Raw genomic sequence first — 57,671 nt, 5'->3', positions numbered from 1 at the left:
GCCAAAAAAGCCCTGATCGGGTAAATGCGTGTGGTGTGCAAAGTAGCTATCGTTATTAAACATGGCTTTTAGTAAGCGGGTAGTTGTAGCAGGCTCTAGGGAGCGATGAAACTTATTGTTTAAATTAGCTGACGTAAAATGCACTTTGCCATCGAGGGTGTCTGGCGATGGAGAAACAGTAGCGGCATTGGCGGTCCACATTGCAGAGGCCGAATAACACGCGCGCAATAAAATAGGGTCGGCTTTAAATGCTTTATGAATAACTTGCGAGTCGTTGCCGGTAAAACCTAGGCGACGTAGTACGTTTAAATCGGGGCGTGCATGGGGCGCAAACACACCTTGTGTTAGGCCTTTGTCGTGCATGGCTTTCATTTTTTCAAGGCCCTGTAACACAGCTTCTTGAGGGTTTGAAAAACTTGCCGCATTATTTAACGAGGCAACGTTACCATACGATAAACCCGCATAGTTGTGAGTAGGGCCAACTAAGCCATCAAAATTTACTTCTAAGGCGTGCATACACGTTCCAATCATATTGTTTTTAGTAACTTAACAATACAACGCAATGGCCGCGCTTGCAAAGCCTATAAATACGAAATTTATCGGCTGTAAACTCGCTCTTTGTCGCACGTAGTATGGGTATTGCTCGGATCGTTTACCTGCCATACGCTAATGTCTAAACGCCATAGTAGGTAAAGGGTGTGGTATAGGTTAGCCATGGTATTTTCCTTGAAAGTTTCACTGAACACATCTGTACTTTGAAAGAATTATGCCAACTGTTAATTGAATATTTTATGAATACAAATCAGATATTTATTAAAACACTAAAAATAACTTTTGAGCGCTTAGCACCACTTTGGGGCTAAAAGGGTTAAAAGTTGCACCAAAAAGCCACGCAACAGGTGCGTGGCGTATGGTTTATACGCTGTATTTAGCGCCCTACTTTACCCTTTACTAGTGGGTCGAACGACAGCACACTAAATTTTCCTTGGCTGGCATTTCTACCGTTATTTAATACTGGCGAGCGATGTAGCTCATCTACGGTAAAATATATTTTATGATCGGCGCCATAACTAAAGCCATCAGGCCAGCTTAATCGCTCGTCTTTAAATAATACGTGGTATTTACCGCTTGGTTTTACTACGCCAATCGCGCCGTTAGTTATGTCGGCGACATACACATTGCCGCCGCCATCAACAATAATGCCATCTGAAATGGGTTTAGTGCCGTAACGCGTTACTTTACTTTCAAGGGCGCTTGCGCTCAGGCTTTTATTGTTAATATCGCTTGTGGCAATACGATAAACCGATGTGCCAGACATAGAGCCAAAGTAAAGCCACTGTTCGCTTGGGTCGAGTGTGATTGGGTTTACCCCTAAACGTGCTGGTTGGCCGCCTAGTTTCATGGTGCGCCCTTCAATGACCATATCGATGTTTTCGGCTGTGGTGTATGGGCTATTTTGTAAGACTCTGCGCGCCTCACCTGTTTTTAAATTTACGGTAATAATAGCGGCTTGGTTGCCTTGTGCGGTGTCGGCAATGTATACAACGCCGTGTTTATTATCGATAACTAAATCGTTTAAAAACGAGGTGTCGGTAATGGTGGGTTTAGCTAAATAAATTATTTTATGCAGCTGCTCTTTGTTGGTATCCCAGCCGACTAAACGCCCAGCATGATCAGGGCCTGATGTATCAAGCATCCATAATACGCCATCGGCTGATACATTTATGCCAAGTACATCGTAAAAGCCTTTGCCGTTTTTATACGCGTATGCCCATTCTTCATTAGGGTAGGGTTTGGTGGTGCCATCGCTTAATAGCTCCATAATTTTTTGTTTTTGGCCGTAAAAACCATGTACCGATAAAAACTTACGGCCCGAGGGCGTAATAGCAATATTACCCGGTGGGTGCTGCGCGTCGAATGTGGCTACTGTTTTTAAATCAGCATTTTGATTAGCGGTATTAGCAAACACACTGCTGGTTAAAAACGCGGTGCTGCAGGCTGCAACTAAAAGTATTTTTTTAATCTCGATCATGTTTAAAAGCCTTCTAAAACAAGTTTACCGCGTGAGGTGTGCGACTCTAAAATTTGATGTGCTTTATATAAATTAGCGGCGTTTATTAATCCTAAATTTTGCCCAAGCGTGGTTTTAAGTGTACCTGCGTCTATCAGCTCACTAATTTCATTAAGTAAGGTGTGCTGCGCCGTTATATCGGCGGTAGTAAATAGCGAGCGGGTAAACATAAACTCCCAGTGCACTGAAATACATTTACGCTTAAACTTTAAAATATCGAACGATGTAGGGTCATCTATTAGCGCAAATTTACCTTGGGGTTTAATACACTCCACTATTTGGTCTTGGTATTGGTCGGTATGGGTTAAGCCAATAACGTAATCAAACTCAGCTAAACCTAGCTCTTTGCGCTGCTCGTTTAAGTTTTTAGAATGATCGAGCACGTGATCGGCTCCTAACTCTTTAAGCCAAGTTACGCTTTGCTCGCGCGATGCAGTACCTACCACGTTTAGCCCAGTAAGTTGCTTGGCAAGCTGTACTAAAATAGAGCCAACGCCACCTGCGGCGCCAATAACTAAAATAGATTGCTGAGTATTTTGCTTATTTTTTGGTCACTTGCAGGCGATCAAATAGCATTTCGTAGGCGGTAATGCTGGTTAGCGGCAGCGCTGCGGCTTGTGCGTCGGTTAATGTTTTAGGCGCACGCCCTACAATACGCTCGTCAACTAATTGAAATTGCGCATTACTGCCTTGGCGCGATAAATCGCCGGCGTAAAATACACGATCCCCCACATTAAATAACGAAACCGACTCGCCAACGGCTTTTACAACGCCTACGCCGTCCCAACCTAATACTTTGTAGCCTTGCTCTGGCGCTACATTTGCACGTATTTTTGTATCAACAGGGTTTACCGAAATAGCATTTACTTCAATAAGTAGGTCGTGCCCGGTGGCGGTTGGGGTATCAAGTTCAATTGCTTGTATAGAGTTGGGTGTAAGCGTTTTAGTGTTTTTGGTGTAGCCAAATGCTTTCATGTGCGTTCCTGATGATTTTAACCAAGTGTTTTTAACGTGTAAGCACTATAGCTCAGTTGAAAAATAGAAAAAGACATGAAAAACTAAAGCACTTTCAAATTTTAATTGAAAATATGCGATCATTTAACGATATTCAAACTTTTATAGATGTAGCCAGTTGCGCCAGTATTTCTGAAGCCGCACGGCAAAACGCGCAAACCCCAGCGGCGGTAAGTGCAGCTATTAAGCGCCTAGAAAAAGATTTAGGAAACGTATTGTTTATTCGCTCTACCCGCAGCTTACGATTAAGTGTGGCAGGGGAGCAGTTTTTAAGTTACGCCAAAGATTCACTTTCGCTTATTCAACAAGGGGTAGCTGCAGTACAAACCGCTGTGGGCGAAGTAACAGGGACACTACAGGTATCGGCCCCGTGCGATTTAGGGCGTAATAAACTAAGTGAATGGCTTAATGAGTTTTTAGCGCAATACCCGCATGTAAAACTTAAACTGCACTTAAGTGACGAAGTAAGCGACATTTACAGCCAATCAATTGATATTGCACTGCGCTTTGGTGTACCAAAAGATTCGCAGTTAATTGCAGCGCCACTTTTTTTAAATAATGCGCGTATTTTAGTGGCCTCTGCTGAGTATATTGCTAAAAATGGATTGCTTACACATCCACTTAATTTAACGCAGCACACCATCATTACCTTTATGCGCTTTGGCGAGGTGTTTAAAGAGTGGCGATTTTATAAAAATGGCGCAGTGCAAAAAGTGCAGCTAAATTGCCAACACATAGTTAACGATGGAGAAATGGTTAGGCGCTGGGCGTTAGAGGGCAAAGGCATTGCGTATAAGTCGTACTTAGATGTAATTGATGATTTAGCAAGCGGGCAACTCGTTCATTTATGCCCCGAGTGGCAAAGCGATCCGCTACCGCTTTATATGATGTACGCCGACCGACGCCAAATGACCCCGGTGATCAGCGCATTTAGGGCGTTTATTCAACAAAAAATAACCGCGTTAGTTGGCTAACTCATCGTCACTTTTAGTATTTAAATCGTTTACCACTAAATCAAGCAGCTGCATTAGCTGTTTGGCTTGTGTGGGGTCTACACTTTCAAACTTACATAATATATTTTTTGGAATATCAGCGGCTTCGTTTTTAAGGGCTTGCCCACTTTGGGTAAGCTGAATTAGGCGCTTACGCTTATCGTGCTCATCTTTAATAACAGCCAGCAGAGACTTTTCGGTCATTTTTTTGAGTATTTGGGTCATAGCGCCGCCATCAATAGCGGTTTTATCTATTAGCTGCGCTATGGTTACTTCATCTTGCTCCCACAGCGCCATCATTACTACATACTGCGGATACGTTAAATTAAGTGCAGCTAAAGGCTCACGGTAAGCACGTGCAATGCTATTTGATGCCATATATAACCTATGACAAAGCTGATTTTTTAATTTTAGTTGCTCAAATGACATACCCAACTCCTAGTGCGTTAATACCTTCAACTCAAAAAACATTTTAATTTGCATGCAAAGTATTTGCAATCTCTAATTACTTGGCCTATTATTTTGTATGCAAACTAAATTAATTGATAAACTTTGGAGTTCACTATGAATGTATTACAAAACGTTGCCTACACAGCAAAAGCAACTGCAACCGGTGGCCGTGAAGGTGTAGCTAAATCAGACGATGGCCGTTTAAATGTAAACTTATCAACCCCAAAAGGGCTAGGTGGCGACGATGGACAAGGCACAAACCCAGAGCAATTATTTGCAGCTGGTTATGCAGCGTGCTTTATTGGTGCACTAAAATTTGTAGCAGGTAGCGAAAAAATTGCTCTACCAAGTGATACACATATTAATTCTGAAGTCTCTATTGGCGCGATTGAAGGCGGGTTTGGCATTGCAGTTAAATTAGCTGTATCACTAGGTGATATGGATAAAACAGCAGCGCAAGAGCTGGTAAATAAAGCACACCAAGTATGCCCATACTCAAACGCTACACGCGGTAATATTGAAGTAGAGCTTTCGGTTATTTAATTAACCAATTACCTAACATTGTAATAGCCCAGTGGTTTGCCACTGGGCTTTTTTGTAAGCAAAGTTTATTAAATAGCTTTATAAATACATGAAAACAGCATGATTAAATTAACCCATGTACCATCAATTGACACAGCTGTATTTGTCTTGCAGTGATTAAGTAAGCAGCTCTTTAATGCTGAAAAATGTTGGGAGGATGAAAAGAGTTAAGGCGTTCTGCATGAACGCCGATAGAGGGCTGGCTTTATCGTCTGTATCGCCTGTATTGGGTGTGCTTACAGCCCTAACTCCGATAACCCTGGGTGATCGTCGGGGCGGCGTCCTTGGGGCCAATGAAATTTGCGCTCTGATTCTTTGATGGGTAAGTCGTTGATGCAAGCGAAGCGGTTTTGCATTAAACCATTTTCATCGAATTCCCAGTTTTCGTTGCCGTAGGAGCGAAACCAGTTGCCGCTGTCGTCGTGCCACTCATACGCGTAACGCACGGCAATACGATTTTCAGTGAAAGCCCATAACTCTTTTATCAGCCTATATTCCAATTCTTTTTCCCATTTTCCCGTTAAAAATGCAGCGGCTTCCTCACGGCTGTTCACGAAAGAGCTGCGATTACGCCATTTGGTATCCACTGTATAAGCAAGTGATACCTTTTCAGCGTTACGGCTGTTCCAACCATCTTCTGCTAGACGCACTTTTTCGATGGCGCTTTCGCGGGTAAAAGGGGGCAGTGGTGGGCGTGTACTCATGTTTAAATCCTCTTTGGGTAAAGTAACGTTGAATAACTTGTATAGGTTTCATCAATAAGTGACTTTGAATATTAACCTGATTAATTGAGCTACAAATCTAATATAACAGTGTCGCAATCTTTCGCTGGCACAGCGCAGCATAACAATACGTCTGATGGGTCAATATGCGCACTTGGCTTGGTGCGATACGTTACAGCACCACTTTTTAGTTTAACCGCACATGAGCCACATTGGCCGCTGCGGCAACTGTATGGTGGCGTAAGCCCTTTGCTTTCGGCTACGTCGAGCAGGGGCTTGTCACCCTTGTACCAGCTTTGTTCAATACCTGAGTGGGCAAACTTTATCACAGCAGATTCAGCCTCTAGCTCAGCGTGGTTGCTGGTATCTGTTGATTGGCGTGCTAAAGACGACGGCCCAAACGCTTCGGCGTGAATATCTTGATCTTTTACCCCAATGCCAATCAGTAAATCATACATACTTTGCATAAAACCTTGGGGGCCACACAGATAAAAGTCTTTGTCGAACAGCGACGGGAAATCGACGCTATGCTCTGTGGCCATTGCATTGAGTACGTCCATTAACAAGCTTTGGCTAATTCGCCCTTGGGATGTGTAATCGTTTGACGCAATAGCGTTATCTGTTTGATTGTTGTGCGCCTGACTTAAGACAGAATAATACTGAATACGCCTAGCGCTACGCTTTGCAATGTTGCTCAGCTCTGCATAAAAAGCGCGTTGCTCACTGTTTTTGGCCGCTTGAATAACTGCCATCGGGCGGATATAGCGAGTGCGAATACCTTCATTAAGGGCATCATTTGCCATAGCCACCATTGGTGTAATGCCCACACCCGCCCCTATTAAAATGGCTGGGCGCTGTTGTGTGTTATCGATAAAAAAATGGCCGCTTGGTGCTTTAATCTGTATTTCACTGCCAATCGATATTCGAGAATGCAAGGTACTTGATACCAGACCATACTCTTCACGTTTTACTGAAATACGGTAACCACTTTGCGATGGGGCACTGGATACAGTGTAATTGCGCACAAGCCAGTTTTCAGTATTTTGCTGCTTAATACGCAGGGTTAAGTGTTGCCCTGGGCAAAATGGCAGTACGGGAGAATCATCTTTTGGCTGTAAATAAAATGACCGGATTGTACTGCTCTCGTCTTCGATTTTACTGACGGTAAATGCGCGCCACTGGTTGCGCTGTGCTTGTGCTTTAACGATTGCTTCTGCCTGTGACCAGGTGCCCGTTGCTTGAGAATTGGGGGAGTAGCTATCGAACTGAGCGCGAAATGGCAGTGCCGCTTTTAATGTCACCCCTTGGGTTAGGGTAAATTGCCAGCCGCGCTGCGCTCCTTGAAACCCTTTAATTATCGGTGAGTCACTCTCCAGCAAGGTAACCGTGCCGGTTAACATAAAAACATCGCCGCTGGTAAAATCAACAAACAGTAAACCCGCTTTGGGGTTTAACACGAAATTACCCAGCGTATTGAAGAAGTTATTCCCTGCATAATCAGGAATGGTGAGGGTGTTTTCGTCAACCTTTATAAAACCTGGCATGCCACCACGGTGTGACACATCAACCCCCATAGCATTATGGGCAGATACTTGGCGGTTGACTTCGTTTGCAGGTTCGTGACCCGCAGAACTGGCAACAAAAAACGTATCCGCTTGGCCGATGAAGGCCTTTAGGCTATCACTTAGTTTAAAAAACGTTTCAGCGCGCGGGGCTTTGTATGGCGCATCTGGCGAACGGATAAAGTGAAGGTCCCGAGTTTGAATATACTGCGGACAATTGCCAAAAGATTGCTCAACCTCTAAAGCAAATTGGTGACTCGCAGCGCTAGTAACACAAGCGTTGACGCGGTTTCTACGCCGGGTCGACATTTCTAACCCCAATAAACCCAATCGAGCACCTTGTGTGATTGCTGCGGCTAATGGATCACCTGATAAAATTGGGGTGTTTACTGTGAGCTGAGTCGGGGAAGGGGACTGCACGAAGCCCGGCTTTCCAGGCAAAATTGACGCCCAAAGTTGCCCCTTATCTGATGTACTACCCAGCACCATAAACGGCAGTTGTTGGAAAAACAGCCTATGTTGATCTGGCATAAATTCGCGGATCGCGCGGCGGCCAATAGTACGCATTTTTTCGTAACTTCCGGCACGTCTTTGCATTTGCTGTTCACCTTCGTGAAAAGCACTTGAAGTAATGTGTGTGTTCATAATGACTCCATTAGCGCAGTGCGCCGGAAAAGCATTTGCCAAAAATATTAAACTGGTGATGCAAAAGAATGTCGGGCTCAAACCTATTCATTGAAAGGCAGAGCCGCTACAACAAACACTTACTTTACCAGCCCCGCTTTTGTAGCCTGCATAGGAGCGAAACCGCTTAATCCTTCTACGTTAGATAACCAGCGACGTATATTTGGATATGGGTCAAGAGATACATCCCCCTCGGGAGCGTGGGCGACATAGCTGTATATCGCAAAATCAGCCAAGCTCACTTTATTAGCCACCAAGAAGTCATTGCCATTGAGTTGCTGTTCCAGTTTTGTTAGGGCTTTTGCTGCTGTTTCTTTAGCGAAAACAGGGTCAACCGGCGAGTTGAAAACATTAATTAACCTCGCTGCACCAGGGCCGTAGGATATCTCTCCTGCAGACATGGCAAGGAAACGATGCATCTCAGCTTCGTTGGCAAGATCTTGCGGAATATATGAAGGGGCGTATTTGCGTGCCAAGTAAATCAAGATTGATATTGAATCGTGGATTACCACGTCAGAATCCTCAATTACTGGTACTACGCCCAATGGATTGAGAGCCAAAAAGGGGGCTTGTTTATGCTCCCCCGCGGGTAAGTCTACATAAATAACTTCATGGGCTATGCCTGCAACACTTGCAAATAACTCTACTCGGTGGGCATGGCCGGGTAATGGAAAACCGTGAATTTTAATGGCGTTTGACATGATATTTACCTTATTTAATCGTTAACTGATGACTTTTACTGTTAGCCACTGACCTGTTGTGGCATGGGTAAATATTAGGCGTTGCGTTTCTTATGAACAATATGTTGATTTATAGAATCACTATGTACAGAATGTTCATGAATAGGGCGAAGCATTACACGGAGCAATATAGGGAGTTCTTATGGATACACTTGACGGCATGCGCACGTTTATTGCGGTGGCTAAGCAAAAATCTTTCACTGGTGGTGCCAAGCAACTAGGCATAAGCACTAAACTGGCGAGTAAATACATTGCTCAGCTGGAGCAAAAACACGGTGCTTTATTATTTCACCGTACTACGCGCAGTGTTACGTTGACCGAAACTGGGCAGGCGTATTTTGTGCGATGCGTTCCTTTGCTCGAACAATTTGAAGAGCTAGAAGATGTCATTCAGCATCGGCAGTCTGATCTGTCTGGCACGGTTCGCTTAACCGCACCTACCGCATTTGGCAGTACTAAATTAGTTGATGCACTGGCCCCATTTTTAGCCAAGCATCCGAAAATTAATGTTGAGTTGAACCTGTCTGATCAGTATGTGGCTATTATCGATGAAGGTGTGGATGTTGCTGTGAGGTTCGGACCGTTGAAAGATTCAACGCTGATCGCAAAAAAATTGATGGATATGCGTATTGTTTTTTTTGCCTCTCCTGAGTATTTAAAGCGCAATGGCAAACCAAGGCATCCCCGTGCGCTGGCGACACACAATTGTTTATTGCAAACTTCTCAAAACGACCCTGAAAACTGGAAGTTCAAGGAAGATGGCAATACGTTCACCGTTAATGTTAGCGGCGATTTTGCTTCTAACTCCCCCAGAGCAGTAACCCAGATGGCTTCCCAAGGGCTAGGAATAGGCATGGGCCCACAATACGTGACAGAGCCTTACGTAAAAGACGGCTCATTGCAGTTACTGTTCGAACCTTACGAAGCAAGCATATTGGAGCTAAATGCAGTGTATGCTTCAAACCGCCACTTACCGGCAAGAATACGAGCATTACTTGATCATCTTGCGCTTTCTTTTGCAACTTAGTGGTAATTACCTCAATAGCTACTGTGCAGGCACAATGTATAACGTATCTGCTTATTGATTTAGACTTTGCTTGTGAAGTAGAGCAAAGCGTAGGGCATCTTTTTATTGCACAGACCTGCGTAAATACTTTGTTAGCATAAGGCTTTAAATGGCAGCAGCGAGAAAGCACACCAAGTATGCCCATACTAAAACGCTACAAAAGCCCAGTGGTTTGCCACGGGGCTTTTTTGTGCGCTGCAATTTACTAGAAATCACATTAATTGAAGTGGGCTTTTAAATAAACATACGAAAAATAGTATATTCACTATTTCATATATTCTCATTTTGTTTTATTGTATGCACACTAACTAAACGAGGATGCTATGGAACAACTCAACCCACTACAATTTTACAAATGCTTAGCCGACGATACACGCTTAAAAGCCATGTTATTAATTAGCCATGAGCAAGAGCTGTGTGTGTGTGAGCTTGTTGCTGCGCTGGAACTTAGCCAACCTAAAGTGTCGCGCCATTTAGCGCAGCTTAGGCAATGTGGCTTATTGAGCGACCGTAAGCAAAATCAATGGGTGTATTACAGCATTAATAAAGCCTTGCCGGAGTGGGCTCTTAGCGTAATAGCACAAACCAAAAACGAAAATTCTGCGTTTTATAACGACGATTTAAATCGACTCAATGCAATGGGTAATCGCCCTGAGCGTGCAGCAAGCTGCTGTTAATTAAGCAAATTGATATAACTTTACTAAAGGTATTTATTATGACAATTAAAGTAGGTATTAACGGCTTTGGCCGTATGGGACGTTTAACACTGCGCGCAGCACTAGAGTGGCCAGAAGTAGAATTTATTAAAGTAAACGATGTAGCGGGCGATGCTAAAACACATGCCCATTTATTAGAGTTTGACTCAGTGCACGGGCGTTTAGCGCACAGCGTTACAGCAAACGAGAATAGCTTTAGTGTGGGTAAACACACTATTGCAGTTACCAATAACAAAACCATTAGCGATACCGATTGGTCTGATTGCGATGTAGTGATAGAAGCCAGCGGTAAAATGAAAACCACTGAGCTGTTAAATCAATATTTAGCACAAGGTGTTAAGCGCGTTGTGGTAACCGCTCCGGTAAAAGAAGACGGCATTTTAAATGTGGTTATGGGTGTTAACGATGATTTATATAACCCAAATGAGCATAAAATTGTGACTGCGGCTTCGTGTACGACTAACTGTTTAGCGCCTATTGTAAAAGTACTACAAGAAAAAGTAGGCATTAAGCACGGCTCAATGACCACTATTCACGATATTACCAATACTCAAACTATTATTGATGCGCCACATAAAGACTTACGCCGAGCTCGTTCGTGCGGGTCAAGTTTAATACCCACCACAACCGGTAGTGCAACAGCCATTACGCATATATTCCCTGAGCTAAAAGGTAAGTTAAATGGCCATGCCGTGCGCGTACCTTTAACTAACGCATCTATTACCGACTGTGTATTTGAGCTTGAGCGTGGAGTTACTGCAACAGAGGTGAATGAATGGTTTGCTCAGGCGTCTAAAAACGAGCTTGCAGGTGTATTAGGTTACGAAGAAAAACCGCTGGTATCGATTGATTACAAAACCGATCCACGCAGTAGCATTATTGATGCGCTTTCTACCATGGTTATTAATAACACCCAGCTTAAATTATACGCTTGGTACGATAACGAATGGGGCTACGCTAATCGTACCGCCGAGCTTATGCTTAAAGTTGCTAAAAGTGACGTGGTTTAACCATTTATAAGGTTTAAAGGGCTTTAACCATGTTTGAGCAACTTGCTAATTTACCTACAGCAATAAAACAGTATTTAATAATTACCGGTAATTACTGGGCATTTACCTTAACCGATGGCGCACTACGCATGCTGGTGGTGCTGCATTTTCATCAGTTAGGGTATGGTGCACTGGCCATTGCCATGCTGTTTTTGTTTTACGAAATTTTTGGTGTGATCACCAATTTAGTGGGCGGTTGGCTAGGGGCTCATTTAGGCCTTAATAAAACCATGAACTTTGGCTTGGCGCTGCAAATAATGGCGCTTGCCATGTTATGCGCGCCAAGTGAATGGCTTACAGTGGCTTATGTTATGACGGCGCAAGCGCTTAGCGGCATAGCAAAAGATTTAAATAAAATGAGCGCCAAAAGCGCCATTAAACACTTAGTGCCCGAGGGAGAAAGCGGCCAAGGGCAGCTTTACAAGTGGGTGGCTATTTTAACGGGCTCTAAAAATGCGTTAAAAGGGGTGGGCTTCTTTTTAGGTGGTTTACTCCTTACGGTACTGGGTTTTGTAGGTGCTTTAAAAGCCCTAATTTTATTACTCACTATTGCGTGGATTATTAGCGTTGTATTTTTAAAAGGCGACATGGGTAAAGCTAAAAATAAGCCCAAGTTTAAAGAGCTTTTTTCTAAATCCCGTGCAATAAATTTATTAAGTGCAGCACGACTATGCTTGTTTGCCGCGCGTGATGTATGGTTTGTAGTGGCTTTACCTATTTATTTAGCCCAGCAATTTAACTGGAACTTTTGGTGGGTAAGTGGCTTTATGGCACTTTGGGTAATTGGCTACGGTGGTGTGCAATCGCAAGCGCCGCGTATTACAGGCACCAGCAATTCAAACGTTGATACTGTTAAACATGCGTATTTATGGGTATTGCTGCTAAGTGGTGTAACAGCACTATTAGCACTACTTATGCAATTTGATGTGGCTGTGCACGCCACCTTGATTATAGGTTTACTTATATTTGGCGGTGTATTTGCCGTTAACTCATCTGTGCATAGTTACTTAATTGTCAGCTTTGCTAAAAGCGATGGTGTATCGCTTGATGTTGGCTTTTATTATATGGCCAATGCAATGGGGCGTTTACTGGGTACGGTGCTTTCGGGGTGGGTGTTTCAGGTTTATGGTTTTGTAGCATGTTTATGGGTGAGCGTTGCTTTACTCATAGGTGCCTCAATAATCACAGCTATTTTGGCTAAGCGTTAAAACTCAACGTATTGTATTAAATTAAATTTTGTTCGCGGTTATCGATAGCTTGATTAGTAAAATCGTCTAAACTGTACTTGTAGTTTAAACAAAGGGCAGGTCAATGCGAGAAATATCGTTAGCAAAAAAACTATTATGGCTTACAGTAGGTAGCATATTTATAACCGTGTTACTGCTATCGAGCATTCTGTGGTGGGAGCTGTCGTCGAGTAACGATGAGCTATCAAGCCAGTCAGAAAAATATATAGTGGCAGAAGTTGAAGAAAAACTAAGTGCAAACGCGGCTGTATACGGTGAAAGAATTGCAGGGTTTATTAACGAAGCATACCGTGTCCCTTTTTCACTAGCTGCCATATTAAGTGGCACGGCGGGTAATGACGCACTTAGCCGCGAATCCGTTGTTAATCTTAATAAATCCATATTAAATAATAATGAGTCGCTTTCTTCTATCTATTCCCAGTTTGAAGTAAATGGGTATGATTCAAAAGATACTCAATTTACAAACGGTTACAGTCACTCTGTTGACGGTGCTGGTACACTCGAAATTTATTTTACTCGCAGTAAAGAAGGCGTGGTCGAGCAGCAAGTTGTAGACGACCCTGCCGAAAAATATTTCACTAAGCTTAATGAATTTGGCCTGCGAGAGTCTGAATGGTATTTGTGTGCTAAAGACAACGTAAAGCCGTGTATTATGGAACCTTACTTATACGAAATTACGCCAGGCAACTCAGAAATGATGACGTCTCTTACGGTTCCTATTGTCAGAGACGGCCGGTTTGTTGGTATATCTGGCGTTGATTTAACGTTGCCGGTTTTTCAGGAGTTAACAGAGCAGCTTTCAAAAGAGCTGTATAACGGTCAAGCTAAGGTTACCTTATTAAGTGATTTTGGTTTAATCGTAGGCAGTAGCCACTACAAAACCAAGCTTGGCCGGCCTTACAAAGAAGCAATGTCATCTACTATTACCAGTAAAGTTGAAAAGGTACGAGGTGAAAATAATCTTTTAAAAGCGGATGACACTTACCTGGTTAATTACCCCATAAATATAAAGCTTGCAGACACTCAGTGGTCGCTCATTATTGAAGTACCTGCAAATTTAGCTCTGGCTGGCCCACAGGCTTTGAGTGAAAATATGCAAAGTACCGCAGCAGCATTGGGCACTATTATTTTAGTAACCGGCTTAATTATTGCGGGTGTTGCTTTTGTAGTTATGAAATTTGTTGTAGCAGGTGTTATAGCCCCACTTGAACAAATACAAGAACGCGTTGATAACCTAGCCAGTTCAGAAGGCGACTTAACACACACCTTACATGTAGACAGCCATGCCGAACTAATTGCACTGGCTGGTGGCTTTAACCGCTTTTTAACTAAATTACGCGTCCTAATTGCTGAGCTTAAAGCCGTATCAGATCAGACTAAGCAACAAGGCGAAATTGCTCAGCATATAGCCATCGACACAAAACATAATGTGCAGGCGCAGTTTAAAGAAATAGAAAGCGTTGTTACCGCTATGAACGAAATGAGCGCAACAGCGCTTGAGGTAGCAAGAGCTTCAGAACAGTCAGCGCAGCAAGCTGACGAAATAAACGGCTTAGTGGTAAGCAGTGAGTCGAGCTTGTCGTCGGCTATGACGCAAGTAAAAACCATGTCTGAAGAAATAAAAGAGGCAAACCAAGCCGTTGAAAAAGTAGCGACGCGTAGTAAAGACATAACGCAAATTTTAGATGTGATCAGAACCATCTCAGAGCAAACTAATTTACTGGCACTCAATGCAGCCATTGAGGCAGCAAGGGCTGGCGAACACGGCCGAGGTTTTGCAGTTGTTGCTGATGAAGTACGAGCACTTGCCTCTAAAACCCGTTCATCTACTGATGACATTAGCAACCTAATAGACAGCCTACTGCATGAAGTTGGTAATGCTTCCACCGTAATAGAAAAAGGCGTTGTAAGAGCACAAAATGCGGTTGACGAAACCTCTGTCGCCTTTGACGCGTTGCACAGTGTGGTTGTAAAAGTGGATGAAATAACCAATCAAATAACGCATATTGCAACAGCGGCTGAAGAGCAAAGCTTAGTAACAGAAGAAATAAATCGTAATTTAACGCTTATTTCTGATGCGGCATCTCAGTTGTCTGGTTTATCTTCGCAGGCAGGCGATAGTAGCGAAGTCCTTAATAAGCTAGTTGCTCAACAAGATAGCGAACTCAATAAGTTAAAAACTTAACGGGTACATCATTCCTAAAAATAAAAAACGGCGGTAATTGTATTACCGCCGTTTTTTGTCATTCATTGAGTTGTTTAGCTTAGAGCGCTCTCATAATTTTAAACATTTGATCGATCATAGGTTGTGCAAGCTCTTCAACACCCGGGCGGTTAAAGTAGCCGCGTAGCCCTGTAAATTGCACTTTAAAAAAGCGAGCATATTCTTTTGGGCTAACCTCGCCTTTTAGCTCTTCACGCGCAATGGCTTGTGCAAATAAATCGCTTAAATAATCTTCAAATTTGTCTGATAAATCAAGGCTTAATGAATACAAACAGCTGTCTTCATCGGCAAACTCACAATTTGCTTTTACTAGCATACAAATAGCGCTCGGGGCATTTTTTTTATCTTTTAATGATGACGTTTTCAACAAACGTTTGTAAACCACCAATAATAGTAGGCGAAGCCAATAAACACGTTTTTATTTGATCTTCTATTTGCATGGTGTAATTTTTTAAAGACTCAATATACAACCCTTCCTTTGAGCCAAACGCAGAATAGATACTACCTGGGCGCATATTAATTGCGTCCTGTAGATCGCGGGTCGAAGTGGCATTAAATCCCTTTTCCCAAAATAGCTGACTGGCAAGGCGGACAACAGTCTCGCGCTCAAATTTAACTTTGTTGACCATGCTGTTTCTCAATTAATTTGAACATTTGCTCAATTTTAACTTGAGCAGTCGCTCAAAATCAAATAGTATGTGCTTCGACGTTACTTAAACAACTTATTTTTGGAGCTAACAATGGCAGAATTTACTTTATATACAGCAGAAAATGCACCTGAAGAGTCAAAACCTTTATTAGCCGATTCAGTTGCTGCATTTGGCATGTTACCTAATTTACACGCAGTAATGGCTGAAGCACCAACGCTATTAAAAGGTTACCAAGTACTTCACGAATTATTTCAAAACACTTCATTTAACGCAGAAGAGTTAACAGTGGTATGGCAATCAATTAACGTTGAACATGACTGTCATTACTGTGTACCAGCACACAGTGCCATTGCAGCGTCAATGAAAGTTGACCAAGGTATTGTTGATGCTTTAGTGAATAAAACACCGCTTGCAGATGCAAAACTCGAAACATTACGTGAAACAACATTGGCTATGACGCGTGAACGTGGCGTAATTAGTGACGAGCAAATAGAAAAGTTTTTTGCAGTGGGTTACGGTCAACAGCAACTACTAGAGATTATTGTAGGTATATCGCAAAAGGTAATGAGCAACTACACTAACCACCTAGCAAATACGCCAGTGGACGAACCATTTAAAAAATTCGCAAAATAATCGCGTTATAATTAACAAAAAAGGACAGCGAAAGACTGCCTTTTTTTGTCCGTAAGCACCGGGAGCTATTTGAATTTTACGGCTTGATTGCTACGCGTATAAATGCGTGACTCTGGTTTGGTCCATTCACCTTTTTTTAAATAGGAGGTAGACACAACCAATTTCCCATCTTTTAAATCGCTGGTCGACTTCACTTTAGTAATGCCTTCTTTACTACCTGTAACCTCTTCGTAAGCAACAAACTGCGTAGGGCTGAGTACTTTTATAGTGCCTTTTGTATAAAAACCGGCTGTTGTAAAATAATAAAAAACCAATGAGTCTTTTTTGCTATCGTAAAAAATCATCGACTCGCCACCATATTCACCCTCATTAATAGAGTGCTTTGTTCTTATTGCCTTACCATTAAGCGCACGCTCCCATAAGCCTACGTCTTGAACTGGTTTAGTGCCTGGTGCAACATCAAAATCAGCTTGCCACGAGCCTAAATAAGGCTGAAATACACTAAGGTGTTTATCAAGTTTAAGTGGTTGTTCTTTTGCGTGAGTTGTAAAAGCTAAAAAGCACAAAGTAAAAAATAGCACTTTAAAATATGTCATAATTATTCTCTTATTATTTGAATTGATACAGACCAGTATAGGCGATAATTACTTGATAAAGAAAACCTTAATAATTCTATCCTTATTTTTTATATCTGTAGTATGGTTTGTACATTTTCAGTGGGGCGTAACTATTTTCGCGCCTACTTATATAACTGCTATTAGTGCCATAACATTTATTATGTATGCGTGGGATAAACACAAAGCTAAGCAGTCGGTAAATAAAAAAGTAACCCGTACGAGCGAGCGAACTCTTCATTTATTAGCACTATGTGGAGGCTGGCCAGGGGCGTTAATTGCTCAGCAATTATTGCGTCATAAATCACAAAAAAAGCGTTTTATAACGGTACTTTGGGTGTGCATTTTATTAAATGTAGTTTTACTGGTAGGTGGGTTTATATTTTTATGCGCTCAATGCCTTTTATCTTTATAGTTAAAGGCATTAAGCGTAAATCGATAATAACTGGTATTAATTGGCGCTTTGGTCCGCGGCTATTTCATCTAACTCTACAGTTAAAATTGTTTTTTTATCAACAACAACCCACTTTCTGTAGGTAAGGTAACCTGCTTTGGTAACTTCTATATCGTACTTACCTTCTTTTAATTCCATGGCGTCTTGGTAAACAGGGGCAATATTCATAATGCGCACGCGTGCATCAGCAGGGTTGGTAATAACGGTTAACGAAATTGGTGCGTTTTCCTCAACTACCTCATTAACAGGCTTTACTGACACTTGCTCAGTTTCTTGAACAGGAGAGGTGGTTGAACAACCAGTTAAAATTAACAATAGTGCCAGTGCGCTTAACTTTTTCATAGGTACTCCATAAAATCATTTAGTAGTGTTCAATTTCACGAAATATCATGGAGGACTATCAACAAAAGGGGGGTACTCGCTCGTCTTCCTTGACTTTCGTTTGTTTAAATAACAAATCGGCCTACAGTTTAATATGTATCCAGCCTAGGTTCAATTATTGTTGTTAATTAATCAAAATTAAACATAAAAAATATACAAACGATCCGCAATTAAATTATTAGTAGAGACTCATCATTATTATCGCGCTCAAAGTTTAAGTTAAACTGACCTTGACGAGTGATAGTAAAAATAGCGCGTTGCCAATTTTCAGTCTCATTTTTAATGGCGTGGTCAAATAATGTTTTAAATAACTTAGTTATATTTTCAGATATTGTAATTGAATGCTGTGTATCGTCATCTGCTTTTATAAAGTGGGCTTTACACTCAAGTATATTATTGTTTTCGCAATCTAAAATAAGGTGTGCTTTAAGCCATGGCTCTTTTATTTGTTGATAAAGGTACTGACCGAGGTGTTGCGGGATGTTTTTAATATCTGGTTGCATGTGCTTTCCTTAGCGTTTAGTTATTGAGCAACGACTCGCTCAGCGACACTTTCGAAATAACGAGAAGAAAAAGACGGTGTGGCTTTTCTTTCTTTTAGGTATTCCTCAGAAAAGAGGGTGACGCCTAAGCTGAGCACTTTTATTTCATTTTTATTTTGTGGGTTTACATCTACCCTAATGCCAATTTCACCCTCGTTAAAATAGGGTGGGGCCTCTTTATCGCACGCAAAACGTGAACCAAAAATAGTGGGCATATACGCCTCACCAAAATAATGGGGATTTTTTGGATTAAATGCATACAATTGATTATTTACTTTACTCATATCCCAGTTGCCTTTAATTGCAGCCCCATTAACCCAAAGCGTTTGAGTAAATGGCGTTTTAGAGCGAGATTCATTCGCTTCTCTTTTTGTTTTGCGTAGGCGTTCACCATGTGTGGCTCTAATATTATCTTCACTAAAAGCAATGGTTTCATTAAACTCAAAGGTCAATGTTTGAGCTGTGTGCTTATTGGTTTTAGAATAGAGACCAATACCAATTTCATCCCAATAATACACATCGTTTGCTAAGTGAGTGACTCTGTCGTATGGGCCAAGTATTTTAACCCATTCATCAATGCTGGCATCAAAAATAAGTGATTGTCCTTTATAGGTTAAATTACAGCCATTAACTTGAAAATCACTTCCTTCAGGAGAGGCCACTTGTATTTTTTCTGCGGGCGCTAATAATGAAGTTACGGTGCTCACAGTCACTTTGTCGCACCCCGCTAGCGTTAAGGCAAGCGCTATAAATATAAGTTGCTTAGTTAAAGTAGTCATAAATATCTCTAAAAAGGGTGGTGAAGTTTGATTGTGATTTGTCTTATTTATTGATGTATTTCAACAGCAGCGATTACTTCTTCATCATTATTATCGCGCTCAAAGTTTAAGTTAAACTGACCTTGACGAGTGATAGTAAAAATAGCGCGTTGCCAATTTTCAGCCTCATTTTTAATGGCGTGGTCAAATAATGTTTTAAATAACTTAGTTATATTTTCAGATACTGTAATTGAATGCTGTGTATCGTCACCTGCTTTTATAAAGTGGGCTTTGCACTCAAGTATATTATTGTTTTCGCAATCTAAAATAAGGTGTGCTTTAAGCCATGGCTCTTTTATTAGTTGATAAAGGTATTGACCTAGGTGTTGCGGGATGTTTTTAATATTTGGTTGCATGTGCTTTCCTTAGCGGTAAAGTTTATAAAGTGCCGTTTTCGTATTTTTTGGCAATTGCCTTTAATTCAGCAAGTAAACCATCTTTTAACATATATAAGGGTATATCCCACTCCTGTGGTGTTATACTTGCTATATAGTCCTTGCGGTTACTATTCCAAATATTTAATCCAGGTACGTTTTCAGCGCAGCAATGCATCATGGCATTAACTCCAATAGTTTCTCCCTCAAACTCTGCAGTTGTACTGCGTTTAAAGTTTGAAAAACCACCTTCGTCCTTTCTTTTGAAAAATCCATTCTCTATTTGGTCTACTATCCAAGGTAATGATCTAAGTGGAAGTTCAGATTGTGTGAATCGTCTTACTTTTTTTATTTTTGAATAATAATCAGTAGACACGATTAAATACGCTTCTTTTTTAAAGAGCATCGTGTTTTCATCTGGGAACATTTCATAGTTAATAGTTAAAAGCTTTCCTTCGTTATCCTTCAAGTTATTGTGATCAATAAGCCCTAAAGGAGGAGCTATATATTTATTCATTTAATTAACCTTTAATTGGTGGTAATAGGATGCTCAGAACATTCTCCATCTCGGAAATTGTTGGAGGATCATTTTCAAGCGTTAATGTTTCGACTACCCCATGATCATTTACCTCATGGCGAATTTTAGTCATTCCATCGTCTGTAAATTCACTATTAGCGCCAAATGGACTTTCCATAGTTTGCTAGACACCTAATTATACCTTTACTCTTAAAGCGCAGCGCCTCTTAACCTCTTTGTGAATCATTCACTTAAAATATTTTTTTGCACAAAGAGAAAAAATGAGAAGTAAATGAGGGTGTTAACCATAAAAAGTAGTCATTACTTGAAAGGCTAGGCGCTTATTTTTAGCGCCTAGCCTCACAACATCCATGTTGTTAAAGAGCGGGTAATTATTAATACGTTCGTTTATTCTGGTTTTGGTGGGTTAACATTGATTAACCAATCAGGAATGTACTCATTTTTAATAGTAAGTTGATAACCTTTGACTTCTTTAGCGATAACGGCCATTGCGATAAGGGGGATTGCTAAACCTCCACTTCGGCTGCCTGAACGCTCTTCATCACTGTAATATTCTTTGTGCAGTAATAAAGCCTTTTCCATGGCGCTATTGTAGGCTTGCTCACCGTCTTCGGTGAAGATGGCTTCGATAATAGATACTAACGGCCACTTTAGGCGGCTGGCATATAAATACGCTTCATCAATTGGGTAATCACCAGGATTTGAGGTGACATACGCTTGCTCAAGGAGGTGTGCTAAGTCGGCGTCTGGGTTGAATAACCCTTTGAGTAAATCAGCTAAGGCGTAATCAAACGGTTTGAGTTGATTGCCGTAATTAGAGTTTACAAACACCTCATTGTCGATGGTGGTTAAAAAATCAATGGCCTCTTGATTGCGTACGATAATCGCGGCATATAAAGCAAGTAGCCAAACAGGATGCTCTGCATTTTCAGGGTTTTTCTTGCCAACCACCTCTAGGTACTCATCATCATAAAAAAATGGAAAGGCTTGACCATCATTAGCGTTACTCTGGAAAATACCGTGGCCTAATTGTGATGCGCGTAGTAGGTATAACCAAGCATGATACCCATTGGGGTTTTCAATGGCTTCCATCGGGAATGATTCAATTAAATTTCGTTTAAATTGAGTTTGCAACCCTAAGCTTGGATTCTTTTGGATACGGGGGACGTTTTTTTCTTCGTGTTTTTTGTATCGCTCACACATGTGTTCATAACTTACTTTTGCAAAGCTGTAATGGCTTTTAATCATCTAAAAAATCTCCTTAAAATCCAATATCAAAAATAGACACATCAATAACGTCAATTAGCCCAGCGTCGTTGGCTTTTTGCTGTATGCCAATATATTCTAGTGTTCCATCTAGTTTAGCGTCTTCTAGTGAATCTAACATGTCTTGGATGCCCTCAACCTGCTTAGTAAAGGCTTCTTCGCCGACTTTACCATAGCGAGGGTCTTTTGTGAGTGTATCTAGTTTAGTTGTGTAATTATCAATCACTGAATTCATGTACTTGGCGGAACCTTGCTGGGCACGCTCCTCTCCAGCCATTCTGCTACCCCATGTTGCATTACCGCCTTTACCTTCCATGATAAGGATTTTACCATCTTCGGTAATATACACTTGGTCAAACTCACCTTGTTTGCCGTTACCGGGTAATTTTGTGTTTAACGGTTTGGCGTTAGGGTAGTTTTGTTGTACATAAATGCGGGCGGCTTCTTCACCTAAGTCTTCACTGGCCAGTCGCATGGCTTTTTGTGCATCTTTTAATGCTTTAGCGTTTCCAGCTAATAGGGCAGCATCACGTTGTGCAACCGCGTTGTTTCGCGCTGTTTCAAGTGTTTTTAAACGTTTTCTTGCGGCTGAGTCTAGGTTGCTGTGTTTAATTTTTAGTTTTTGTGACAAGGTATTAAACACATCGATTTGGTCAGATACAGTAACTAACGCGCCATTTTCATAACGCAGTTTCGGTGGTTTAGTACCATCTAAGCGCTGTATGATAACTTTGCCGTCTGCGTTGGTGTATGCGCGGTAGTTGCCACGGATATCATCAGGCAGATTTTGTAATAAGTAGTCAGCATGTGCTCTTGCTGACACCTGTGTTGTTACGCCTCGATTGATACCCGGCTGTAATGTCACATCGGGCTTGTCAATGCGCTCAATTAACTTAGGTTGCTGAGGCGATACGGTATGCGAGATAGTTTTGTTAAGTTGCTCTCGTTTGAGTATGTCTGCCGTTTTAACTAGTGAGCGGTGCGCATTGGCAAGGTGTTTTGATTTACTTGCTACAGATGCGGCAACACCAACCCCACCTGTTAATATTGCTAGTAAAACTTCAAAGGCCATAATGCCGGTTATGCGCTGTTTTTCAACATAGGAATGGGCTTCAATATAATCATAGGGGAAGCGCGCGAGTGTATTGCGGATATCCTCATCGTCCATTAATACAATTAATAGCTCAAAGGCTTGTGACAATGCACTGGTTGTTTTTTGGCTAAAGACTAAGATGGTTTCGAGTTCTTGTTTTACAGCCTGTTTATCACCACTTGCAACGGCATCAATCATTCTAAAGCAAGCAGAATACACACTGATATTAACATCAATTCCAAGTACTATTAAATCAGCAATACCCGTTACAAGGGATTTAGCGCCTTGATATAAGCCCGTTGCGCGTGCCCCGGTTTCAATCATCCATTGGGTAAAAAAGTCCTCTTGCTCAAAAATAGCATCGCCAATCGCGGCTTGTTTGCGAATTTCATCAAGCATGAAAGTAAGGTGTTGATTGAATTCTTTGCGCAATTGAATGAGTTTTTGCTCATCAGCTTGTGTGGTTGCACGTAACAAAACATCACTTTTACCTTGCGGTAAATTAGCTAAGGAGGCTGCACCGTTTGCCAGTGAGCCGGTGTGTTCAACACCCTCATTATCGATAACGATATAGTCAACACCCTCGACGGGTGAGCCATCATTATAAAAATATTCAAGATCAAGCTGAGCGAGTGAGCCTGCAGATAGCGTATTGTCACTTAAATCAAACGCAGTGATTTGGCTAATACTGGCAGGGTTTGAAACACTTGGGCTGCTGGCGGTTTGTGGGCTTTCTATGTCGTAATCAACCGGGCCATCAAAGGTTATAAATGTGCCATCGAGTGTGAGTACATTTGTTGCAGTAATATCAACATTACCTTGGCTGTCGAGTTTTATCTCGCCGCCTGCGTTGTGAATAATTAAATCGCCTTGGCCGGAGCCGGTAATATCAATACTGTTATTGGTTTGTAAAAATGTAGAGCCATTAGGCACATTAAGCTTTAAATCGCTATTATCAGTTTTAAGAAGTATGTCGCTTTGGATATTTACTTTTATAGCGCGACCAGCAAGTAAAGACAGCTCTTGATCGCTTTCAACACGTGTGTTTTTACTACTAAAAGATTGATTACCTGCGCTTTGATAATTTATGTGGCTGTTATTGGTAGTTTGCTCAATGTTATTTTTTACATCAATAAATTGATTGTTTTTAATAACAAATTGCACATTACTTTGTTCGGTTTCAAGGCATAGGTCGCGTCCAGCGTGTAAATTAATAGTACCGAGTTGGCTTATCCATTCAATAAACTGTCGGCCAGATTGTTTAGCGTTGAGCTCTATGTAATGTTCACTGGCGAGCGTTTGTAAAATGACTTTAGGCTCGTTTTGCTCGTCGTCAAATAAAAGTTCGTTTTGGGCTGCGCTTAAAAGGCGGTTATGTGTTGGGTTGGCTGCTGTTACTACACTTGGCTGATCAGCGTTAAGTGCAAAACCCATTATAAATGCGTTGTTGGGGTCGTTATTAATACACCCAATAAGTACCTCTGAGCCACCGACCAGTGGGAAGTGCCAGCCAGTGGCTTGAGGTTGGTTTTGACATGCATATAGCGCCAATTTTTTTAATGCAGGGCTTGACTGAGTTAATGGCCGTGCTGTTTTATCAAAGTCGGTGCGTGTTCTATATTCGCCATGTTCATCTACAAATGCGTTACCCGTTAATGATTCAACTTTTGCTGCAAAAACCATTGGTTTAGCTGTGTGATCCACAGGCATTGGTTTAAAGGGCGTACCGCGCTCAATAAATTGTGCAACACAATGATAATGCGTTTCGCCGTTATGGCTGCTTTCGTCATTTGCTTGATTTAGCGTGTGTTCTACTTTTATACACAGCAAATCGCCGCTGGCAAACCCCATTTGATCGTCAAGTGATATTGAGCATCCTGCAAATACATCTGATACGTTACCTGTTAAGGTAATTACCTTGTTATGTGTACCTAATGCGTTACTAAAATTTTGTGCTTGTAATGCAGCTTGGCTAGGTGTTTCTGCTACGGGCTCAAAAAACGATTGGCTATTGCTGGCTACTTTTTGAAATTGCCCATGTGCATTACTTATTGCTGCATTATTAGATATGCTTTGTTTTACTTCACTGTGCATAAATCCAAAAAAACTATTGTTGTAAAGTGCGTTCATGCCAGCCGTTGCTTTGACCTCGAGTACACCTGTATTTAAGTAGGGACTATTTAAATTACTGTCACTTATTATTAATGTTTCGGTGTTTGTATCGCTTTCAATCCAATAAAAAAGGCCATGTTGAGATGTGAGCCTATTAAAAAATGACCAGTCACTTTCCATTGCTTGAACACATTGCGCTACCTGAGGTAAAGCTGAACTTGTTCTAAATACAATTTGCCCTGCTGAATAGCCTGCCTTGTACGCTAAGTGTGTTAGTACGTCTTGTATGTTAACTGATATAAACACTTTGCTATTGGCCGTGTTTTTTAATGTTGAGAGCCTGTCTTGCACGGTAATAGCAAAACGATAAACCTTATTAAATGCACCTAAGTTGGTAACAGATGTAATTAGTCCTGCTTGTTGTCGGTATTGATTTTTTTTATTTACAAAGATGACATTGGCGTTAGCTAATAAATTATCAGATTGGAGATTTTCTGAGGACTCTACGGTTATTGAGTAATAAAAACCTTGATTAAGTGTTTCGTGGCCTTGTAGGTGTGTAACGTTAAGGTTTTTATCGTTAACCTTTAAAAAAAAACTAGCCTTACTCACAACGTTGCAATCCTTGCTCAGTAAAAATATCCGCTAAACATACCTGTTTGAAAACTTTTGATCAATAAAATAATAATATATATGTGTATTTTATTATCCCTATTTTCTGGATTGTTTCAAAAATAGGGATTGTTGTTTATTGTTGCAAAATGTTGATTAGTTTTTGTTTTTAGAGTTTTTATTCTATTTATTTTAAGTTTTTATTAATGTTATTTATTAGGGTTTATATAGGTTGACAATGCCTGTTTGGAGTTTGTATTATTGCGTTTATTAAATGGACAGAATGCTAACCTTGTACTACGAGGTTAAATAAAATTGATGACAAGGAGCTTGTTATGAATAGAAAAGAGTTTATAAATCAAATAAATAGCTTGTACTCTTTGGCTTGGTCAATGACTACAAGTGTATCCTCCTTACTTGATCAAGTGGGTATTCCTGCCCATCGTGTTTTTTCAGAAAAGTCCATAGAGCATTTTTTCTTTTTTTTAAATAATCCCCCAATTGATAATGAAAAAGTTACTTTAATTAATGGTGATGTATCTATTTATATTAAAGAGCTTTCTTTAATAAATACTAAATTAATTACATCTATAGATGATGTGGTTACTCAGTCTTTATTAGTTGAATCGCAAGAGAAAAGTAAATCAAAACGTTTTTTAGGGTTGTTTAAAAGTGACAAGTGGTCTGATTGTGCGAACGATAGATTTAATAAAGTAATTTGCCCAGTTTACGAAGCTAATCTGTGCAGAAACTAATTTTAATTTAAATAAAAATAATTATGAGGTAAATATGCGCTTTATTACAAAGGTTATAACGAGCTTTTCATTGTGTTTTATTTTAGCCGGCTGTATGAGTACTAACGTAAGTTTAGATGTTAAGGCAACAGATAATTTAAACTTAAACCAGTTTGATGAGGCTTTACCTGTTGTATTAAAAGTTTATCAATTGTCTGATATACAAACATTTAAAACAGCCACGTTTGAAGAGTTGTGGAAGTCTGATAAATCAGTATTAGCAAATAGTTTAATTACACTAGAAGAGCGCACTATTCACCCTTCAGAAAAGTCTGAAATTAAGTTTGAACAGGCCGAAAATGCCAAGTTTGTAGCGATTGTTGCATTATTTAGAGACCGCAACGGGGATAATTGGAAAGCATATTATCCGCTAGCTGATGGGCCGGTTAAGTTATCTACCTCATTAGATGTGTTAGTAACTAACAATGAAGTGCAACTACCTGGTGTGGATAAGGCCGAGTAATGAACTTAAAAGCTCCCGCTAAGCCTGTATGGGCTGAAGGTGTATTGCTGGCTCAGCAACATTTTCAGTTATTTGATGATTACCACGATCAGAGTCAAATAGTACGCCATGCACTTACATCACCTTTAGCTTTTGGCTTAGAGCATTTTTCTATTGACGAGTCGTCTCTTGCCAGAGGTATTTTAAAAGTAATTAGCTTTAAACTCCTGCTTGAAAATGGCCGTTTATTAGATTTTGATCGCCAACAGCACGAAGAGCTAAAACTGGAGCTTGATAATACACATGAAGAGAGTGTTATTTATATTGCTATTGCTGCAAATAAAACAGTAAGCAATATAGAGGGCTATGCAGCGAGTGGCCAATTAAGCGCCTACGAAGCAGATTATATTGATTTAGAAGATAACCACGATGCGTCACGTAGTCGCGAAGTATTAATTGCGAAACCTAAATTTATACTGCTGTCTGATTCTGACGTTAAAACCTATTTTGATACGGTTGCCTGTTTAAAAATAGCGCGCGCAGATGATGGATCATTTATTTTAAATAAGCAGTTTGTGCCGCCTTTATTAAATATAACAGCTTCGTCTTATTTAACTGAATTATTAAATAGAACGGCAAATTTGGTTAATGCAAAAGTAAACGTGCTTTTAAGCAGACGAAAAAATTATGGCTCGGTGACCGACTTTGGCCCAAATGAAATGAACACATTTTTATTGCTTAATGCCATGGCGCCGTCGGCTAAGCGGTTAGATCATCTTAAAAACCTTTCTTTAGTTCATCCTGAACGCTTGTATTGCGAATTGGTTGATTTAATTAGTTCAGTTTCAATGTTTGAGCACAGTGATTTAGTTAATCAGGTTCCTCCTTACCAGCATAAGCATTTAAGTAATGTATTTGGCCAATTAGATGAGTTGTTAACGCGTTTACTTGAGGGTGTAGTACCTAAGAAAATGGTGGGGCTTAAACTCGAAAAAACATCAAATGCAATTTACCAAGTGGCAACCATTGATTCTGCAACCTTTACAAATAACGACTTTTATCTCGCGGTGTATTTTGAATCAGAAGACACAAAATGGATTGAAACCTTTAGTGAACAGGTGAAAGTAGGCGCAAGCGAAAAACTCGATATTATGATTTCGTCGGCATTGGCTGGTGTTCAGCTAACACATTGCCAGCGCCCTCCTAATAAGCTGGCTATAAAAAGTGGTTATGAATACTTTAGGCTTGAATCACATGGGTTTATTTGGCAACAAATTATTGAAGAACAGTCATTAAGTTTATTTGTGCCATTTGGATTACAAAGTGCACAAATAGAAATTGTGACCGTTGCACGCAGTTAACGTTGAGTTGAAATTATGCAAGAAAAACAACAAGAACAAGATTTAGTCGCGTGCATCTCTCCGGTGATCAATGCGCTCACTCCTTTAAAACTTAAGCAGTCTACTACTGTTGAGCTAGAAGAATTTAGAGAAAGCTTATTAGCTAGCTTTGACGAATACGAACGTAATTGCTATTCGCAGCAAGTGACAACCAGTTTAATGCAAGAAGTTAAATTTGCATTAACAGCAATGTGCGATGAGTTTGTAATGAGCTCGGGTGCACATTTTAGAATGGATTGGATGTCGCGACCTCTGCAGCTTGAATTTTTTGGTAATAACCGGGCAGGCGAAGAGTTTTTTGAGCGCTTAAGTAAGTTAAGAACAGGGGGAGAGCAAAAACTCGCTGCATTAGAAGTTTACTATATTTGCTTGCAACTTGGTTTTGAAGGTATTTACAAAGTTAAGGGTATCGAGCAATTAAAAGCGTTAATTGTTGATGTTAGAGCACAAATTGAAGACATAAAAGGCACTCCCAGCGCTCAGCTTTCTGAAAACGGTGTACCTGCAGAAGGGTTTGCAATGAAGGTGGGCCGCAATATTCCTTATTGGGTTATTTTATCAATTTGTCTGGGATCGATTGCCTCTTTATTTGCTGGGTTTCATTACGTTATCAGTAAGCAAGCGACCCAAAGTACACAAACAATAAATAACCAAATTGAAGTGCTGACTCAGCTCAACAAAACCAACGAAACACGATAGGTAATACAATGCAGGGAAGAGTTAATAAAAGCGGTTTAGTCCATTTTTTACTGGGCTTAGTATCATCGCGTGCAACGGGTCAGTTAATTGGGTTAATTGCCGTTTTAAGTATTGTGTGGTTTGCCGGTCGTATGGTGGGTTTAGACACCACTGACAAAAAGCTTATTGCTATGGGTGCCGTTACCGCTGTTTTTATACTATTTATTTTTATTCGTTGGTTATGGACTAAACGTTCTGGTGATAAATTAGCGTCTGAGCTTGCTAGTCATAATGCGGGTTCTAGCGCTGAACTTGATGAAATAAAAGATAAAATGCAAGAAGCATTGGGATCTTTAAAAGCGTCTCATTTAGGAGCTGGTTACAGAGGTAACACAGCATTATATGCATTACCTTGGTATATGATCATTGGCCCTTCTGCGGCGGGTAAAAGTACTTTATTTGCAAACTCAGGGTTGCATTTTCCATATTCTAACTCAAGCGAACTGCATATTCAGGGCTTTGGTGGTACTCGTAATTGTGATTGGTGGTTTTCAGATCAGGCCATTTTAATTGACACCGCAGGTCGTTACACCACAGAGCAATCTGAAAACAAAGAGTGGTTGTCTTTTTTATCTTTACTTAAAAAATACCGTCCTAAATTACCTATTAATGGTGTGATGGTCGCCATTAGTGTGGCAGATGTTTTAACGTCAGATAGCGAAGAAATTCGTCAACATGTGAAGCTTGTACGCGAGCGTATTGAAGAGTTAATTACACAGCTAGGTGTTATTTTTCCTGTGTATATTACCTTCACAAAAACCGATTTAATTAGTGGTTTTGAACCCTTCTTTAGTGACCTGTCTGAACAAGAACGCGAACAAGTGTTTGGTGCCTATTTACTTGATATTAGTGAAGATCAAAAAAATGATCCGGCTGAAATGTTTGAAGTTCGCATGCAAGACCTGTACGAACGCCTATGTGAACAACGTTTAAGTAAGGTTGCACGCGAAAGAAATGAACATCGTAAGCAACTTATTTTAGACTTTCCTAATCAATTTAAATCAGCGTCCACCAAGCTTACAGAATTTGTAAACTTGTTATTTAAATCTAACCCGTATCAAGAGGTTCCTTGGTTTGCAGGTGTTTACTTTACATCAGGCACACAAGAGGGAACGCCAATAGAGCGTATAACCAACGGAGTCAGAGACCAATTTGGCGCTGTAATTGTTGAGCAAAAACAAGAAAGCATTACGCAAAGTTACTTTATTAACCGTGTTTTTAACGATGTTATTTTTAAACTGCAAGATTTAACTCGTGGAAATAGAAAAAAACGTCTTGTTGGGCGTTGGTTAAAAGGGTTAACCGTTACATCAGGGTTAGCGTCTATTGCAGCAATTACGGCTTTATTAATTACGTCTTACACAAGTAATCAGTTGCTACTAAATCAAGGTGAAGCGCGTGTTAAAGCCGTTGTTGAAGCCAGTGTAAATAAAGCAAAAGATGAGCAAAAGTTAGCAGCTACGCTCGCATTGTTCGATCATTATGGTCAATTGCGCAGTTACGAAGATTCTCTACCTTGGTATTTTATTTTTGGCATTTATGAAGGCGACGAAACACTTGGTAGTGTAGCTAATGTTTTATTTAACCAAATGAATCAGCTTATTACTTACCCGGGTGAAGAGCGTTTACTTACTCAAATAAAGCAATACGAAACTCAGTGGTTAGAAGATGAAAATGAGGCAAAAGCGACCATACGCCAAGCCTACTATGATGCGTTAAAAATGCATTTAATGATGAGTACTAACCCTGAAAATATGTCACCTGAATTTGCAAAGGAGCAGTTACTTAACTTTATTGCAGAGCACTTTAATATTGACATAAACGCCGAGGAGCAGGCACCTATTTATACTCAACTAAGTAGTTTAGTTGACATGTATTTAGAAAATATGGGCAATGATATTGAGCAACCAGGTAACATTGTTTTTTGGCAATCTAACGAAACCTCTATCGCGTTAGCGCGTGAAAACCTAAACACCCAGCCTGAGGCGTTCCCGCTATATCAACAAGTTATTACAAGCTTTGCTGAGCGCAAAAAGCCACTACTTTTAAATAACTTTATGGCTTCTAAAAATCGTGATGTGTTCAAAAGTAAATACAAAATACCTTACGTATACACAAATTTAGGCTGGGAAGAATATGTTTTTCCAGAAATTAAGCGTATTTCTCGTTTAGTGTTTTCTGGCGATTGGGTTATGGGAACAAGTAATGACTCTGGCCAAAATGTGGTAGATGAAGCACAAGCTGAAACGCTAGCTAAAGCAATGCGCGCCTATTACTTTAAAGATTATGGCAACACGTGGTTTGAGTTTCTTGATAGCGTGAAAATGCCAGCTTTTAGAGATTTAAATGACGCCAGTATTGATTTTGCGCGCCTTTCGTCAATGGACGGCCCCTTTAATGACCTAATGAAATTAGTGAGTGACAATATTACGCCGGCAGATGCGCCACTTAAAAGCCAAGCATCAATCGGTAAAACAGCGTCAGATGTTGCTAATAAATTAGCGCTAAACACACCAACAATTACGCAGATCAGTACTGTTAGAGCGCCAGAACTTGAAAGCCGCTTTGCTGATTTAAGACGTTTTGCACAGGCAAACGCTCAAGAAAACTCATCAGACTACTTAAGGCAATATATTAGTTCGTTAAGCAGTATTCATTCTGACATTAAGGCAATGGCCGCCAGCAATGAAGATGACGCTCAAGCGATGATTTTTGCTCAAGAGCTACTCTCTGGTAATAGTCAAAGTAATGCATTGCAGTCGTCGTGGATTATTATTGAAAGCCAAACTCGCGCGCTTGACCCGCAAACTAAAGAAACGTTAGATGCCTTGTTTAAAGCGCCGCTTCATGCGGGTATTGCAACGATTATGGCCAAAGCCCGGACTCAGTTAAATCAAGAGTGGGAAAACCAAGTTTACACTATGTATAACAGCAGTTTAGCTGGCAAATATCCGTTTAATTTAACGGGGCCTGATTCGGCAATTGCTGATGTTTCAGAATTTTTAAACGCTGAAACGGGCATTTTATGGGGTTTTATAAATACGCAACTTAAACCGTTTATGAAAGTTCGCCGTGGTGTTTGGGAAGAAAAACAATGGAATGGTGTTGGCATTGGTTTTAGCCCTCAATTATTAGATGGGTTAACTAAGGCAACTAAAGTAACGCGTTCGTTATTTGTAAATGGAGCGGATAGCGCAGGGTTTACATTCCAAATGATGCCTGTGCCAGTTAGAGGTATTCGTGAAACTTACTTAGGCTTTAGCGAGCAGGGATACCGTTACCGAAATGAACCAGAAGAGTGGCGTAACTTTTCATGGCCAGGGCGCGGTGCTGCAGAAAAAGCAGTGTTGTATGGCCTTGATAATAAAGGGCGCAGAATCTCAATTGCACAAGATGGCCCATGGGCGTTATTAAAAGTACTTAACTCAGCCAATGTTAAATGGATTAAAGGTACTGAATTTTTAGCAACATGGGAGTTAAAAGATAAATCTGAAGAGCCGCTTACGGTGCAGTTTTCTCTTAAATCAGGACGCAACAGCGGTATATTTTCTAAGTACATGCTTACGTCGTTTGCGCTTCCTAGCAACTTGTTCTCACAAACGCCAACGTTGGCTCAATCGCAGTCGCGAACGATGCAATAGGCGGCTGACCAATGTTTAATTTATTTACTAAAAAGAAAACACCGACCCTAGTAAAGCAACATGCATTTGGTTTTATGGGTAAGACACCCATTAGGCCAGATTTTGTAAAGCTTAATATTTCATCGCGTGAGTCAGTCTCTTTTGATCATTGGCTACAAGAAGGGTTTGCGCATTTAAATAGAGGTCGAAAAGCAAGCGATACTCATCATTTAAATGGATGTAAATCGTTGTTTTTTATATCGGGTAATGCAGACGATGGTGGTTTACTCGGGGTGCTACAACCGAGTACTGACAGCAGCGGTCGTTTTTACCCATTTAGCTCATTTGTGCACAGCGGTTTAGAAACGTATAAACGTCATCCTGCTTTTTTGTTTTTATTTGCAAGCCAAGTAATTGAACACCTATTGGGTGTGAATGAAAATATTAAAAATGCGTCAAATATTAATGAGATGGAGCAAAAGGCTCAGGGTTATAACTTGGTAGCTAATTCGCTTAAACAGCAACCAAATTTAACTCAAGAGTTAGACAAACTCAGAACAATTCCGATGAGTGTTTTTTGGGATCATTTAGAAATAAATGATATTGCTAAACGCGCAATTCTTATTGAAGAGCTTTCAATCGTTTTAAAATCTATTGCCAATAGAGGCTGCTTAAGAAGCCAATTTGGTATTCGTTTACCTATGCCTCGCTTTACGCACGAAAGTGCATTAGTAGCTGGTTTTTGGTTGCACTTAGTCGCCTCAATGGTGGCAGATCATAATTGGCAACCTTGGTTTTTTATCAATTAGGTGATGAAAACCAATCTCCTAGCTTAACTATTTTTTGTAGGCCTATTCCAGCCTCGTACTTTAATAGTGTGTGGGAGTGCGACAAAAAATCGAACGATATTATTGATTTATGTAACCTAAAAGTCGAAAAGCAACCATCATCACAAACACTTAATTTTGCTGATATGGATAATGTAAGTGTATATGACGCGCTTCGCCGTTGGTGTAAATCATGAGTTTAAAAGCACCGCATACGCACACCACATGGATTGAATGGCTTGAGGCTTTGAGTTCGCCACTTTTAGGAAACAAATGTGGTGAAGATTTAAAGTACGAAGAAACATTTAAAGCATTAAAAGCCTCTTCCTCTGGAGTGGGTGAAGTTGACTTTAAAATGATGTTTATTCAAGCAACCGATCTTATTAATACGCAAAGTAAAGATCTGCGTATTGTGAGTTATCTGGCACTTGCGGCAACCAGTGAGTTTGGTGTGACCGGCCTCACTCATACGCTTTTATTGTTTAATCGTTTATTAACCACCTTTCCAGACGAAGTGCACCCGCTAAAAGCAAGAATGCGAAGTGCGGTAAATACCTGGTTCTTGCAGCAGCAAGAGCGTTTAAAAGGTGTTGCCCAAGGACACAATACTAACCCAGAGCAATGGCCTGAACTTGTTGCTGCATTAAAACAATATAACGAGCAATGTGTTGCTGTGCTTGATAGTGAGTCAGGCCCATTATCAACATTAAACGATTGGGCTCACGAGCAAGAAAAACGCAATCCGGTACCCGTTGTTGAGCCTGAAAAAGTTGAGCCAGTAAAAGAGCTCGAACAAACGACAGTTAATAATGCTGTGCAAAGTGCGCCTAAGGCTGATGAGCCAAGTACAAATGCGGCACCCGCGCGTTCTCAAGTTACTGTAAATACTAACGATATAGCATCAGATACCGCATATTTAGCGGCTATAAGGCAGTTATTAAACTTTGACAAAGAGCAAAATAACATTGAACGCGTAGTGAAATTATCACGCGCAGCACGGTGGACTAAATTATCTTTACCTGCAAATGAAAATGGTAAAACACGCCTCCCAGCTCCGCGTGCAGCCGCATTCGCCCCTATTGAAAATGCCTTGGCGAGCGACCAACCAGAGCAAGCCTTAAATTTAGCTGAAGGCTTATTTATGGAAGGTGCTATGCAATTTAATTTAAATCTGCAAATTCTTACATTAAATGCTTTAAAAAAACTAAACAAAGGACACCTTGTTCATTGGTTAGAGCAACAGCTTGTTAATTTAAACGAGCAGTTTCCGGCTTTAACATCACTGCAATACGACGATAGCAGTGCGCTATGTTCACCCGTCAATAAAGAATTTATAAGAGAGCTTGCTAATTCATTCAATACTGACTCCACCAGTACCCAAAGTAACTTATTTGATGAGCAATACGTTGAGTTAGTCGAGGAAGTTGAAAAAGGTCAATTGTCGAGTGCGTTAAAAAAAGTAGATGAAATAACCATTTTAAATGCTTTTGATAAAGCGCAAGCACAGTTATTGAAGGCGAAGTTATTAATAAAGGCTGAGCACTATGAACATGCTTTGTCTTTATTAAATGTATTACTTGAACAAATAAACGCGCACGATTTAGCGCAATGGCAACAATGTTTTTGCATGGAAGTATGGCGATTCTCCAAGCAGTGTTATGCAAGTTTGTCACAAACGCCAGAAGATGAAATGAGTTTAGCTGCTAAACATATTAGTCAGCAAATGATGGTAACTGATCCCGCACAAGCATTAAGTTGGGTTTAGTTACAAGGGCCTGACTAATATGTCGAGGTTTAATTGGAATTGAGACGGTAGATAACCAAACTGCAAAGGAAAAAACATGAGTGATACATTTCAAAAAGAGATCCCACGAGCTCGGATCAATATTTCGTTAGAGCTTGATACAGACGGCGCTTCGCAAAAAAGTGAATTACCGTTAAAAATGTTAGTGATTGGTGACTATTCAAATGGTCAAAATAGCCAGGAACTTTCTGAGCGCGAGCGAGTAACAATTAATAAAAATAACATTGAGCAAGTGCTTAAAGATATGGCGCCTAAAGCTAACTTTCAGGTTGCTAACAAAATTAAAGGCGACGGCGAAATTAACGTTAACCTTGAGTTTGATTCTTTTAAATCGTTTGATCCTGAGTCGGTTGCAGCACAGGTGCCTGAACTTAATAAAATGATGGCAATGCGTAACTTACTACGTGATCTTAAATCTAACTTATTAGACAACTCATCACTGCGTAAAGAGCTTGAGCGTGTATTACAAAATCAGCCTGAACTTGATGAACTAAAAGCAAAACTTGACGAAATTGCACCACTTGCGTCTGAAGAAGAAAAACAACCCGTAACGGAATAAGGAGGTTACCATGTCAATGCAAGAACAATTAAATGTAGCTGCACATACGACAGAGCAAGCTGCTTTATCTACCTACGAAAGCATTTGTGGAATGGTTGATATTTCACCTGTTGCAGATGAAATTAAACTAGACTCATTCAGAGACGCCAGCAACCTTGCTGAAACACGTGCTAATGAGCGCTTAACAGCAGCCATTAACGTATTTTTAGATATGGCCGGTAGCAGCGATCAAGAAGTAACGCGCATAGATAAACTGCTTTTAGATGATTACATTGCAAAAGTAGATACAATTATCTCTCAGCAGTTAGACCAAATATTACATAACCCAAGTTTTCAAAAAATGGAATCAGCTTGGCGTTCACTTCGTTATTTAATTAACCACACGCCTAATAACGCAAATATTAAAATTGAAATGCTTGATGTTGATAAAGAAACATTAAGAGACGACTTTGAAGAAGCGCCAGATACAACACAATCTGCGTTATACAAACACGTATACACGTCAGACTACGACACGCCGGGTGGCGAGCCTGTATCAACCATGGTATCTAACTTTGAGTTTGATTGTTCTGCGCCAGATGTTTCGTTACTACAAGAAATATCGCGTGTTTCAGCGGCGGCTCACTGTCCATTTATGGGGAGCGTTGGCCCTAAATTTTTCTTGAAAGATTCACTTGAAGAAGTATCAAAAATTCAAGATTTAGGTTCTTACATGGAGCGTGCGGAGTTTCTTCGTTGGAAAAATTTCCGCGAATCAGAAGACTCTCGCTACATTGGCCTAGCATTCCCACGCTTTTTACTGCGTTTACCATACGGTGAAACAAATCCTCTTCGTAACTTTAATTACCAAGAAGATGTTAATGCACAGCATCATGAGCGCTACTTATGGGGTAATGCTACGTTTGCATTTGCTGCCAATATTATTCGTAGCTTCCATGACAACGGTTGGGCTGTAAATATTCGTGGTCCGCAATCGGGTGGTAAAGTTGAAAACCTTCCTCTTCACTCGTTTGAAGCAGGTAAAGGGTCTGAAACTAAAATACCTACCGAAGTGCTTATTTCTGAAACGAAAGAGCTTGAATTTGCTAACCAAGGGTTTATTCCACTTAGTTACTATAAAAATTCAGATTTTGCATGTTTCTTCTCTGCTAACAGTGCACAAAAGCCACAAGTACTTGAAACCAGTGAAGCAACAGCAAATGCACGCATTAACTCGCGTTTACCTTATATTTTCTTAGTGTCGCGCATAGCGCACTACTTAAAAGTTTTACAGCGCGAAAACATTGGTTCGAGTAAGCCGCGTCATGAACTAGAGCAGCAGCTAAATGATTGGCTAGGCGCTTTGGTAACTAAAATGAATAACCCAGATGAGTCACTTATTGCAACGCATCCGTTAAAAGATGCAAAAGTAACCGTGTCAGAAATTCCGGGTAACCCGGGTTACTACCGCGTAAGTACCTATATTGTGCCGCATTTCCAAGTTGAAGGAATTGACGTTCGTTTAGCGCTAGTAGGGCAGATGCCTGGCGAAAAATGAACTGCCAAGCCGCCGATGAAACGCATTTAACGCAGGCTTTATAGTGTAAATACGTCAATTTGGTGAGTAGCTGGTTGGTGTACTTAAAGAATATAGACTAATGGTCTGAAAAGTTGCCCCAAGTTGGTTGCACCCAACTTGGGACATATTCCCCAGTGGCATGAAGCAGAGGGCTTTTTGGGGGGCATAAACAGTGATGTTTATGCCAATGCCAACTAACAGGAAACACTTCATTCTAAAAGGAGAATAATGAAATGGCAATTCCAGCGTACATGTGGTTAAAGGATGACCAAGGTAATGACATCAAAGGTTCTGTAACAGTTGCAGAACGTGAAGGTTCAATTGAGATCCTACACTTTGATCATGAACTTCGTATCCCTACGGATAATGATACTGGTGAACTTACAGGTACTCGTAAGCATGAACCTTTTGTTATTACAAAAGCGGTTGATGCATCTACACCGTACTTGTACAAAGCGTGTTCAAACGGTCAAACACTTAAGCAACTTGAGCTTAAATGGTACCGTATTGATGACACAGGGACTGAGCGTGAATATTTCTGCCACAAGTTGGAAGACGTAAAAATCACTTCAATCTCACCAACAATGCACAACGTTAAAGACTTAGACAAGGAGCGTTACCCGCACCTTGAAACAGTTTGCCTACGTTACAAGCGCATTACTTGGACTTACTTAGATGGCAACATCGAGTTCTCTGACTCTTGGACTGAAGGTCGTTAATTAGTCAGTACTTATTAAGGATATGCGAAAGCATATCCTTTTATTGAGATCCAAATATGGCGTTATTCGATTTTTTAACTCAACCCGTTATTCGCAATGGTCATCAGGGCTTTGAAACTGATGAGCAAGCCAGTGTGTGCAAGCATTTAAATGAGCTTTTAAATGCCCGCAGAGGCGTTTTAAAGCACTTAACCGACTATGGCTTACCCGATGTAGAAGATATTTACGAAGGGCTTCCTTATTCGCAACACACATTAGCGTTTGAAGTTAAAAAATTGATAGAAAAATACGAACCCCGCGTTCGCTATGCAAATGTAACACCGGTCGAAATTAAAGAAGACAACTGTGTAATTAGGCTCGATATACAAGCTTTTCTAACCAGTGGACAAAGTATTAAGTTAAATACGCGGTTTGAGTCGGGCGGTAAAGCAGATGTTATACAGCACGCAAAAAATAATAACTAATGTAGTTCAAAAGGATTGATGAATGCAGCAATATTTTGATGCACAAATGCGCTTACTTACTCAGGCTGGCAAGCAATTTGCTCAGTTTTATCCTGAGCACGCAGGTATGCTTAATATTGATGCATTAAAAGACAGAGACCCGCATATTGAGCGTTTATTAGAGGGGGTTGCTTATTTAACGGCGCATACTCAAAAACGCTTAGATGAATCTGTGCCCGAGGTATCTGAGCAGGTGTTGCGCCAGCTGTGTCCTATTTTGTTAAGTTATTTTCCTTCAAGTACGGTGGTGCAGTTTTCTCCTAAATTAGCAATGCAAAAAACGCACACTATTGATAAGGGGTTGCAGTTAAACCCGCCAACAGCTAAGTCGGATGGCAAAAAAATTATATTTACGACCACGCACAGTTTAGATGTTGTGCCTTTAGATGTTGAGCATGTGCAATATCAAGAGTCGCACTTGGGTGCGGAGCTAAGAATTGGACTCAAATTTGTATGCCAAGGTGAGCGTAGTAACTTTGATTTATCTACACTTAATTTTTATTTGCGCGGTGATACACCTTTATGTAGCGCATTATTTCAATTATTAAAAACACCTAATAAACAGGCCGAACTCGACTTTGGTGCCAATCACTTTGAATATAATAAAAAGCTTAAGGCAAAAGGGTGTAATGCCAGTTATTTAGATATTGACGGCGCATTACTTCCTAGCGCGGCTAAAAGCCACCCAGGGTATGCTTTATTACTTGATTACTTTAATGCCAAAGATCGTTTTTACTTTTTAAGTTTTGATGGTTTAAAAAATGAAGAGTTTCCTGAGCATATAGACCGGTTTGAAATTGTATTCAGAGGGGATAAAAAGCTTCCTCCGGGACACCAATTAAGTAAAGAAAATATACTAATAAATTGCGTACCCGCTATTAACTTGTTTAGCCAAGCAGCAGAGCCAATAAAAATAGAACCTAATAGAACCGACTACATGATAAGCGCGGATCAAGCACGCACCGACCATGTTTTTAGCTATACCGTTGACGAAGTAGCAGGGCGTAATTCGGTAACAGGTCAAACTCACGAATACACCCCCCGCTACCAAAGTGTATTTGAAGACGAAAAAAAGCTATTTACCGTGCTAACTAAAGATGTAGGCGCTGCGGCACCAACGCATTACTTACAACTACCATTTAATTTAAACGACGAAAAAGAAACGCTATCGATTGATTTAACAGCGTTTAATGCCGGTTGGCCGCGTCAATTATTACAAGAAGGCGATTTAAATGAAGGGGGCAAAGATATGCCCAATATTGTTGATGTTAAAAATGTTATTCGCCCAACAAACTACTTAGCATGCCCAAGTCAGCCAAAACACTGGCAGCTTATTAGCTTATTAAATGTAAAGTTTTCACAAATTACACAGGTAACTGAACTTAAAAGGTTGCTTGTATTATTTGATTGGTCAAATAAGGCCGAAAACCGATTAAGAATTGAAAGTATTTTAAAAATATCAGCAACGCCTATCAGCCAAATTAAGCGAGGCATTTTTATCAAAGGGGTTGACGTACTAATTGATATTGATGAAAGCAAGTTTGTTGGCGACGCAGACCTATACCACTTTTGTAATGTACTGCACGAGTTCTTTTTGATGTACGCACCTATAAACGAAAGCGTACAAACGCGAGTTAACGCAATTCCAAGTTATAAGTCGTGGTGTTGGGATATTGAGCCGGGTAAGAGTTACCAGCTATGAATTCGTCAAGCAATTACGTACATCCTGTTTGGTCTAAATTACCCCCAGCGATTGAGGGCTTAATTGCTGAACCCTGGCGCTTTAATTTATTTAAAGCAATGAGCCTAATAGAAAAACACTGGGCTGCGCCGCAAGAGCTCGATCATGGCATAAGTAGCCGTGTTGTTTTTAAATCACACAAAGAACTGGGTTTTCCTGCAACCGATGTTCGCGAATGTGTATTAGAAAACGAAGGCAGAGGAAAACTCAGTTTATCGACGTCATTTTTGGGTTTATATGGCATAGACGCGCCCATGCCCCATTACGTGTTAGAGCAAGCAGCAAGTGATGAGCAAAGCGGTGATCGAGTACGCCAGTTTTTAGATATTTTTAATCATGTTTTGTATTGTCAGTTATTTCAGGCTTGGAAAAAGTCTCAAATTAATATTGCAGGCAGAGGCGCGAATCAATTTGATGATTTAGTTAAATCTATTTTATTAGGTAAAACAGATCAAAAAATTCAGTGTGGCATTGCAAGCTTAAAGCAAACAAGTGCAGCGGGTTTAGCGCAACTACTTAAGCACAGCTTAAACATAGACACATTAAAAGTTGACGATACACGAGCCAATTGGCAACACGTAGATACCCCAAGCGCAATAGGCGAAGAAAACCAAATGGTATTGGGCAATTCTGCTGTATTGGGAACCCAGGTGTTGGTTAGCGGTAGTGTTTTAACAATTGATATAGGGCCAGTCAGTAGCGATGTCGCCATAAGCCTTTCACCAAGGAGTGAAGAAGGAATAAAAATGGCCGCTTTGCTTAGTGCGCATTTACCAAGCAATGTTGAGTGGGTATGCCAAATAAAAGTAGCAAATGACGCTGTTTCAGAGCAGCTCATTGGTCAGCAATCGTTAGTACTAGGACATAATTCATATTTAGGGGCCGCAGCTGCAAATACAACAACTCATAGCTACAGCCATCAACAGTATAAACACTAAGGAATTAAGGATAAAAAAATGGATGCTAAAGGCATAAAACAACTTATAGATAAATTAAATGGCCATACTGCTACTGCACTTGAATCAGCTGCAGGTTTTGCCAGTAGCCGCAGTCACTTTGAAGTACTTCCAGAGCATTTGCTTATTAAATTAATGGAAGAGGGCAGTAATGGTGATCTTGAGCACATTTTTCATTTTTTTAATGTTAATCAAGATGCTGTTTGGCATGAGTTACTAGACTTTTTAAATAGGCAGCCTGCGGGTAACCAAAGTAAGCCTACATTTTCGCGTCGTTTATATGAATGGCTAGAGCGCGCATGGTTAAGTGCAAATGTTCAGCATAAGAGTGATTTTATAACGGGTGCTGCTCTAGTTGACTCTTTAACTGAATTGTTACCTTACAGCCCAGTGCTTCAGCTACCAGCACTGCTTGATAAAATTGACTCACGCTTTTTAGCCGAAAACTTGGACAAAATATGTCAGCAATCGTCTGAGCGTTTAAACCCTGCAGCTAAATCACAATCAGCCAATAAATCAGAAAACTCAAACGACAGTGCTGCACTGGATGAATATTGCGAAGATTTAACGGCTAAAGCAGAACAAGGAAAAATAGATCCTGTACTGGGCCGTAATGACGAAATTAGAATGATGGTAGATGTGTTATGCCGCCGCAGAAAAAACAACCCTATTTTGGTAGGTGATCCAGGTGTTGGTAAAACTGCGGTTGTAGAAGGGTTTGCACAACGCATTGTTGATGGCCAAGTACCACAAGACCTACAAGGTGTTCGCCTTTTAGTGCTTGATATGGGGTTACTACAAGCAGGAGCGGGTGTTAAAGGCGAATTTGAACGCCGCTTAAAAGCCGTGATTGATGAAGTAAAAAACTCCTCAACGCCAATCATTATGTTTATTGATGAAGCACATACGCTTATAGGTGCTGGTGGCGATGCAGGCATGAGTGACGCTGCAAACTTATTAAAACCGGCGCTTGCTCGTGGTGAGCTCAGAACTGTAGCTGCAACAACGTGGAGCGAGTATAAAAAATACTTTGAACGTGATGCTGCATTAGAACGTCGTTTTCAGCTTATTAAAGTTGATGAGCCTACAGAGCAAGCGGCTCAGCTTATGCTTGCAGGCTTAAAAGACAAATACCAGCAGCATCATAATATTCAAATAACCGATGATGCTATTGAAGCGGCTGTGGTTTTATCTTCGCGTTATATAACAGGGCGCTATTTACCAGATAAAGCCATTGATGTACTTGATACTGCTGCGGCGCGTGTGCGTATGTCGTTTGCGACAGACCCTGCAGCAATAGAAGCAGAACGTGAACACATAAATTATTTAGAAACCAGAATAAATAGCCTAAATATAGAGTTAGGCCAAGGCTTGGCGGTAGATCAAGATAAACTAACGCACCTAGTAGAAGAGTTAGTTAATGCCCAAAGTAAATTAGCTGAGTTGACACACTCGCGCGAATCGCAAATATCAACCTTAAGCCAAATTAACGAAATAAAACAAGCAAGCGATAAAGACCTTGATAGCGAATCGTTATTAATGCTTCGCCAGTCACTCAAAGAGCAAAATACGCAAGACAATGGTTTATTTAGTGAAGTAGATGCCGATGCCGTTGCGCAAATTATTTCACAGTGGACCGGCGTGCCAGTAGGAGCAATGGTTAAAGATCAAATTAGTAATTTGATTAATTTAGAAGCCACCATAGGCCAAGAAGTAATAGGTCAGCAGGCGGGGATTGCAAAAATTGCGCAAACGCTCAGAGTAAGTAAAGCAGGTGTAAGCAACGATGAAGGTCCGCTTGGCGTATTTTTACTAGCGGGTCCATCGGGCGTAGGTAAAACAGAAACAGCGCGTTGTTTAGCCAAACAGTTATTTGGTGGAGACAAATTTTTAACCACAATAAACATGAGTGAATACCAAGAGTCACATACTGTGTCGCAGCTTAAAGGTTCACCACCAGGGTATGTAGGTTACGGCGAAGGCGGTGTGTTAACCGAAGCCGTAAGACAGCGCCCGTACTCTGTTATTTTGCTCGATGAAGTAGAAAAAGCGCATAAAGACGTGATGAATATGTTTTACCAAGTGTTTGAGCGTGGCAGCATGCGCGATGGTGAAGGGCGCGAAATAGACTTTAAAAACACCGTTATTATCATGACATCCAACTTAGGATCTGCTGAGCTAATTGACGCCTGCACACCACCTACGGTAATAGACTTAAGTCCAAAAGAGGACGACGAAGAGTCGCAACAAACTGAGCACGAAGCGGCAATTAACGAAGCCCTCAATCCAGCGCAAGCGCCCATTAACGAAGACGGAACACCTTGGTCAGTGCCTACTATTGGCGCGCTTACGGATTTAATAAAACCTCAATTACTTGCTTTTTTTGCACCCGCTTTATTAGCCCGAATGCAGGTTATTCCTTACTTAGCACTCGACTCTGATGCATTACAGTCAATTGTTAGCTTAAAACTCGAAGCCATCGCTAATCGTTTACACGAAAACCATAAAATGCAGTTACGTGTAGATGCCAGTGTGCTTGAAAAGCTAACCACTCAATGCACGCTTTCTGACAGCGGTGCACGTATGGTCAATGCGGTCATTGAACAGCAAATACTGCCAGGGATAGCCAAATCAATTTTAGAATTTATGGCAGAAGAAGACATGCCAGACATTTTAACGTTAGCTGTTGATGAGCAAGACGAAATTACAGCAACATTTGCCGATAATGCGTAAATAAAAGGACAAAAAAATGGGATTCATGGACGTATTTAACGAATTAAAAGCCAGCTCAAGTCATTTTAGTGTTGCAATACAAGGCATGCCCGACGGCATGGTATATGTAACCGACTTTGAGTCTAAAAACGATCGTTTATGTGAAGACTATGAATTTAAAATCCAAGTTTTGAGCCCAGAGCATTTAACGTCTGATATGTTAATAGGAAAAGACGTATCGCTTTCTATGGTGTGGTCGATGACTGACCGCACTATATCAGGATTAATTAGCGGGTTTATAGCTCATGGACAAAGTCACCAAGGGTATCATTATACCTTGGTCATGAACTCCCATTTAACGCTACTTAAACATCAGCACTCTAACCGTGTATTTACTGCCATGGATGCAGGTAAAATAATTAGCAGTGTGTTTAAAAAAGCAGGGTTTCCTACTCAAAAATTAAGTGTTCAGGCAAGTTCGAGTTCGCTTGATATGACCGTTCAATACAACGAAACAGATTATGAGTTTGTAACCCGATTAATGCGTAAATACGGCTTTGTGTATAGCTTTATTGAGCAAACAGGCGGTGACTGTACGCTGCATATATGTAATGACTCTAAAGATATTGCGCAAAAATTTGATGAGGTTAATTTAAGTTACATTCCGCCTTCGGGGCAAGTTAGAACAAGTGAATCAATATTTGCGATAAGCAGGCAAGCACAATTGTTTCCACAAAGTACACACTTAAACGACTACAACTACCAAGCACCAGGAAATTTACAAGTATCGCAAAATAATAGTGCATCGGTAACAGGGTTTGGTGAAGACAGCCATTATGGCGACAACTATGCGCAATCAGGAGATGGGCAAACACTTGCAACTATTAGGCAGCAGGCGTTTGATTGCCAGCGCGAGCAAATAATAGTTGATACCGATTGCAGAGCTTTACGCCCTGGCATGCGCTTAAATATTTATGACCACCCAGAGCACGATGGGCAATACTTAGTAACACGTGTTGAGCATAAAGGCAGCCAAAATGCAGCCGTTGAATATGGCTCTAATGTTAAAGGCCTAACGTATAAAAACCAAGCGTACTTAATTAGTGTTGACCAAGTGTACAAAGCTCCATTAATTCCCGCCAGACGAGTATTTGCAACCTTTAACGCATTAATTGAACAAGAAATAGATGACAAAGGTAATTACGTTGTAAAGCTGCCTTTTAACCAAGATGGCGAAGGGCAAGAAAGCCGATCAACACGCTTAATGCAACCGTATGGAGGCAGTGGCCATGGTATGCATTTTCCGTTAACACAGGGCACAGAAGTACTCGTTTGTGGAGAAAATGGCGATTTAGACAGACCCATTATTTTGGGGGCACTTTATAATCAAAATGCGCCTAACCCAGTAACAAGCCAAAACCCAACAGAAAACAAACTGGTGACCAAAGCGGGGCACAGTTTTGTAATGGACGACAAAAAAGGCGAAGAAAAAATAAGCCTTGCCAATAAAAATAATAAAAATCAGTTACTGCTTGATGCAACAAACGGTGCACATCAAGCAACGCTTAAGTCGGTTGACGGTGACGTAAAAATTTCGGCAAAAGAAAACCTGCAATTTGTAGCTGAGAATGACGCTAATTTTACTGTGGCAAATAACTTTACTACCCGTGTTGAAAACAACCTGCAAATTCAAACGCGTGAAGGTGATATTACCGTCACCTCAGCAGCCGATTTAAGTTTAAAGTCGACGGCCAATACGCGCATTGAAGCAACCGACGGCAGTTTAGAATTAAAAGCAGCACAAGAGCTTAAAGTGCAAGCCCAGCAAGACGTAAGTGTTTACTCTGTTGACGGAAACCTTGAACTTCAAGCGCCACAGGGCGATTTAGAGCTTAATAGTGGCAATAACATTACTATAAAAGCCAATGGTCAGGGCTCTATTCAATTAAGCCAAGGCGGAGCAAGTATTGAAATAGATGCAGCGGGCAACTTAACGATTGATGCCACTAATATAACGCTGAGCGCCACTAATATAGCTATTAAAGGCAGTGCAATTAGTAACAACTAAGTTAAAGGAGTAATTTAATGAGTGCACAAGTTAAAAGTATTTTTAATGATCAGCAAATACTTGCGTTAGTGAACCGTGTTGACCGTTTAGGAAAGGTTAAAGCCGTTTTGATTAACAATGTAGCCCATGAAATTATCGCGCAGGCTGCACACATAACACCATGTAAAACTAACGACACCGTATTACTCACTCATACCTCACAAGGGTTTGTAGTAACGGCCGTATTAGCAAGTGAAGACCAAGCCCCTGCTGCACTAATAAAAAACAGCGAAGGGCACATCACAATTGAAGCGCAGCAAAGCATAACGCTGCAAACGGCTAAGGGCCTTATAGAAATATTTGCTGACGGTACTATTGTGCTCGAAGGGCAAGATATATCGGCAAACAGCGAGCAAGACCTAACCTTGGCTGGTTGGCCAATTAGGCTTAACTAAGGCTATGTTTGCACAGGTCACCAAAGTTAAACAGCACAAACAACGTTTAACCACATTACTAAAACATAAACAAAAATTGCAACAGCAAGGGGTGTATTCGCTTGTGCGTTTAAACGTGATTGAGAGCCAATTACTTAACCACTTATACACATTAAGTGACTTAAAAAGTGAAGCGCCAACAGATTACTTTTCGGGCAAAAACCTTTCTGAGGTTAGCACACTAACGCTCGATGAATTTATTCAACTTGCGCTTAATAATGCAGAACACAGCGATATTTACACTCTACTTATACAAACGCTTAATTTTGAACACACGTGCAATAGCGACGAAACGTTTGACGAGTTAAAGTCGATAGAAAACTTGGGCTACTACACCTTATTAAAGTATTTAATAAGCTACTGGCAAATAAGTGAAAACAAAGCACTGCGCAATAGCCTTATAAGTGAAAAAGAAGTTCTTGATGAAAGCATAACGACCTTACTTTTTTCCCAGTCGTTGGGGGAGGCAGAGCAAAACAGCGCCATGCTGCACCCCAATTTTAACATTGCGTATGCCGCTTTAGTTAATGCGTATTGCACTAAAGCTGACTATGTATCAGACATGCTATTTAAAGTATTTGCAAAAACGAGTGATGACTCACACAAAGCTAAGCTACTTGCATTAGCTGGCTTTACTAACGATCCCCGCTGGGACGAACCGTGTTTTTTATTTTGTAAAGCCAACCCAGACCAATGTGAATATGTATTAAGCCACTTTGTTTATAAGCGGGCACTGCCTCTTTTTATTAATTTAATGGCGCAAGGCGTAACCCAAAAGCCAGCCTACGCTGCATGGCTAACCATTACCAATCGTGAGCTTGCAAAAGCAGACAAAATGTCAGCAGTAAATACGGGTATCGCCCCTCAAAGCGGCTTAAATTTAGACGATGCAGAACACGCAAGGCAAGCTTTTGCGCTCACCCCAGGAGAGCAGTTACTCAATGGCATAAGCTTTACAAGCAGCAATGCCACTCAGCAGTTAAAAGGCCTGGGTGGAACAGTGGTACAACGTGTTTTAGCTACACATTATGAGCCCCAACAAGCGTGCGCTTTATATCATTTATTACTGAGTGCTAATCAATGGCAGCAAATTGTAAAGGAGACTACAAATGCTTAATAATTTCTCTCCTTGGCAGGCTAGCTTTTTTGATGGCTGGTTGCACGACCGCACACAGGCTAAAGTAGTGCTTGTTAAACAAAACTTTGAGTTTGACGAGCAAGGTAATGTCACACCAATCAATCCGGGTGAGGAAATAATATTAGCAGATGATTATTACAACGAGCCCGCTAACTCATCACTCAGAGAAGTAAACGAACAGGTTGCATTTAAAACGGGTTTTGAAGTGTATGGCAACTTTACAGCCTATCCGCCCAAAGCAAAACAAGCCCGCGTAATAGAGGTGGAACTTGCCCTTTATGAACACACAACCCCCCTGTTTAATAAACGTTTACGTGTTACAGGCACGCGCTTTTGGAAACGCTCATTGTTAGGGCCCGTTGCCACAGACCCACTCATAATTAAACCAACGCCTGTTGATTACAGCCATGCATTTGGTGGCAAAAACCTCAATGACGATACCGACTACTTACTAGAAAACCCATTAGGCAGCGGTTATAAACTAAAAAATAAACACGCGGTAGGGCAGCAATTACCGTGTATTGAATATGCAACAGCGCTTTTACGTAAGCCAAGCCATACAACACCGGTTGCCAGTTTTTCGGCCATTCCATCGCATTGGTCACCCCGGGTAGAACTTATACCAGAAATAGATCAAAAAGCACTTATGGCGGGTAACTACCCATTTAAAACGCAGCTTAACGAATTTTTTAATAACACCGCACCGATAGATCAGCGGGTAAATAAAAAATTTACACAAGGCTGGGCTTTTACATTATCGGGTTTGTATCCACTGCAAGAATATGGCCAGCAACAGCGAGTAAACCTTCCTTTTGAAGAGCCCATAGTACAAATTGTGAATACACTTAATAGGCATACATTGGCCATGCACTGCGACACACTGGTTATTGACTCAGACTCACAGCAGTTTTCTTTACTATGGCGAGGGCATATTGATGCAATAAATGTTGCAGAAAATAGCCAAATAATTGTGGCAAAAAAGGAAAGCAACAATGACGTTTGATGTACTTTGCCACATAAATGCAACGGGATCCGCTGCCAGCAGCTTGTACACAGCGGTTGCAAACCAAATGCTGTTTTCTAAACCAAGCAAAGCGCTAATACGGTGCGACATAAGTTTAGACGCACCTTACATAATGGTCGAAATAGATGAACTAGCTCAGTTAGACAGGCAAACTAAATGCCTACTTTTATTAAGCCAATTACTCGAACATATTGATATACCCACGCTTAGGCAAACGTCGCGCATTAGCCAAATTGTGTTTGTACTCCCTCAAGACGAACTAGGCAACCCTGTTATCGATAACGACACACTTGCTGAACTACTGTCTGAAATGATTTTGCAGCAAGTGCCCGACTTTGACCAAACTACAACGCTTGATTTAAAAAGCATAGCGCCCGATACGCTCATAATTGCAGTCGATTCGTGTGTAAGCTACCAATATGTAAGTAACCAGGCCAAAAATAACGCGGTGCAAGTATTAAACGGTCCGCCTGGTATTATAAATGGTGAAGGTGGATACGCATTACTAACTCATTTACAAGGCAGCCTTAGCGCACAATTTTATAGTGGTGAAATAAACGAGCAGCTCAACCAAGCACAGGCTTGCGTTAATAATACTTACCTATTTGCAGGTAAAGACTCGTTAGCATGGCAAAAAAAATGGTTTGCCAATACACAAACACTCTATAGCCCAGAAGACGAGCTAATAGAACTTGCCAATTTAAATAACACGATTGGCTATCAAGGTGTTGCAAACGACCCTGCAGGGCTTGCCCTCGCAAATAGCTATTTAAATAACCCACTAAATAAAGGGTTACAGCATGTTTTTTATTATTTAATTCACCCAGTGATCAATTAATAAAAATTTCAAGGAGTGAAACTTAATGCCCTACATTAATGCAATGGCAGGTAAACAAACAGGCACTGTGCAATACGATATTGACGCGCTCACAGCCGATGTACGTAGCGGTGGCTCTGTAACATGGCGACACAACAATCCTACTTTATTAGGGTTAAATAACAGCGCCCGAAGTAATGGCGCGTTAGGAAAAGCAAATGGCATAGCCATATTTGAAGACCGAGCCAGCGGCGACGCCGCATTTTTAGCCGAAATTGGCCGCCCCAAATACCGCGAAAAAACACTCGGTGAAATGGTTAATACCTTCATACCCGACTACATAATTCCACCCCCGCAATGGGATAGCCAAAAAAACGAGCCCATATTGCCGTGGAATGAGTCGCAAACCAATATGGATGTTAATAAACCCATTACCAATGCCCAAGCATTTTTAGATTTAGTATCAAGCCACCTAGGTTGGGAAGCCGGCACTCAAGCGCAATTAATTAAAGATTCGCAAGCGCAAGCCGCGCAAGTAGCCACGGTGTCTGGTCAAAATGTATTAATTAATGGCCGAACGGCAGTACACACAGACAGCGGCGGAAAGTTAACCACTATTGATGTGTGTTTAACCACCGTGGGCACAAGTGTTATTCCTATTCCCTACCCAAACAAAGCGCAAACAAGCGACATTTCAAGCGTAGCAAGCTCAGTAAAAATAAATGGCAATGGCGCGGGTAATATAAAAAGTTACTTTTCGCAAAGTAGCGGGGATTCACCCGGCGATAAAAAGGGTATTGCAAGCGGTACAAACGACGGCAAAGCCGAGTTTATATTAGGCTCATTTAATGTGCTGATTGAAGGCAAGCCCGCAGTACGCCAAGGCGACTTAATGATATCAAACGCTAAAAATACCCCACCTATGCCACTAGCGCAATCAGGTGGCGCATCACCACGAGGGTTAAGTGTGCAAGTGAGGGATTTAGGCGCAGAAAGCGAAGACCCAGCAGAGGCTGTTTACAACGTGAATGCACCATCCAGCTCTGAATTATTAGGGCAAGGTCATTTTGAAGTGTCGCAAGGCGGGCAGAAATCTTCACGCATGTTAAATCAAGGAGAATAATGTGACGGTACAATATGTTCATAAGCCTAAAATTGCTGATGATACGCAACAGTGTGCGCTTGATTTAAAAATGCCAACTTTAGGCGGTGAAGTCTGTGTGATCCCATATGGTCAAGCCGCGACTCAAAAGCAATCTGCCCCTAAACAAATGGTAGAGTTGCCAGATTTAGTGGCGGTCGACTTATTGGTGTTTAAGGATCCAAGCCTTGATAAAAGTAAAGCAGGTAATGCTGAATTTATTCCAATGTTTAAAGGAAAAGATAAACTGGGAGAAAATGAAGCCATTGGCTATTTTTATATATTTATAAATGGATTTTTATGGCGTGAAGTAGCAGCTTTACCACAAGGTGCATTAAGTGAGGTTGATTTAAGGCTATATCACGACAAAAACTTTCGCTCGTTTAATACCGCTAATGCATTTGAGTTAGTCATTCCTACTAGAGCTATTGGTTTATTATCTACAAGTACAAGTGCTGATGTGCCCGATTTACAAATTGCTTTTTCGAGAGTGCAATGGTCATGGGATTATATAAACAAAATGGGCGGCATGTGGCCAAGCGATACTCGCTTTGATAAAACCCCTCAGTTATCAAAATGTGAAAACATAAATCAAGCAACGGATAATCGTGCGGCGCGGATGCAATCTATCGACCTAACGAGTGCCCCAAGCTGGGCAAGTATAGAGAATATGGGGGCACCAAATAGTAAGCCGTGTATTTATGTTCATGACTTAGTGGGTATTGCGCAGTCACAAAAATTGGATGCTGACTATGAGCTACACTTGCTCAAAGAACATCAAGCTATTTTGCAGCGTAACCCATTTTACAAATCAGCAATGCTTGCCCATCAGTTGTTTTTAAATGAAAAGCTATGGGAAACCAAGCTCACAACCCCTCCTACAGGAAGGCAAGTTGAATACCCAACATTGGTATTAAAAGATGAGCAAAGTGAACAAGCCCGTGATGCTGGTCGACATTTATCACCCGACGAGCTAGAAAAATACTTAGTTGGTTTAAATCCTGATTGGATCATTGAGCGCTTAGATAATTACATTGTCGCACGTAAACATTTACAAGGCTTACACGAGTCGAAATGCAGTCAATCAGATCAACCTTTTAGTAATATATGTTCGGGTAATCTGGTTCAAGCCCCCCCCAGCTGGCAAGCCGTAATGTGTGACTTTTCCACGTTATCACCTTGCGGGTATCCGTTTGCATTTGAGCTTTGCCATGAGCAATTAGCAAGCTTAATGTTACCTAACACACTCATACCTGCATTTATACCCGCGTTAACTAATGACACTGAAAAACAGCGGCTATCAAGCGAATTAAATGAGTTATTCAATAACGGTAAAGCTTATAACGAAGGATTAGTGGGGGATGACAGCTCTTGGCTCAATGTACAGTTTTGCCCAAATGATGACTTATACGGGCAAAACTTAAGTGCAGCCACCGCAGATGAAGATAAAATAGGCCAAGAGTTAGGGGCTTTTGATCCACGAAAGCTGCAACAAGAGGTAAAAAATGCTGAGCTAAAACAACCAGGGATACCGGCACTTTTTGTAGAGTCTCGATTGCTCTCGGTTATTGAAAAAATCCTCTCAGAAACACTCATGTATTGGGAGCGAATTTTTAAAGAACGAGCATTTGCAGGGCGTGAGGAACGCTTATTTTATGCTCGAGTAGGCTCATTGGCTAAAAGCTTTGACGTATCGCCACTGCACGATATTCAACTTCATGATATGGACGCCGTACCCAATGATAGAATGATCATAAGTATGAGCTTTGTACGTCACCCACTTATTGAAAAAATAAAATCAACGAAAGGACGAGCTGCGCTTAAAAATGCATTAGCCAGTATCGCCAAAGGCAAACCCGTTAATAATAACCAGTTGATCACCATTGCCCGTGAGCTCCACATGGACATAAACCCCGAAGGTGCGGCTCAATTTAAAACGCAAAGTGGTCAGCCTTATATGCTCAAGCAAGTACGCGCAGAAATATTGCAAATGCTCAACGAGGTCAATGATATTCAAGGTACGTTTAAAACGGTTTCAGGTGCTGCAGGCAAAGTATTAACCGCTCCCGCAAGAGATACCCCAGCCAGTATTGTCTATGAGCATAACCGCGACCTAGCCCCCGCAGTGGCAGCCAGAATGGTCTCACCAAATAACTTTGGTAAAATGTGGTTTGAAGCAAAGCGAGGATCATCCATTGCATTACTCGCTTTAACAGGCATAACCGCCTATTACATCTACGCAGAATATGAAAAAGAGTTTGCAGGTAAGGGCGATCTATACCAATTTGGAAAGCATATTGCCGTTATAGGCGGAGTGATAGCTGCTGTTGGCTCTGTGTGGGAGAATTACTCATCAACAGCAGGAAATAGCGCTTTAACAAAAGCAAGGCTGACAGGTGAAGCCAGGCAGTTATCTAAGCTATTGGGTAAACTCGTTAAGTTTACTTATTTAAGAAGCTTTGGTGGCGCTATGGGTATATTGATGTCTGGCGTGCAAATGGCCGATGCGGTCGAAATGTGGAATAAGCATGACCGAGATGCCGCAACCGTTAATATGATAGCCGGTATGATGGGCATGACCTCGGCTATTTATGGTGCCATATTCGCAAGCATGGGCCCTATTGGCTGGGGGCTATTTTTAGGCAGTATTGTACTGTCTATTTTGGCGGTAAGCTTAATGGATACTGAGGCTGAAAAGTGGTGTAAGTTTGGGCCATTTGCAAAAAATAAAAAAGGTATATGGCAGGGTGAACGCGATGCTGAGTATAATGATTTTTCAAACCCCGAGGCTTATCATAAATTTATTATGGCAGTGCTGTTTTCGCCCAAAGCGGACTATACCGAAGTTGCTAAAAATCAATACACCATAGAGGTGAGCATTCCTAACTTTATTAAAGGGGAGTCAGAGCTCGCACTTAAATTTGGTTTCAAACTAAAGGATGTATTAGCGCCATATAATGTTGAGAGTAAGCATTATAGTTATACAGGTGTTACAGGCACAAAAGAATACCAACCAGTGCATGATGAAAAAGGGCAGCTTATTAAAGCGCTATACACAATTAACATTGCCTTTGCTAACCCAAATCACGTACTCCAAATAGATAAAGTAAGGCCGTTCCCAGAGCTAAGGTATGATAAAAACCTCACATTACCGCTTGATTTTTCTGCCATAGCAAAACCAATCGCCAACCCAAGCTATCCAAATCCGTGGATATTATAAAAGGAATTCTATGAGTATATTAAAATACTTAGGTGGTACTTTACCTCGAAAAACAATATTTAATCAATTTTTTGAAGAAGACACGGACTCCGAGCTACACAATAGCTTCAATGGTTTGTGCTTCCTTAAAAGCTGGCTATATAAAGATAAGCTTGGGATAAAAAGTCAACCTCATCGTTTTCAAAGTCATTCATGTGGTAATGACCCAATGCGAGCTTTGATATTTGGCCCTATGTTTTTGGGGTTTGTTGGGAGTTCGTTTTTAGGCATATTCACTTTATGGTGGCTACCATTTGGTTCAGACAATTACCCTCTATGGTTTTTATACTTAGTACTAGGTGGGAACTTATTTTTTTTAAACTTGCAACCAATTTGGAGTAAACTTCTCCCATCAAAGCTAGCCTATTTTGACCGCCAAACAGGTAAAGTCGGTTACACCTTTAATATTCCTGGTTGTGACGAGCGCGATGAATTTGGTAATTGCTGCTTTGCTTGGCAAGATATGAAGTGTGTATTGGTAAACCAAAGCACCGACCAAGGGGGCTCTCGCGCCTTTTTCCCGGTGATATCGCACAAAGACAGAGATAAATACCCAGATACCAAAATGACCATAGTGGTCACTGAACTTGCACAAAACCCTATCTATTGTTTGTTGTTTTGGGAGCGCTTAGTGCGCTTTATGGATAACACCAAGCCATTACCTGACATTCCAGAATACGAAGGCTACAGGCACCTTGACCCAATTACCGCTGAGTTTGATAAACACAACAATCGACCAGAAGTGTATTGGCGTGATATGAGCTTTAAACAACAAACCGAAATATATGATGAGCTATATGCTGAGGCATACAAAATAGACTGGTATAACGATGCCCCCCAGCCCGAAATCACCCAGCCGTGGCAACGCTGGACAGCCGAACCAGAGCGTAAAGAAACACTTAATTGGAAATACAAAGCCAAGCGGTTATTTATGCAATTAACCTGTGGAATTCCTTAGGCACTTTTTACTTTGAGGGAGCTTTCATGGAATAGAAAAACAAGTAACGCAGTGGTAAGGCAAAAATAATAGCTTAAATAAAGGCTTATATTAAAGGTGTTGCCTGTCTTTATATATTTGAATGTATTGTAAAAATATTCATTAAACAAACCGCTAGAATGTTTTATTACACAATTTAGACAATTCACTATATTAGTGAAAAATTTTATTTAAGGAGGTAAGTACTACAAACAACAAGCTTAGTTACAATTTTTTTAAAGGAGTCAGTTAAAATGGAAAATAATATGGAAAGTAATAACATGGAAAGTAATAAAATGCGTATTGATTTTGATGCGCTTCCAGCAGTGTTTACCATTAAAGGGTTTACAGCTATCTATAATGCAAATGTGAAGTCAAACCCAAAAGAAAAATTCTGGCTGATACTTGCTATTGTGTTTGGATGTATCTTTATAGCCTCTTTCTTTACTATTATGGTCGGACCCGACCACTTGTATATTCAAGGTGATATGAGCTTATCTGAGTTTTGGCAATTATATCCAGGGCCAATCGCATCAGTTAGTTTTGTACTAGGATGCGGTTGTATACAAATAGGGTCTCAACTTTCAACAAATTGGAAGTCGTATTTTAACGATAGTATAGATGTTTATGTAGATTCTAAAATTATTGATGCCACTGGTTACGAAGTCGTAATACTTGAAAATGACCATTTTATTATTGCTAAAGACTCAGATGAATTAAATAGTTACATAAACCAGTTAAGTAGTCAGCTTCAAGGAGTAGATTGAAATGATACGAGTTTTAGTAATATGCACGGTCGCATTATTTTTCGCAGGCTGCAGTAAATATGATGTGATAACAGTAGAAAAACAAAACCGCTATGAGCAGGATTTAACTAGTTTTCAAGAGGGTTTATTTAATTACCTGAGTTCAAAAGGTATAAACAAAGACATACATGTTGTAGATGAAGGTCAGTTAATAAAGATTAAGCTTTTAGTTGAAAATGAAAAAATATTAGTGATGAGACATACAAAATCATTAAGCACTATTTAAACCAAGTTAATAAACAAGGAAAGATCAGCATAAAGTTCACTAACCTAAAAATGGCCAATGAAGAGCTAATCTCGTTTAGTAAGAAAAAACCTACTATACATACTATGTTTAAAGGCGCACCAAGGCCATTACTGTATTCGAGTAGATATGGAAGTGGTGCTACTTGCAGCATAAAACTAGTGCTTGATGAAGTTCTACCGTCTATAGAGGTTGATGACGTAGTAGCCAAATCGGATGCAGCGACTGAATCTAGCAAATTACTTCAGCTTATGGGAATGAACTTTAAAGCGCCTGTTGTACCTTACATGATAAGGACTGCTGCCGGTAAAAAGATCCCATTTGAAAAGGATGTATACGAACTTAAAAGGGAAAAAATGCTAAGAATGAATGGTAAAGATATATATCAAAGTTCACTTGAGATAGTGATAGGGCAGTTACAAGGGGTCATAACTGAAAGGCAGTATCAGTTTGGATCAAGCAGTAACCTCGAAAGCTCTCAAGGGACAGACCCTAAAAACTTTGAACGCTGTTTAGGCTTAGTGGATAGTCTCAATGAAGAGCAAATAAGCTTTATTCGAATGAGGCCCTCTTCAGTCCAAATTATCGCAGATAGTATAAGTTTAGAAAAGTATGTAAATAATTAACCCTGAAAGAGAGTGTTCAATAATATGTGCCATTTCATTAAACGAATTAAGTAGGAATGGCACATGAATAAATATTTCGAAGTTGATTAAAACATGTGTTTAATAGCGATGGCTCTTTAACAATAAGAAAAGGAATTTAAACTTAGTCGTTATTCATCACCTAAGTTTATTGTTACTCTAGGGTTGAGAAATGGTGAAATGCAAAGCATGGATAATAAAGGAATAGAATATGCTTGAGCAGTATGCTGAAACAGCTTACATGGGTAAGCAAGATGCAAAATTTAGAGATGAAATAGCGACTGACGAGCGTGACTCTATGTATTGCCGCTATCAAAGTAAGCAAGCGCTATTTCCAAGAGGAAGCGTTTTGGGGCACTGCTTTGACAGTTCTCAAACCTTATTTTACAAGGATAATTTAAATGGAAGTGCCGAAGATTGCAGATCACTTTTCGAAATAGATAAAAAGCTAAAACTGGCAATGAATACTATTCCTGCTAATTTTATTGATTTTATAATTTCTTCTTGGGTTGTACTGCACTTTATTAATTTGTGGTTTATTATTTTTATCCCTTCAGTGGCATTTGCTTTAGGTGCAACCACTCTTGCTCTTGATTTTTTATTGGTTCTAGTGGTTATTTGGGTTATCTCAAAAGTAATGAGCTTGATGGTGCTACCATTTTTTCGTTCCAAATATAATTTTACCGTCAATTTTAATCGCTTAAATGGAATAGTTGAAGTTCCTAGTTCAAATGCGAAAGATTTTGAAGTTGCACCATTTGAAAAATTCAATGCCCACTATAAAGTACAGAACAATCCTAAAAGTGGTTATCCTTATCGTGGCTTTTCATTGCTGCACTATAAATATAGTATGAGGTATGCAAAAACGTATGCAAATCAAATTACTCCAGCATTAATCCATTGGGAATTATTACAAAACTTTATGGATGTAACAAAACCTCTGGCTGATATCCCACAATTTGAGTATTACCGAGAGTTTGATAAAACCACGGCTGAATTTGATAGAGCCAATGGCCGCCCTAAGTACTTTTGGTATCGTGTTGATAAGTCATTTTTAAAAGAAATGTCTAAAGCGGATGATGAGTTGAGAAAAGAATTTAATGATGAAGAGCAGCTCAATAACTTATTGACGGGTAAACCTATTAAAAAGCTAACGCCACCGGATATATTTAAATTCCCATGGAAATATGCAGATAATATAAAAGCTGAAAGTGAAATTAAGTTTGGTAAAACGTTGTGGCAAAAATTTACTTCATTTTTAATGATTGATTTGTAGCTAAACAAAGAAATAAATAGGATTTAACCCAAGCAGTAAATAACTGCTTGGGTAGAAAAGGATATTGATGTCAATTTCATATAAATTTGCAAAACTAAATTCAAGAGTGATAGAAAATTCGCAAAATTTTAAAAATTATTTTTCAAAAAAGAGGTTTAATAAATTCACTGGTTTGATGGGGGGTCAAATAGTTAAAATTTTAGTCTTAAAGGATGAAGAAAGAAGT

At 40.5% G+C, this 57,671-nt stretch carries 51 protein-coding genes and 2 pseudogenes (1 of these 53 running past the window's edge); 36 read left to right on the top strand and 17 right to left on the bottom strand.

Annotation, left to right across the window (positions count from 1 at the left end; translation table 11 throughout):
* From astB to P20480_RS18170, 3 genes and pseudogenes are all read right to left on the bottom strand, one after another.
* Window positions 1–516, bottom strand: the 5' end (the start) of a protein-coding gene (astB, locus tag P20480_RS08335) for an N-succinylarginine dihydrolase (RefSeq protein WP_008130004.1). Its footprint begins 831 nt before the window's first position; the window shows 516 of its 1,347 coding nt (coding positions 1–516); its start codon is at window positions 514–516; its stop codon lies off the left edge, out of view.
* Window positions 517–928: 412 nt separating this feature from the next.
* The gene (locus P20480_RS08340; RefSeq protein WP_008129999.1) at window positions 929–2,032 is read right to left on the bottom strand and encodes an L-dopachrome tautomerase-related protein; all 1,104 of its coding nucleotides are present in this window, start codon (window positions 2,030–2,032) and stop codon (window positions 929–931) included.
* A 2-nt stretch (window positions 2,033–2,034) separates the two neighbouring features.
* A pseudogene (locus P20480_RS18170) lies at window positions 2,035–3,046 on the bottom strand (zinc-binding alcohol dehydrogenase family protein).
* Window positions 3,047–3,159: 113 nt separating this feature from the next.
* On the opposite strand from P20480_RS18170, the gene P20480_RS08345 reads away from it, so the two are divergent.
* Complete coding sequence (locus tag P20480_RS08345) at window positions 3,160–4,059, top strand: LysR family transcriptional regulator (protein ID WP_033025490.1); 900 nt, start codon at window positions 3,160–3,162, stop codon at window positions 4,057–4,059.
* On the opposite strand, the gene P20480_RS08350 is transcribed toward P20480_RS08345, so the two are convergent.
* On the bottom strand, window positions 4,048–4,506 hold the full coding sequence (locus P20480_RS08350) for a MarR family winged helix-turn-helix transcriptional regulator (protein ID WP_008129992.1): 459 nt from the start codon (window positions 4,504–4,506) through the stop codon (window positions 4,048–4,050). The two genes, P20480_RS08345 and P20480_RS08350, sit on opposite strands and share 12 nt — an antisense overlap.
* A gap of 135 nt (window positions 4,507–4,641) precedes the next feature.
* Between P20480_RS08350 and P20480_RS08355 the strand changes: the two genes are divergently transcribed.
* Complete coding sequence (locus P20480_RS08355; protein ID WP_004587024.1) at window positions 4,642–5,070, top strand: organic hydroperoxide resistance protein; 429 nt, start codon at window positions 4,642–4,644, stop codon at window positions 5,068–5,070.
* Between the two features lie 275 nt (window positions 5,071–5,345).
* Here the strand turns inward: P20480_RS08355 and P20480_RS08360 are convergent, their stop codons facing one another.
* The 3 genes from P20480_RS08360 to P20480_RS08370 form a co-directional block, all read right to left on the bottom strand.
* Entirely contained in the window at window positions 5,346–5,813 is a 468-nt protein-coding gene (locus tag P20480_RS08360; protein ID WP_008129990.1) for a nuclear transport factor 2 family protein, read from the bottom strand.
* An 89-nt stretch (window positions 5,814–5,902) separates the two neighbouring features.
* Entirely contained in the window at window positions 5,903–8,038 is a 2,136-nt protein-coding gene (locus tag P20480_RS08365; RefSeq protein WP_008129989.1) for an FAD-binding oxidoreductase, read from the bottom strand.
* A 119-nt stretch (window positions 8,039–8,157) separates the two neighbouring features.
* Window positions 8,158–8,778: a glutathione S-transferase gene (locus tag P20480_RS08370; protein ID WP_008129988.1), complete on the bottom strand. Its 621-nt coding sequence runs from the start codon at window positions 8,776–8,778 to the stop codon at window positions 8,158–8,160.
* Between the two features lie 181 nt (window positions 8,779–8,959).
* Between P20480_RS08370 and P20480_RS08375 the strand changes: the two genes are divergently transcribed.
* The 5 genes from P20480_RS08375 to P20480_RS08395 all read left to right on the top strand — a co-directional run bounded on the left by P20480_RS08375 (window position 8,960) and on the right by P20480_RS08395 (window position 15,080).
* A complete protein-coding gene (locus P20480_RS08375) occupies window positions 8,960–9,844 on the top strand; it encodes a LysR family transcriptional regulator (RefSeq protein WP_008129987.1) in 885 nt (294 codons plus the stop codon).
* 362 nt (window positions 9,845–10,206) lie between these two features.
* A complete protein-coding gene (locus P20480_RS08380; RefSeq protein ID WP_006794425.1) occupies window positions 10,207–10,560 on the top strand; it encodes a metalloregulator ArsR/SmtB family transcription factor in 354 nt (117 codons plus the stop codon).
* 38 nt (window positions 10,561–10,598) lie between these two features.
* Window positions 10,599–11,609 carry an ArsJ-associated glyceraldehyde-3-phosphate dehydrogenase gene (locus tag P20480_RS08385; protein ID WP_008129984.1) on the top strand — a complete coding sequence of 337 codons (1,011 nt, stop codon included), beginning with the start codon at window positions 10,599–10,601 and terminating at the stop codon, window positions 11,607–11,609.
* 29 nt (window positions 11,610–11,638) lie between these two features.
* Window positions 11,639–12,856, top strand: coding sequence for an organoarsenical effux MFS transporter ArsJ (gene arsJ, locus P20480_RS08390; protein WP_008129983.1), 1,218 nt, complete (start codon window positions 11,639–11,641; stop codon window positions 12,854–12,856).
* A gap of 103 nt (window positions 12,857–12,959) precedes the next feature.
* Window positions 12,960–15,080 (top strand): methyl-accepting chemotaxis protein, encoded by a 2,121-nt coding sequence (locus P20480_RS08395; RefSeq protein ID WP_008129982.1) that lies wholly within the window; start codon window positions 12,960–12,962, stop codon window positions 15,078–15,080.
* 79 nt (window positions 15,081–15,159) lie between these two features.
* Here P20480_RS08395 and P20480_RS18165 read toward each other — a convergent pair.
* Window positions 15,160–15,748, bottom strand: a pseudogene (locus tag P20480_RS18165) (TetR/AcrR family transcriptional regulator).
* Between the two features lie 111 nt (window positions 15,749–15,859).
* Between P20480_RS18165 and P20480_RS08400 the strand changes: the two are divergent.
* Entirely contained in the window at window positions 15,860–16,402 is a 543-nt protein-coding gene (locus tag P20480_RS08400; protein WP_008129977.1) for a carboxymuconolactone decarboxylase family protein, read from the top strand.
* Window positions 16,403–16,467: 65 nt separating this feature from the next.
* Here P20480_RS08400 and P20480_RS08405 read toward each other — a convergent pair whose 3' ends face one another.
* Window positions 16,468–16,998, bottom strand: a complete 531-nt coding sequence (locus P20480_RS08405) for a hypothetical protein (RefSeq protein WP_006794431.1) — start codon at window positions 16,996–16,998, stop codon at window positions 16,468–16,470.
* Between the two features lie 52 nt (window positions 16,999–17,050).
* On the opposite strand from P20480_RS08405, the gene P20480_RS08410 reads away from it, so the two are divergent.
* Window positions 17,051–17,431 carry a DUF1294 domain-containing protein gene (locus P20480_RS08410; RefSeq protein WP_008129974.1) on the top strand — a complete coding sequence of 127 codons (381 nt, stop codon included), beginning with the start codon at window positions 17,051–17,053 and terminating at the stop codon, window positions 17,429–17,431.
* A 36-nt stretch (window positions 17,432–17,467) separates the two neighbouring features.
* On the opposite strand, the gene P20480_RS08415 is transcribed toward P20480_RS08410, so the two are convergent.
* The 8 genes from P20480_RS08415 to P20480_RS08445 form a co-directional block, all read right to left on the bottom strand.
* Window positions 17,468–17,812: a PEGA domain-containing protein gene (locus tag P20480_RS08415; RefSeq protein WP_008129972.1), complete on the bottom strand. Its 345-nt coding sequence runs from the start codon at window positions 17,810–17,812 to the stop codon at window positions 17,468–17,470.
* 209 nt (window positions 17,813–18,021) lie between these two features.
* Complete coding sequence (locus tag P20480_RS08420; protein WP_008129970.1) at window positions 18,022–18,354, bottom strand: immunity protein YezG family protein; 333 nt, start codon at window positions 18,352–18,354, stop codon at window positions 18,022–18,024.
* Between the two features lie 20 nt (window positions 18,355–18,374).
* Complete coding sequence (locus P20480_RS08425; protein ID WP_008129968.1) at window positions 18,375–19,172, bottom strand: DUF7738 domain-containing protein; 798 nt, start codon at window positions 19,170–19,172, stop codon at window positions 18,375–18,377.
* A gap of 47 nt (window positions 19,173–19,219) precedes the next feature.
* Entirely contained in the window at window positions 19,220–19,567 is a 348-nt protein-coding gene (locus P20480_RS08430; protein ID WP_008129966.1) for an immunity protein YezG family protein, read from the bottom strand.
* Window positions 19,568–19,589: 22 nt separating this feature from the next.
* A complete protein-coding gene (locus P20480_RS08435) occupies window positions 19,590–20,102 on the bottom strand; it encodes a hypothetical protein (protein WP_008129965.1) in 513 nt (170 codons plus the stop codon).
* A 4-nt stretch (window positions 20,103–20,106) separates the two neighbouring features.
* Window positions 20,107–20,280, bottom strand: coding sequence for a hypothetical protein (locus P20480_RS19575; protein WP_008129964.1), 174 nt, complete (start codon window positions 20,278–20,280; stop codon window positions 20,107–20,109).
* Between the two features lie 230 nt (window positions 20,281–20,510).
* The gene (locus P20480_RS08440; RefSeq protein ID WP_008129963.1) at window positions 20,511–21,371 is read right to left on the bottom strand and encodes an immunity 49 family protein; all 861 of its coding nucleotides are present in this window, start codon (window positions 21,369–21,371) and stop codon (window positions 20,511–20,513) included.
* Between the two features lie 13 nt (window positions 21,372–21,384).
* The gene (locus tag P20480_RS08445) at window positions 21,385–25,206 is read right to left on the bottom strand and encodes a contractile injection system protein, VgrG/Pvc8 family (protein WP_008129962.1); all 3,822 of its coding nucleotides are present in this window, start codon (window positions 25,204–25,206) and stop codon (window positions 21,385–21,387) included.
* A gap of 335 nt (window positions 25,207–25,541) precedes the next feature.
* On the opposite strand from P20480_RS08445, the gene P20480_RS08450 reads away from it, so the two are divergent.
* From P20480_RS08450 to P20480_RS18995, 27 genes are all read left to right on the top strand, one after another.
* Window positions 25,542–25,961 carry a hypothetical protein gene (locus tag P20480_RS08450; protein ID WP_008129960.1) on the top strand — a complete coding sequence of 140 codons (420 nt, stop codon included), beginning with the start codon at window positions 25,542–25,544 and terminating at the stop codon, window positions 25,959–25,961.
* 34 nt (window positions 25,962–25,995) lie between these two features.
* The gene (gene tssJ / locus P20480_RS08455) at window positions 25,996–26,463 is read left to right on the top strand and encodes a type VI secretion system lipoprotein TssJ (protein ID WP_008129958.1); all 468 of its coding nucleotides are present in this window, start codon (window positions 25,996–25,998) and stop codon (window positions 26,461–26,463) included.
* Window positions 26,463–27,803, top strand: coding sequence for a type VI secretion system baseplate subunit TssK (tssK, locus tag P20480_RS08460; RefSeq protein ID WP_006792568.1), 1,341 nt, complete (start codon window positions 26,463–26,465; stop codon window positions 27,801–27,803). The genes tssJ and tssK overlap by 1 nt, the downstream gene beginning before the upstream one ends.
* Window positions 27,804–27,818: 15 nt before the next feature.
* On the top strand, window positions 27,819–28,541 hold the full coding sequence (gene icmH / locus P20480_RS08465) for a type IVB secretion system protein IcmH/DotU (protein WP_006792569.1): 723 nt from the start codon (window positions 27,819–27,821) through the stop codon (window positions 28,539–28,541).
* 8 nt (window positions 28,542–28,549) lie between these two features.
* Window positions 28,550–32,221, top strand: coding sequence for a type VI secretion system membrane subunit TssM (gene tssM, locus P20480_RS08470; protein WP_008129955.1), 3,672 nt, complete (start codon window positions 28,550–28,552; stop codon window positions 32,219–32,221).
* Between the two features lie 11 nt (window positions 32,222–32,232).
* Window positions 32,233–33,009, top strand: coding sequence for a type VI secretion system-associated protein TagF (gene tagF, locus P20480_RS18160; protein WP_008129953.1), 777 nt, complete (start codon window positions 32,233–32,235; stop codon window positions 33,007–33,009).
* Window positions 32,982–33,224: a hypothetical protein gene (locus P20480_RS19820; protein WP_008129952.1), complete on the top strand. Its 243-nt coding sequence runs from the start codon at window positions 32,982–32,984 to the stop codon at window positions 33,222–33,224. The genes tagF and P20480_RS19820 overlap by 28 nt, the downstream gene beginning before the upstream one ends.
* The gene (locus P20480_RS08475) at window positions 33,221–34,792 is read left to right on the top strand and encodes a TssA family type VI secretion system protein (RefSeq protein ID WP_008129950.1); all 1,572 of its coding nucleotides are present in this window, start codon (window positions 33,221–33,223) and stop codon (window positions 34,790–34,792) included. The genes P20480_RS19820 and P20480_RS08475 overlap by 4 nt, the downstream gene beginning before the upstream one ends.
* Window positions 34,793–34,868: 76 nt before the next feature.
* Window positions 34,869–35,390: a type VI secretion system contractile sheath small subunit gene (gene tssB, locus P20480_RS08480; RefSeq protein ID WP_006792573.1), complete on the top strand. Its 522-nt coding sequence runs from the start codon at window positions 34,869–34,871 to the stop codon at window positions 35,388–35,390.
* 10 nt (window positions 35,391–35,400) lie between these two features.
* The gene (gene tssC / locus P20480_RS08485; RefSeq protein ID WP_006792574.1) at window positions 35,401–36,927 is read left to right on the top strand and encodes a type VI secretion system contractile sheath large subunit; all 1,527 of its coding nucleotides are present in this window, start codon (window positions 35,401–35,403) and stop codon (window positions 36,925–36,927) included.
* 254 nt (window positions 36,928–37,181) lie between these two features.
* Window positions 37,182–37,667, top strand: a complete 486-nt coding sequence (locus tag P20480_RS08490; protein WP_006792575.1) for an Hcp family type VI secretion system effector — start codon at window positions 37,182–37,184, stop codon at window positions 37,665–37,667.
* 56 nt (window positions 37,668–37,723) lie between these two features.
* Window positions 37,724–38,131 (top strand): type VI secretion system baseplate subunit TssE, encoded by a 408-nt coding sequence (tssE, locus tag P20480_RS08495; protein ID WP_006792576.1) that lies wholly within the window; start codon window positions 37,724–37,726, stop codon window positions 38,129–38,131.
* 22 nt (window positions 38,132–38,153) lie between these two features.
* Complete coding sequence (gene tssF / locus P20480_RS08500; RefSeq protein WP_008129942.1) at window positions 38,154–39,872, top strand: type VI secretion system baseplate subunit TssF; 1,719 nt, start codon at window positions 38,154–38,156, stop codon at window positions 39,870–39,872.
* On the top strand, window positions 39,869–40,849 hold the full coding sequence (gene tssG / locus P20480_RS08505; protein WP_008129939.1) for a type VI secretion system baseplate subunit TssG: 981 nt from the start codon (window positions 39,869–39,871) through the stop codon (window positions 40,847–40,849). The genes tssF and tssG overlap by 4 nt, the downstream gene beginning before the upstream one ends.
* A gap of 18 nt (window positions 40,850–40,867) precedes the next feature.
* Window positions 40,868–43,600 carry a type VI secretion system ATPase TssH gene (gene tssH / locus P20480_RS08510; RefSeq protein ID WP_006792579.1) on the top strand — a complete coding sequence of 911 codons (2,733 nt, stop codon included), beginning with the start codon at window positions 40,868–40,870 and terminating at the stop codon, window positions 43,598–43,600.
* A 25-nt stretch (window positions 43,601–43,625) separates the two neighbouring features.
* Window positions 43,626–45,647: a type VI secretion system Vgr family protein gene (locus tag P20480_RS08515; protein ID WP_033025485.1), complete on the top strand. Its 2,022-nt coding sequence runs from the start codon at window positions 43,626–43,628 to the stop codon at window positions 45,645–45,647.
* Between the two features lie 17 nt (window positions 45,648–45,664).
* The gene (locus P20480_RS08520) at window positions 45,665–46,081 is read left to right on the top strand and encodes a hypothetical protein (protein ID WP_008129934.1); all 417 of its coding nucleotides are present in this window, start codon (window positions 45,665–45,667) and stop codon (window positions 46,079–46,081) included.
* A 4-nt stretch (window positions 46,082–46,085) separates the two neighbouring features.
* On the top strand, window positions 46,086–47,237 hold the full coding sequence (locus P20480_RS08525; RefSeq protein WP_008129932.1) for a hypothetical protein: 1,152 nt from the start codon (window positions 46,086–46,088) through the stop codon (window positions 47,235–47,237).
* Complete coding sequence (locus P20480_RS08530) at window positions 47,230–48,261, top strand: DUF2169 family type VI secretion system accessory protein (protein WP_008129930.1); 1,032 nt, start codon at window positions 47,230–47,232, stop codon at window positions 48,259–48,261. The genes P20480_RS08525 and P20480_RS08530 overlap by 8 nt, the downstream gene beginning before the upstream one ends.
* Entirely contained in the window at window positions 48,251–49,120 is an 870-nt protein-coding gene (locus P20480_RS08535; protein ID WP_008129928.1) for a hypothetical protein, read from the top strand. Before P20480_RS08530 ends, P20480_RS08535 begins: the two co-directional genes overlap by 11 nt.
* A gap of 25 nt (window positions 49,121–49,145) precedes the next feature.
* Window positions 49,146–50,222, top strand: a complete 1,077-nt coding sequence (locus tag P20480_RS08540; RefSeq protein WP_008129926.1) for a DUF4150 domain-containing protein — start codon at window positions 49,146–49,148, stop codon at window positions 50,220–50,222.
* A 1-nt stretch (window position 50,223) separates the two neighbouring features.
* Window positions 50,224–53,460 carry a hypothetical protein gene (locus P20480_RS08545; RefSeq protein ID WP_008129925.1) on the top strand — a complete coding sequence of 1,079 codons (3,237 nt, stop codon included), beginning with the start codon at window positions 50,224–50,226 and terminating at the stop codon, window positions 53,458–53,460.
* A 10-nt stretch (window positions 53,461–53,470) separates the two neighbouring features.
* Complete coding sequence (locus P20480_RS08550) at window positions 53,471–54,457, top strand: hypothetical protein (RefSeq protein ID WP_008129922.1); 987 nt, start codon at window positions 53,471–53,473, stop codon at window positions 54,455–54,457.
* 272 nt (window positions 54,458–54,729) lie between these two features.
* A complete protein-coding gene (locus P20480_RS08555) occupies window positions 54,730–55,242 on the top strand; it encodes a hypothetical protein (RefSeq protein ID WP_008129920.1) in 513 nt (170 codons plus the stop codon).
* Window position 55,243: 1 nt separating this feature from the next.
* Window positions 55,244–55,507: a hypothetical protein gene (locus P20480_RS08560; protein WP_008129919.1), complete on the top strand. Its 264-nt coding sequence runs from the start codon at window positions 55,244–55,246 to the stop codon at window positions 55,505–55,507.
* Between the two features lie 104 nt (window positions 55,508–55,611).
* Entirely contained in the window at window positions 55,612–56,151 is a 540-nt protein-coding gene (locus P20480_RS08565) for a hypothetical protein (protein WP_138922288.1), read from the top strand.
* Window positions 56,152–56,380: 229 nt separating this feature from the next.
* Complete coding sequence (locus tag P20480_RS18995) at window positions 56,381–57,445, top strand: hypothetical protein (RefSeq protein WP_008129914.1); 1,065 nt, start codon at window positions 56,381–56,383, stop codon at window positions 57,443–57,445.
* Window positions 57,446–57,671 lie beyond the last annotated feature (226 nt).

The sequence above is a fragment of the Pseudoalteromonas sp. BSi20480 genome, from assembly GCF_000241365.1.
In the GTDB taxonomy this organism is placed as follows: domain Bacteria; phylum Pseudomonadota; class Gammaproteobacteria; order Enterobacterales; family Alteromonadaceae; genus Pseudoalteromonas; species Pseudoalteromonas marina.
Note: the sequence above shows the minus strand (reverse complement) of the source record. Positions and strands in the feature narration are given on the sequence as shown.

Excerpts from the sequence above, each read along its gene's own strand:
- P20480_RS08530 (WP_008129930.1), top strand. The coding sequence starts at position 47,230 with ATGCTTAATAATTTCTCTCCTTGGCAGGCTAGCTTTTTTGATGGCTGG.
- P20480_RS08350 (WP_008129992.1), bottom strand. The coding sequence starts at position 4,506 with ATGTCATTTGAGCAACTAAAATTAAAAAATCAGCTTTGTCATAGGTTA.
- tssH (WP_006792579.1), top strand. The coding sequence starts at position 40,868 with ATGGATGCTAAAGGCATAAAACAACTTATAGATAAATTAAATGGCCAT.
- tssK (WP_006792568.1), top strand. The coding sequence starts at position 26,463 with ATGAACTTAAAAGCTCCCGCTAAGCCTGTATGGGCTGAAGGTGTATTG.
- P20480_RS08425 (WP_008129968.1), bottom strand. The coding sequence starts at position 19,172 with ATGACTACTTTAACTAAGCAACTTATATTTATAGCGCTTGCCTTAACG.
- P20480_RS08400 (WP_008129977.1), top strand. The coding sequence starts at position 15,860 with ATGGCAGAATTTACTTTATATACAGCAGAAAATGCACCTGAAGAGTCA.
- P20480_RS08520 (WP_008129934.1), top strand. The coding sequence starts at position 45,665 with ATGAGTGCACAAGTTAAAAGTATTTTTAATGATCAGCAAATACTTGCG.
- P20480_RS08355 (WP_004587024.1), top strand. The coding sequence starts at position 4,642 with ATGAATGTATTACAAAACGTTGCCTACACAGCAAAAGCAACTGCAACC.
- P20480_RS08360 (WP_008129990.1), bottom strand. The coding sequence starts at position 5,813 with ATGAGTACACGCCCACCACTGCCCCCTTTTACCCGCGAAAGCGCCATC.
- P20480_RS08415 (WP_008129972.1), bottom strand. The coding sequence starts at position 17,812 with ATGAAAAAGTTAAGCGCACTGGCACTATTGTTAATTTTAACTGGTTGT.
- P20480_RS08375 (WP_008129987.1), top strand. The coding sequence starts at position 8,960 with ATGGATACACTTGACGGCATGCGCACGTTTATTGCGGTGGCTAAGCAA.
- P20480_RS18995 (WP_008129914.1), top strand. The coding sequence starts at position 56,381 with ATGCTTGAGCAGTATGCTGAAACAGCTTACATGGGTAAGCAAGATGCA.
- P20480_RS08560 (WP_008129919.1), top strand. The coding sequence starts at position 55,244 with ATGATACGAGTTTTAGTAATATGCACGGTCGCATTATTTTTCGCAGGC.
- tssC (WP_006792574.1), top strand. The coding sequence starts at position 35,401 with ATGTCAATGCAAGAACAATTAAATGTAGCTGCACATACGACAGAGCAA.
- P20480_RS08525 (WP_008129932.1), top strand. The coding sequence starts at position 46,086 with ATGTTTGCACAGGTCACCAAAGTTAAACAGCACAAACAACGTTTAACC.
- P20480_RS08475 (WP_008129950.1), top strand. The coding sequence starts at position 33,221 with ATGAGTTTAAAAGCACCGCATACGCACACCACATGGATTGAATGGCTT.
- tagF (WP_008129953.1), top strand. The coding sequence starts at position 32,233 with ATGTTTAATTTATTTACTAAAAAGAAAACACCGACCCTAGTAAAGCAA.
- P20480_RS08490 (WP_006792575.1), top strand. The coding sequence starts at position 37,182 with ATGGCAATTCCAGCGTACATGTGGTTAAAGGATGACCAAGGTAATGAC.
- P20480_RS08540 (WP_008129926.1), top strand. The coding sequence starts at position 49,146 with ATGCCCTACATTAATGCAATGGCAGGTAAACAAACAGGCACTGTGCAA.
- tssJ (WP_008129958.1), top strand. The coding sequence starts at position 25,996 with ATGCGCTTTATTACAAAGGTTATAACGAGCTTTTCATTGTGTTTTATT.
- P20480_RS08430 (WP_008129966.1), bottom strand. The coding sequence starts at position 19,567 with ATGCAACCAAATATTAAAAACATCCCGCAACACCTAGGTCAATACCTT.
- P20480_RS19575 (WP_008129964.1), bottom strand. The coding sequence starts at position 20,280 with ATGGAAAGTCCATTTGGCGCTAATAGTGAATTTACAGACGATGGAATG.
- P20480_RS08380 (WP_006794425.1), top strand. The coding sequence starts at position 10,207 with ATGGAACAACTCAACCCACTACAATTTTACAAATGCTTAGCCGACGAT.
- P20480_RS08550 (WP_008129922.1), top strand. The coding sequence starts at position 53,471 with ATGAGTATATTAAAATACTTAGGTGGTACTTTACCTCGAAAAACAATA.
- P20480_RS08340 (WP_008129999.1), bottom strand. The coding sequence starts at position 2,032 with ATGATCGAGATTAAAAAAATACTTTTAGTTGCAGCCTGCAGCACCGCG.
- tssM (WP_008129955.1), top strand. The coding sequence starts at position 28,550 with ATGCAGGGAAGAGTTAATAAAAGCGGTTTAGTCCATTTTTTACTGGGC.
- P20480_RS08515 (WP_033025485.1), top strand. The coding sequence starts at position 43,626 with ATGGACGTATTTAACGAATTAAAAGCCAGCTCAAGTCATTTTAGTGTT.
- P20480_RS08420 (WP_008129970.1), bottom strand. The coding sequence starts at position 18,354 with ATGCAACCAGATATTAAAAACATCCCGCAACACCTCGGTCAGTACCTT.
- P20480_RS08395 (WP_008129982.1), top strand. The coding sequence starts at position 12,960 with ATGCGAGAAATATCGTTAGCAAAAAAACTATTATGGCTTACAGTAGGT.
- P20480_RS08535 (WP_008129928.1), top strand. The coding sequence starts at position 48,251 with ATGACGTTTGATGTACTTTGCCACATAAATGCAACGGGATCCGCTGCC.
- P20480_RS08555 (WP_008129920.1), top strand. The coding sequence starts at position 54,730 with ATGGAAAATAATATGGAAAGTAATAACATGGAAAGTAATAAAATGCGT.
- P20480_RS08565 (WP_138922288.1), top strand. The coding sequence starts at position 55,612 with ATGTTTAAAGGCGCACCAAGGCCATTACTGTATTCGAGTAGATATGGA.
- P20480_RS08345 (WP_033025490.1), top strand. The coding sequence starts at position 3,160 with ATGCGATCATTTAACGATATTCAAACTTTTATAGATGTAGCCAGTTGC.
- P20480_RS08450 (WP_008129960.1), top strand. The coding sequence starts at position 25,542 with ATGAATAGAAAAGAGTTTATAAATCAAATAAATAGCTTGTACTCTTTG.
- P20480_RS08385 (WP_008129984.1), top strand. The coding sequence starts at position 10,599 with ATGACAATTAAAGTAGGTATTAACGGCTTTGGCCGTATGGGACGTTTA.
- tssG (WP_008129939.1), top strand. The coding sequence starts at position 39,869 with ATGAATTCGTCAAGCAATTACGTACATCCTGTTTGGTCTAAATTACCC.
- tssF (WP_008129942.1), top strand. The coding sequence starts at position 38,154 with ATGCAGCAATATTTTGATGCACAAATGCGCTTACTTACTCAGGCTGGC.
- P20480_RS08370 (WP_008129988.1), bottom strand. The coding sequence starts at position 8,778 with ATGTCAAACGCCATTAAAATTCACGGTTTTCCATTACCCGGCCATGCC.
- tssE (WP_006792576.1), top strand. The coding sequence starts at position 37,724 with ATGGCGTTATTCGATTTTTTAACTCAACCCGTTATTCGCAATGGTCAT.
- P20480_RS08440 (WP_008129963.1), bottom strand. The coding sequence starts at position 21,371 with ATGATTAAAAGCCATTACAGCTTTGCAAAAGTAAGTTATGAACACATG.
- tssB (WP_006792573.1), top strand. The coding sequence starts at position 34,869 with ATGAGTGATACATTTCAAAAAGAGATCCCACGAGCTCGGATCAATATT.
- arsJ (WP_008129983.1), top strand. The coding sequence starts at position 11,639 with ATGTTTGAGCAACTTGCTAATTTACCTACAGCAATAAAACAGTATTTA.
- P20480_RS08405 (WP_006794431.1), bottom strand. The coding sequence starts at position 16,998 with ATGACATATTTTAAAGTGCTATTTTTTACTTTGTGCTTTTTAGCTTTT.
- P20480_RS08435 (WP_008129965.1), bottom strand. The coding sequence starts at position 20,102 with ATGAATAAATATATAGCTCCTCCTTTAGGGCTTATTGATCACAATAAC.
- icmH (WP_006792569.1), top strand. The coding sequence starts at position 27,819 with ATGCAAGAAAAACAACAAGAACAAGATTTAGTCGCGTGCATCTCTCCG.
- P20480_RS08365 (WP_008129989.1), bottom strand. The coding sequence starts at position 8,038 with ATGAACACACACATTACTTCAAGTGCTTTTCACGAAGGTGAACAGCAA.